49 protein-coding genes, 1 tRNA gene and 1 riboswitch (2 of these 51 running past the window's edge) are annotated in these 57,243 nt (G+C 68.6%); of the genes, 25 read left to right on the top strand and 25 right to left on the bottom strand.

The annotated features are described in order from the left end of the window. Together BrevBR_RS06065 and BrevBR_RS06060 are read left to right on the top strand one after the other, a co-directional pair. Positions 1–3,855, top strand: partial view of a HAMP domain-containing protein gene (locus BrevBR_RS06065; RefSeq protein ID WP_340000298.1) — the 3' portion only. 1,950 nt of this gene lie to the left of the window's left edge; 3,855 of the gene's 5,805 nt are visible here — the last part of the coding sequence; its start codon lies beyond the left edge, outside the window; it ends in the stop codon at positions 3,853–3,855. Then, on the top strand, positions 3,855–5,879 hold the full coding sequence (locus BrevBR_RS06060) for a response regulator (RefSeq protein WP_340000297.1): 2,025 nt from the start codon (positions 3,855–3,857) through the stop codon (positions 5,877–5,879). Before BrevBR_RS06065 ends, BrevBR_RS06060 begins: the two co-directional genes overlap by 1 nt. A 21-nt stretch (positions 5,880–5,900) precedes the next feature. On the opposite strand, the gene BrevBR_RS06055 is transcribed toward BrevBR_RS06060, so the two are convergent. Continuing rightward, on the bottom strand, positions 5,901–7,343 hold the full coding sequence (locus tag BrevBR_RS06055) for an aldehyde dehydrogenase family protein (protein ID WP_332641314.1): 1,443 nt from the start codon (positions 7,341–7,343) through the stop codon (positions 5,901–5,903). 391 nt (positions 7,344–7,734) lie between these two features. After that, positions 7,735–7,811: transfer RNA gene (locus tag BrevBR_RS06050), tRNA-Arg, on the bottom strand. 196 nt (positions 7,812–8,007) lie between these two features. Between BrevBR_RS06050 and BrevBR_RS06045 the strand changes: the two genes are divergently transcribed. Next, complete coding sequence (locus BrevBR_RS06045) at positions 8,008–9,771, top strand: gamma-glutamyltransferase family protein (RefSeq protein WP_340000296.1); 1,764 nt, start codon at positions 8,008–8,010, stop codon at positions 9,769–9,771. A gap of 95 nt (positions 9,772–9,866) precedes the next feature. Here the strand turns inward: BrevBR_RS06045 and BrevBR_RS06040 are convergent, their stop codons facing one another. After that, positions 9,867–10,700, bottom strand: a complete 834-nt coding sequence (locus BrevBR_RS06040; RefSeq protein WP_332641361.1) for a lipid A-modifier LpxR family protein — start codon at positions 10,698–10,700, stop codon at positions 9,867–9,869. Between the two features lie 196 nt (positions 10,701–10,896). After that, positions 10,897–12,780, bottom strand: coding sequence for a ribonucleoside-diphosphate reductase subunit alpha (locus tag BrevBR_RS06035; RefSeq protein WP_332641316.1), 1,884 nt, complete (start codon positions 12,778–12,780; stop codon positions 10,897–10,899). 337 nt (positions 12,781–13,117) lie between these two features. Here BrevBR_RS06035 and BrevBR_RS06030 point away from each other — a divergent pair, with 337 nt between their 5' ends. The 3 genes from BrevBR_RS06030 to BrevBR_RS06020 all read left to right on the top strand — a co-directional run bounded on the left by BrevBR_RS06030 (position 13,118) and on the right by BrevBR_RS06020 (position 15,063). Next, on the top strand, positions 13,118–13,828 hold the full coding sequence (locus tag BrevBR_RS06030) for a phosphatase PAP2 family protein (protein WP_340000295.1): 711 nt from the start codon (positions 13,118–13,120) through the stop codon (positions 13,826–13,828). Beyond that, positions 13,808–13,896, top strand: a riboswitch (yybP-ykoY riboswitch). It overlaps the preceding gene by 21 nt. Positions 13,897–14,094: 198 nt before the next feature. Beyond that, positions 14,095–14,658 carry a TMEM165/GDT1 family protein gene (locus tag BrevBR_RS06025; RefSeq protein ID WP_332641318.1) on the top strand — a complete coding sequence of 188 codons (564 nt, stop codon included), beginning with the start codon at positions 14,095–14,097 and terminating at the stop codon, positions 14,656–14,658. A gap of 51 nt (positions 14,659–14,709) precedes the next feature. Further along, positions 14,710–15,063 (top strand): VanZ family protein, encoded by a 354-nt coding sequence (locus BrevBR_RS06020; protein ID WP_332641319.1) that lies wholly within the window; start codon positions 14,710–14,712, stop codon positions 15,061–15,063. Here BrevBR_RS06020 and BrevBR_RS06015 read toward each other — a convergent pair. Beyond that, positions 15,042–15,809, bottom strand: a complete 768-nt coding sequence (locus BrevBR_RS06015; RefSeq protein ID WP_340000294.1) for a metallophosphoesterase family protein — start codon at positions 15,807–15,809, stop codon at positions 15,042–15,044. The two genes, BrevBR_RS06020 and BrevBR_RS06015, sit on opposite strands and share 22 nt — an antisense overlap. A gap of 60 nt (positions 15,810–15,869) precedes the next feature. Then, the gene (locus BrevBR_RS06010; RefSeq protein WP_332641321.1) at positions 15,870–16,649 is read right to left on the bottom strand and encodes a hypothetical protein; all 780 of its coding nucleotides are present in this window, start codon (positions 16,647–16,649) and stop codon (positions 15,870–15,872) included. Positions 16,650–16,878: 229 nt separating this feature from the next. Between BrevBR_RS06010 and BrevBR_RS06005 the strand changes: the two genes are divergently transcribed. Further along, the gene (locus tag BrevBR_RS06005) at positions 16,879–18,975 is read left to right on the top strand and encodes a hybrid sensor histidine kinase/response regulator (RefSeq protein ID WP_340000293.1); all 2,097 of its coding nucleotides are present in this window, start codon (positions 16,879–16,881) and stop codon (positions 18,973–18,975) included. Here BrevBR_RS06005 and BrevBR_RS06000 read toward each other — a convergent pair. Continuing rightward, on the bottom strand, positions 18,972–19,622 hold the full coding sequence (locus BrevBR_RS06000; RefSeq protein WP_340000292.1) for a glutathione S-transferase family protein: 651 nt from the start codon (positions 19,620–19,622) through the stop codon (positions 18,972–18,974). The genes BrevBR_RS06005 and BrevBR_RS06000 overlap by 4 nt on opposite strands. Positions 19,623–19,869: 247 nt before the next feature. Between BrevBR_RS06000 and BrevBR_RS05995 the strand changes: the two genes are divergently transcribed. Further along, positions 19,870–20,925: a ribonucleotide-diphosphate reductase subunit beta gene (locus BrevBR_RS05995; protein ID WP_332641324.1), complete on the top strand. Its 1,056-nt coding sequence runs from the start codon at positions 19,870–19,872 to the stop codon at positions 20,923–20,925. A gap of 3 nt (positions 20,926–20,928) precedes the next feature. Continuing rightward, complete coding sequence (locus BrevBR_RS05990; protein ID WP_340000290.1) at positions 20,929–21,972, top strand: oxidoreductase; 1,044 nt, start codon at positions 20,929–20,931, stop codon at positions 21,970–21,972. A 189-nt stretch (positions 21,973–22,161) separates the two neighbouring features. Here the strand turns inward: BrevBR_RS05990 and BrevBR_RS05985 are convergent, their stop codons facing one another. From BrevBR_RS05985 to BrevBR_RS05960, 6 genes are all read right to left on the bottom strand, one after another. Further along, positions 22,162–22,368 carry a ribbon-helix-helix domain-containing protein gene (locus tag BrevBR_RS05985; protein WP_340000289.1) on the bottom strand — a complete coding sequence of 69 codons (207 nt, stop codon included), beginning with the start codon at positions 22,366–22,368 and terminating at the stop codon, positions 22,162–22,164. A gap of 52 nt (positions 22,369–22,420) precedes the next feature. Continuing rightward, entirely contained in the window at positions 22,421–23,179 is a 759-nt protein-coding gene (locus BrevBR_RS05980; protein ID WP_332641326.1) for a molybdopterin-binding protein, read from the bottom strand. Then, entirely contained in the window at positions 23,176–23,994 is an 819-nt protein-coding gene (locus tag BrevBR_RS05975) for a cytochrome b/b6 domain-containing protein (protein ID WP_332641327.1), read from the bottom strand. Before BrevBR_RS05975 ends, BrevBR_RS05980 begins: the two co-directional genes overlap by 4 nt. A gap of 72 nt (positions 23,995–24,066) precedes the next feature. Next, positions 24,067–24,546: a hypothetical protein gene (locus BrevBR_RS05970; RefSeq protein WP_332641328.1), complete on the bottom strand. Its 480-nt coding sequence runs from the start codon at positions 24,544–24,546 to the stop codon at positions 24,067–24,069. Between the two features lie 99 nt (positions 24,547–24,645). Continuing rightward, positions 24,646–26,109 (bottom strand): sensor histidine kinase, encoded by a 1,464-nt coding sequence (locus tag BrevBR_RS05965; protein WP_332641329.1) that lies wholly within the window; start codon positions 26,107–26,109, stop codon positions 24,646–24,648. 40 nt (positions 26,110–26,149) lie between these two features. Continuing rightward, the gene (locus tag BrevBR_RS05960) at positions 26,150–26,872 is read right to left on the bottom strand and encodes a TVP38/TMEM64 family protein (protein WP_340000288.1); all 723 of its coding nucleotides are present in this window, start codon (positions 26,870–26,872) and stop codon (positions 26,150–26,152) included. 119 nt (positions 26,873–26,991) lie between these two features. On the opposite strand from BrevBR_RS05960, the gene rpmH reads away from it, so the two are divergent. The 5 genes from rpmH to BrevBR_RS05935 all read left to right on the top strand — a co-directional run bounded on the left by rpmH (position 26,992) and on the right by BrevBR_RS05935 (position 31,188). Next, entirely contained in the window at positions 26,992–27,126 is a 135-nt protein-coding gene (gene rpmH, locus BrevBR_RS05955) for a 50S ribosomal protein L34 (RefSeq protein ID WP_003164000.1), read from the top strand. A 26-nt stretch (positions 27,127–27,152) separates the two neighbouring features. Continuing rightward, the gene (rnpA, locus tag BrevBR_RS05950; RefSeq protein WP_340000287.1) at positions 27,153–27,554 is read left to right on the top strand and encodes a ribonuclease P protein component; all 402 of its coding nucleotides are present in this window, start codon (positions 27,153–27,155) and stop codon (positions 27,552–27,554) included. 5 nt (positions 27,555–27,559) lie between these two features. Then, a complete protein-coding gene (yidC, locus tag BrevBR_RS05945) occupies positions 27,560–29,359 on the top strand; it encodes a membrane protein insertase YidC (RefSeq protein WP_332641332.1) in 1,800 nt (599 codons plus the stop codon). A 1-nt stretch (position 29,360) separates the two neighbouring features. Beyond that, the gene (yihA, locus tag BrevBR_RS05940) at positions 29,361–30,002 is read left to right on the top strand and encodes a ribosome biogenesis GTP-binding protein YihA/YsxC (RefSeq protein ID WP_340000286.1); all 642 of its coding nucleotides are present in this window, start codon (positions 29,361–29,363) and stop codon (positions 30,000–30,002) included. A gap of 217 nt (positions 30,003–30,219) precedes the next feature. Beyond that, entirely contained in the window at positions 30,220–31,188 is a 969-nt protein-coding gene (locus BrevBR_RS05935) for an alpha/beta fold hydrolase (protein ID WP_340000284.1), read from the top strand. Here the strand turns inward: BrevBR_RS05935 and BrevBR_RS05930 are convergent. Beyond that, entirely contained in the window at positions 31,185–32,171 is a 987-nt protein-coding gene (locus tag BrevBR_RS05930) for an LLM class flavin-dependent oxidoreductase (protein WP_340000283.1), read from the bottom strand. The genes BrevBR_RS05935 and BrevBR_RS05930 overlap by 4 nt on opposite strands. Before the next feature lie 100 nt (positions 32,172–32,271). Between BrevBR_RS05930 and BrevBR_RS05925 the strand changes: the two genes are divergently transcribed. After that, positions 32,272–33,630: an alpha/beta hydrolase family protein gene (locus tag BrevBR_RS05925; protein ID WP_340000282.1), complete on the top strand. Its 1,359-nt coding sequence runs from the start codon at positions 32,272–32,274 to the stop codon at positions 33,628–33,630. A 3-nt stretch (positions 33,631–33,633) separates the two neighbouring features. Here BrevBR_RS05925 and BrevBR_RS05920 read toward each other — a convergent pair whose 3' ends face one another. From BrevBR_RS05920 to BrevBR_RS05910, 3 genes are read right to left on the bottom strand one after another with little or no spacing between them, the layout of a single operon-like run. Then, positions 33,634–34,572, bottom strand: a complete 939-nt coding sequence (locus tag BrevBR_RS05920) for a pirin family protein (RefSeq protein WP_340000281.1) — start codon at positions 34,570–34,572, stop codon at positions 33,634–33,636. Beyond that, positions 34,569–35,549: a hypothetical protein gene (locus BrevBR_RS05915; RefSeq protein ID WP_340000280.1), complete on the bottom strand. Its 981-nt coding sequence runs from the start codon at positions 35,547–35,549 to the stop codon at positions 34,569–34,571. Before BrevBR_RS05915 ends, BrevBR_RS05920 begins: the two co-directional genes overlap by 4 nt. Positions 35,550–35,573: 24 nt before the next feature. Next, positions 35,574–36,062 (bottom strand): Lrp/AsnC family transcriptional regulator, encoded by a 489-nt coding sequence (locus tag BrevBR_RS05910; protein WP_332641340.1) that lies wholly within the window; start codon positions 36,060–36,062, stop codon positions 35,574–35,576. 168 nt (positions 36,063–36,230) lie between these two features. Between BrevBR_RS05910 and BrevBR_RS05905 the strand changes: the two genes are divergently transcribed. From BrevBR_RS05905 to BrevBR_RS05880, 6 genes are all read left to right on the top strand, one after another. After that, positions 36,231–37,442, top strand: a complete 1,212-nt coding sequence (locus tag BrevBR_RS05905; RefSeq protein ID WP_340000279.1) for a thiamine pyrophosphate-dependent enzyme — start codon at positions 36,231–36,233, stop codon at positions 37,440–37,442. A 2-nt stretch (positions 37,443–37,444) separates the two neighbouring features. Next, positions 37,445–38,581: an alpha-ketoacid dehydrogenase subunit beta gene (locus BrevBR_RS05900; protein ID WP_340000278.1), complete on the top strand. Its 1,137-nt coding sequence runs from the start codon at positions 37,445–37,447 to the stop codon at positions 38,579–38,581. 1 nt (position 38,582) lies between these two features. Further along, positions 38,583–40,283, top strand: a complete 1,701-nt coding sequence (locus tag BrevBR_RS05895) for a 2-oxo acid dehydrogenase subunit E2 (RefSeq protein WP_340000277.1) — start codon at positions 38,583–38,585, stop codon at positions 40,281–40,283. A gap of 5 nt (positions 40,284–40,288) precedes the next feature. Further along, on the top strand, positions 40,289–41,686 hold the full coding sequence (lpdA, locus tag BrevBR_RS05890; RefSeq protein ID WP_340000276.1) for a dihydrolipoyl dehydrogenase: 1,398 nt from the start codon (positions 40,289–40,291) through the stop codon (positions 41,684–41,686). A 57-nt stretch (positions 41,687–41,743) separates the two neighbouring features. After that, entirely contained in the window at positions 41,744–42,268 is a 525-nt protein-coding gene (locus tag BrevBR_RS05885; RefSeq protein ID WP_340000275.1) for a hypothetical protein, read from the top strand. Positions 42,269–42,334: 66 nt separating this feature from the next. Next, on the top strand, positions 42,335–43,402 hold the full coding sequence (locus tag BrevBR_RS05880; RefSeq protein ID WP_332641346.1) for a substrate-binding domain-containing protein: 1,068 nt from the start codon (positions 42,335–42,337) through the stop codon (positions 43,400–43,402). Positions 43,403–43,451: 49 nt separating this feature from the next. Here the strand turns inward: BrevBR_RS05880 and BrevBR_RS05875 are convergent, their stop codons facing one another. Then, positions 43,452–44,537, bottom strand: coding sequence for a glycosyltransferase family 4 protein (locus BrevBR_RS05875; RefSeq protein ID WP_332641347.1), 1,086 nt, complete (start codon positions 44,535–44,537; stop codon positions 43,452–43,454). 114 nt (positions 44,538–44,651) lie between these two features. On the opposite strand from BrevBR_RS05875, the gene putA reads away from it, so the two are divergent. Continuing rightward, positions 44,652–47,780, top strand: a complete 3,129-nt coding sequence (putA, locus tag BrevBR_RS05870) for a bifunctional proline dehydrogenase/L-glutamate gamma-semialdehyde dehydrogenase PutA (protein WP_340000274.1) — start codon at positions 44,652–44,654, stop codon at positions 47,778–47,780. Here putA and BrevBR_RS05865 read toward each other — a convergent pair. The 4 genes from BrevBR_RS05865 to BrevBR_RS05850 all read right to left on the bottom strand — a co-directional run bounded on the left by BrevBR_RS05865 (position 47,777) and on the right by BrevBR_RS05850 (position 52,109). Beyond that, positions 47,777–49,045, bottom strand: coding sequence for a hypothetical protein (locus BrevBR_RS05865; RefSeq protein ID WP_340000273.1), 1,269 nt, complete (start codon positions 49,043–49,045; stop codon positions 47,777–47,779). The two genes, putA and BrevBR_RS05865, sit on opposite strands and share 4 nt — an antisense overlap. A gap of 71 nt (positions 49,046–49,116) precedes the next feature. Beyond that, a complete protein-coding gene (locus tag BrevBR_RS05860) occupies positions 49,117–49,413 on the bottom strand; it encodes a hypothetical protein (protein WP_332641350.1) in 297 nt (98 codons plus the stop codon). A 93-nt stretch (positions 49,414–49,506) separates the two neighbouring features. Beyond that, a complete protein-coding gene (locus tag BrevBR_RS05855) occupies positions 49,507–50,424 on the bottom strand; it encodes a hydroxymethylglutaryl-CoA lyase (protein WP_332641351.1) in 918 nt (305 codons plus the stop codon). Continuing rightward, positions 50,421–52,109 carry an ArnT family glycosyltransferase gene (locus BrevBR_RS05850; RefSeq protein WP_445214744.1) on the bottom strand — a complete coding sequence of 563 codons (1,689 nt, stop codon included), beginning with the start codon at positions 52,107–52,109 and terminating at the stop codon, positions 50,421–50,423. The genes BrevBR_RS05855 and BrevBR_RS05850 overlap by 4 nt, the downstream gene beginning before the upstream one ends. 127 nt (positions 52,110–52,236) lie before the next feature. Here BrevBR_RS05850 and BrevBR_RS05845 point away from each other — a divergent pair, with 127 nt between their 5' ends. Both BrevBR_RS05845 and BrevBR_RS05840 read left to right on the top strand, forming a co-directional pair. After that, on the top strand, positions 52,237–52,968 hold the full coding sequence (locus BrevBR_RS05845; protein ID WP_332641353.1) for a glycosyltransferase family 2 protein: 732 nt from the start codon (positions 52,237–52,239) through the stop codon (positions 52,966–52,968). Between the two features lie 86 nt (positions 52,969–53,054). Next, positions 53,055–53,483 carry a hypothetical protein gene (locus BrevBR_RS05840; RefSeq protein ID WP_332641354.1) on the top strand — a complete coding sequence of 143 codons (429 nt, stop codon included), beginning with the start codon at positions 53,055–53,057 and terminating at the stop codon, positions 53,481–53,483. An 874-nt stretch (positions 53,484–54,357) separates the two neighbouring features. Here the strand turns inward: BrevBR_RS05840 and BrevBR_RS05835 are convergent. From BrevBR_RS05835 to trhA, 3 genes are read right to left on the bottom strand one after another with little or no spacing between them, the layout of a single operon-like run. Further along, on the bottom strand, positions 54,358–54,708 hold the full coding sequence (locus BrevBR_RS05835; protein WP_332641584.1) for a hypothetical protein: 351 nt from the start codon (positions 54,706–54,708) through the stop codon (positions 54,358–54,360). A gap of 1 nt (position 54,709) precedes the next feature. Next, positions 54,710–55,324 carry a polyhydroxyalkanoate synthesis repressor PhaR gene (gene phaR / locus BrevBR_RS05830; protein ID WP_340000271.1) on the bottom strand — a complete coding sequence of 205 codons (615 nt, stop codon included), beginning with the start codon at positions 55,322–55,324 and terminating at the stop codon, positions 54,710–54,712. A gap of 57 nt (positions 55,325–55,381) precedes the next feature. Continuing rightward, positions 55,382–56,101, bottom strand: coding sequence for a PAQR family membrane homeostasis protein TrhA (gene trhA, locus BrevBR_RS05825; RefSeq protein WP_340000270.1), 720 nt, complete (start codon positions 56,099–56,101; stop codon positions 55,382–55,384). A 218-nt stretch (positions 56,102–56,319) separates the two neighbouring features. On the opposite strand from trhA, the gene BrevBR_RS05820 reads away from it, so the two are divergent. After that, a protein-coding gene (locus tag BrevBR_RS05820) for an acetyl-CoA C-acetyltransferase (protein ID WP_340000268.1) crosses the window boundary here: on the top strand, positions 56,320–57,243 show its 5' portion. It continues 255 nt past the right edge of the window; only the first 924 of its 1,179 coding nucleotides appear in the window; its start codon is at positions 56,320–56,322; its stop codon lies off the right edge, out of view.

The following is a 57,243-nucleotide window of genomic DNA, read 5'->3' as shown; positions in this document are numbered from 1 at the left end:
GTGAACCTGATGGCCGACAACCTGACCGGTCAGGTGCGCAACATCGCCGAGGTGACCACGGCCGTGGCCAACGGCGACCTCTCGAAGAAGATCACCGTCGATGTGAAGGGCGAAATTCTCGAGCTCAAATCCACGATCAACACCATGGTGGACCAGCTGAACGCCTTCGCCTCGGAAGTGACCCGGGTGGCGCGCGAAGTGGGCACGGAAGGCAAGCTGGGCGGTCAGGCCAATGTGAAGGGGGTGGCCGGCACCTGGAAGGACCTGACCGACAATGTGAACTTCATGGCCGGCAACCTGACCGGTCAGGTGCGCAACATCGCCGAGGTGACGACGGCCGTGGCCAAGGGCGATCTCAGCAAGAAGATCACCGTCGACGTGAAGGGCGAGATCCTCGAGCTGAAGAACACCATCAACGTCATGGTGGACCAGCTGAACGCCTTCGCTTCGGAAGTGACGCGCGTGGCCAAGGAGGTCGGCACCGAGGGCAAGCTGGGCGGTCAGGCGCGCGTGGAAGGCGTCGGCGGCACCTGGAAGGATCTGACCGACAATGTGAACTCCATGGCCGCCAACCTGACCGGTCAGGTGCGCGGCATCGCCGACGTCGTGACCGCGGTGGCCAACGGCGACCTGAAGCGCAAGCTGACCGTGGACGCCAAGGGCGAGATCGCCTCTCTGGCCGACACCATCAACGGCATGATCGAGACGCTCGCCATCTTCGCCGATCAGGTCACCAACGTGGCCCGGGAAGTGGGCATCGAGGGCAAGCTGGGCGGGCAGGCGCGGGTGCCCGGCGCCGCCGGCCTGTGGCGCGACCTGACCGACAACGTGAACCAGCTGGCCGGCAACCTGACCACCCAGGTCCGCGCCATCGCCGAGGTGTCGACCGCGGTGACCAAGGGCGAGCTGACCCGCTCCATCACCGTCGAGGCCTCGGGCGAGGTCGCGGCGCTGAAGGACAACATCAACGAGATGATCCGCAACCTGAAGGATCAGACGCTCAAGAATACCGAACAGGACTGGCTGAAGACCAACCTCGCCCGCTTCACCCGCATGCTGCAGGGCGAGCGTGATCTGGCGACGGTGTCGAACATGGTGCTGTCCGAACTGGCGCCTCTGATCAACGCCCAGCACGCTGTGTTCTACGTTTCGGACAGGGACGCCGACGACGAACCCATCCTGACCCTGGCCGCCGCCTACGCCTCCACCGAGCGCGAACAGCTGTCGCCGACCTTCCGGCTGGGCCAGAGCCTGATCGGCCAATGCGCCAAGGAGAAGGAACGCATCCTTCTGACCAATGTGCCGCAGGACTACGTCCAGATCGGCTCCGGCCTCGGCGCCTCCGCGCCGCTGAACATCATCATCCTGCCGGCCCTGTTCGAGGGCGAGGTCAAGGCGGTGATCGAACTGGCGACGTTCGGCGAGTTCTCCGAGACCCACCAGTCCTTCCTCAGCCAGCTGATGGAATCGGTCGGCATCGTGCTCAGCACCATCGCCGCCAACATGCGGACCGAGGGTCTGCTGAGCCAGTCCCAGCTGCTGACCGCCGAACTTCAGGCCCAGCAGGAGGAACTGAAATCCACCAACGACCGGCTGGAACAGCAGGCGGCGTCCCTGCGCCAGTCCGAGGAACTGCTGCGCGCCAAACAGGAGGAACTGCAGCAATCCAACGCGGAACTGGAGGACAAGGCCGTCCTGCTGTCGGCCCAGAATCAGCAGGTGGAGGCCAAGAACCGCGAAGTGGAGCAGGCCCGTTTCGCGCTCGAGGAAAAGGCCGAACAGCTGGCTCTGACGTCGAAATACAAGTCCGAATTCCTGGCCAACATGAGCCACGAGTTGCGGACCCCGCTGAACAGCCTGCTGATCCTGTCCAAGATGCTCAGCGAGAACACGCAGGGCAATCTGACGCCCAAACAGGTGGAGTTCTCGCGGAACATCCACGCCGCAGGTTCAGACCTGCTGGGGCTGATCAACGACATCCTCGACCTGTCGAAGATCGAATCCGGGACCGTCACCCTCGACATCGGGGAGATGGCGCTGGAATCGCTGCGCGACCAGATGCACCGGACCTTCGCCCAGATCGCCCAGGACAAGAAACTCGACTTCTCCATCGATATCGATCCGGATCTGCCGCCGTCGATGTACACCGACGACAAACGGCTGCTTCAGATCATCAAGAACCTGCTGTCCAACGCCTTCAAGTTTACCGAGAGCGGTTCGGTCCGGCTGCGCGTCGACCGCGTCGCCAAGGGCTGGAGCCCCGGCAACGAACACCTCAACAAGGCGGGCCAGGTCCTGGCATTCTCGGTGCAGGACAGCGGCATCGGCATCCCTGAGGACAAGCAGCGGATCATCTTCGAGGCCTTCCAGCAGGCCGACGGCACCACCAGTCGCAAATACGGCGGCACCGGCCTGGGCCTTTCGATCAGCCGGGAAATCACCCGCACGCTGGGCGGCGAGCTGAAGGTCGAGAGCGAGCCGGATCAGGGCTCGACCTTCACCCTGTTCCTTCCGCTGAACTTCAGCCCGACGGCGGCGTCCGGTCCCACGGCCCGCGAAGCCTCGCGCGCCGTCACCGTCCGGACTGCCTCCGAGGAGCCGGAGATCGAAGCCATCGACGTTGTCGCCGACGACCGCGATACGGTCTCGCCCGGTGATCCTGTGATCCTGATCGTCGAGGACGATCCCCGGTTCGGGGCCATCCTTCTGGCCCTCGTGCGGGACAGCGGCTTCAAGGGCGTTATCACCCACGAGGGCGTCGCGGCTGCGGCGCTTGCCCGCCGCTACGGGCCGCAGGCGATCATGCTGGACGTCGGCCTGCCCGACATGGACGGCCTGGCCCTGCTGGACCTGCTGAAGCGCACGCCCGAGACGCGGCACATCCCCGTGCATGTCATCTCGGCGCATGATCAGGCGGGTCTCGGCCTGTCGATCGGCGCCTTCGGCTTCACGCCCAAGCCGATCGACCGCGAGAGCGTCGTGGCCAGTCTGGACGAGGTGAAGAAATTCATCTCGACCGCCAACAGGCGGCTGATCCTCGTCGGTCCGACGGGCGAGGCCCAGGCCCTGCTGAAAACCGCCTTCGGCTCCGTCATCCGGGTCGACGGGCTCAAGGGTCTGGCCAAGGCGAAGATGAAGCCGGCCGACAGCCTGATCATCGATGTATCCGCCGCGCCCATACCCGATCTGGTCGACTGGCTGAAGTCAGGCGACCGCCCCGCCGTGGTCTATGCGGGCGACACCCTGTCGTCTCTGGACGAGCGCCGTCTGCGGCTGGCCGTTTTCGCGGGCCACGCCCGTCTGGCCCGCACCCCCGAACAGCTGCTGGAGCAGGCCGCCCTGCTGCTCCACGAACCCACGGACCGGCTGTCGGAAACAGCCCGCAACACCCTGGCCCAGACCCGCAAGGAGGACGCCATCCTGACCGGCCGCACGGCCCTGGTCATCGACGACGACATCCGCAACATCTTCTCCATGGCCAGCGCTCTGGAAGAGTTCGGGGTCGATCTGCTCTATGCCGAAAGCGGCCGGGCGGGCCTCGACCTGCTGGCCCAGCATCCCGAGACCGACCTCATTCTGGTCGACATCATGATGCCCGACATGGACGGCTACGAGACCATGCGCGAGATTCGGGCCCTGCCCCGTTTCGCCCACATCCCCATCATCGCCGTGACCGCCAAGGCGATGAAGGGCGACCGGCAGAAATGCATCCAGGCCGGAGCCTCGGACTATGTCTCCAAGCCGGTGGACATCGACTATCTGATCTCGGTCATGCGGGTGTCGATCCAGCGCGCCGACGCCGGCCGGATGTCGGTGTCCGACCAGGCCGCGCTTTCCGGACCGGCGGCGATCTGATGGGGCGTCGCGCCAGGACGAAACCCCTGACCGCACGCGTCCTCATCGTCGACGACGATGAGCGCAACGCCTTTGCCGCCCGCGAGGCGCTGGAGGTGCTGGGCCATGAGCTGGTCATCGCCCGCTCGGGCGAGGAGGCGCTGCGGCTGCTGCTGCATCACGAGTTCGCGGTCATCCTGCTGGACCTGCACATGCCCGGCATGGACGGCTACGAAACCGCCAGACTGATCCGCGAACATCCGCGCACGCGCGATACGCCGATCGTCTTCGTCACCGCCGTGTTCCGCGACGAGGCCCACATCTTCCAGGCCTATACGGCCGGCGCCGTCGATGTGGTGTTCAAGCCCGTCGACCCCTTCATCCTGCGCTCCAAGGTCGCCATCCTGGTCGAGCTGCACCTCAAGACGCTGGAGGTGCGCCGTCAGGCCGAGGAACAGCACGCCCTGCTGGAGGCCAACGCCCGCATCAGCGAGGAAAAACTGGCCGCCGAACTGGCCCTTCGCGAGGCGCGGGAACGTCAGGACACCATCCTGAAATCCCTGCCCGTGGTCTTCACCTCCCGCGCCAGCGTCCATCCATTCCCGGCCCTGTTCGTCAGCGACAGCATCATGCCGCTGACCGGCTTCGCCCCCAGCCGGTTCGTCGACGAGCCCGAGATCGGCATGGGGCGCATCCATCCTGAGGACGTCGAGAAGGTGGCCGCCTGTCTGATGCAGGCCTCCATCAGCGGCGCCTACGCCTGCGAATACCGCTGGCAGTGTTCCGACGGAACCTACCGCACCTTCCTCGACCAGGGCGTCTGGGTCCCGGACGCCAATGGCGGGGGCGGCGAGATTCTCGGCACCCTTCTGGATGTCACCGACCGCCGTCAGCTGGAGGAGCATCTGGCGCAGGCGCGCAAGATGGAGGCGGTGGGTCAGCTGACCGGAGGGGTCGCCCACGATTTCAATAATCTGCTGACCGTCGTTCTCGGCAATGCCGACATCCTGCTGCGCCGGCTCGGCGACGACCAGCCGCGCATCACCCGCCAGCTGTCCGCCATTCGCGCGGCGGCCGAGCGCGGCCAGACCCTGACCCGCCAGTTGCTGGCCTTTTCGCGCCGGCAGCAACTGAACCCCCAGGTCATCGATCTGAACGCCCTGATCCGGAATTTCGCGCCGCTGATGCAGCAGGCGATGGGCGAGGGGATCACCTTTATGCTCGAACTGTCCGGCGGCCCGCTCCACGCCTCGATCGACCCCACCCATCTGGAGACGGCCCTGCTCAATCTGGCGGTCAACGCGCGGGATGCCATGGAGGGCGAGGGCCGGCTGGTGGTCACCACCTCCGAGGTCACGGGGGACGCGGGACCCATGGCGCTGATCCAGGTCCGCGACACCGGCCCGGGCATGGCGGAGGATGTAGCCCAGCGGGTCTTCGAGCCCTTCTACACCACCAAGGAGGTCGGGCGGGGCACGGGCCTGGGCCTGTCGCAGGTTTACGGCTTCGTCAGCCAGTCGGGCGGCCGCATCGAGGTCTCGGCCACGCCGGGCGAGGGCGCGATCTTCGAACTGACCCTGCCGCTGACCGACGAAGCCCCCGCCGCCGCGGCCGAGGCGGTCGAGGCGGCCGCGGTCGAGGCCGGATCGGAACGGGTGCTGATCGTCGAGGACGATCCGGCGGTCCTGAGCCTGTGTCTCGATATGCTGACCAGCCTGGGATACCGCTGCGACGTCGCCTCGGATGCGGGCGGAGCCTTGCACCGGCTGGACAGCGACCCGGACTACGACCTGCTGTTCTCGGACGTCATCATGCCCGGCGGCATGAACGGCATCGAACTGGCGCAGAAGGCGCAGGAACGGCATCCCGATCTGAAGGTGCTTCTGACTTCCGGCTATCTCGGTGAAACCGGCAACCAGATGCAGCATGGCTTCCCGCTGATCGACAAACCCTACCAGTGCGCCGAACTGGCCACCCGGCTGCGCGCGGTGCTGGGAGCGCCCGCCATGGCCGAGACCCGGGCCGCAGAGGGTCGGCCCCGGTAAATCCGCCCTGCAGGGCGGGTGTCAGCTCCAGCTGTAGGCGGTCTTGGTCTGGGTGAAGAATTCGACCGCGGCGAAACCCTGTTCGCGCGCGCCATAACTCGACTTCTTCGAACCGCCGAACGGCACATGATAGTCGACCCCGGCGGTGGGCAGATTGACCATCACCATCCCGGCCCGCGCGCGCCGCTGGAAATCGCGGGCGTGTTTCAGCGAGGTGGTGACGATGCCGGCGGACAGACCGAACTCGCCCCCGTTGGCGATCTCGAGCGCCTCCTCATAGCTGCCGACCCGGATGGTCGAGGCGACGGGGCCGAACACCTCCTCGGTGTTGATGCGCATGTCGGGCAGGGTGTCGGCGATCAGGGTCGGCTGGACGTACCAGCCGGGCTTTTCGAGCTGCAGCCGGTCGCCGCCGGTGACGATCCGTCCGCCGTCGCCGCGCGCCACCTCGATATATCGATACGAGGTCTCCATCTGATCCTCGGAGACGGCGGGGCCCATCTGGGTCTCCGGGTCCAGGGCGTCGCCGACCCGCAGCGCCGCGACCTTTTCGGCCAGGGCGGCGACGAAGCGGTCGTGGACGGCGTCGTGCACGATCAGGCGGCTGGAGGCGGTGCAGCGCTGGCCCGTGGCGAAGAACGAGCCGTCCAGCGCGATCTGCACCGCGCGGTCCAGATCGGCGTCGTCCATGACGATCAACGGGTTCTTGCCGCCCATTTCCAGCTGGACGCGCGCCTGCCGTTTGATGGCGCCCAGGGCCACGCCCGCGCCGACGCCCTGCGAGCCGGTGAAGCTGATGGCGTCCACGTCCGGATGATCGACGATGGCCTGGCCGACCCCGCCGCGGCCGATGACCATATTGACCACGCCCCTGGGCAGGCCCGCCTCGTGCAGGATGGCGATGAGGGCCTCGGCGGTCGCCGGCGTGGGGCCGGCGGGCTTGATCACCACGGTGTTTCCGAAGGCGAGGGCCGGCGCCATCTTCCAGGCGGGGATGGCGATGGGAAAGTTCCAGGGCGTGATCAGGCCGTAGACGCCGACCGCCTGACGGTAGGTCTGAATCTCGACGCCGGGACGCACCGACATCAGGTTCTGGCCGTGCAGGCGCAGGGCCTCGCCGCCGAAATATTTGAGGATGCGGGATGCGCGGACGGTCTCGCCGATCCCCTCGGGCAGGGTCTTGCCCTCCTCGCGCGACAGCAGGCGGCCGACCAGTTCGCGGCGTTCGAACAGGATATTGGAGGCGCGGTCCAGCACGTCGGCGCGGACCTCGGGCGAAGCCTCGGACCAGGCGGGGAAGGCCGCTCTGGCCGCCGCCGCCGCCGCATTGACCTCCGCCTCGCCGCCGTCGGGCGTGCGGGCGACGACATCGCGCGTATCGGAGGGATTGAGGCTCTTGCCGGGCCGCTCGGTCGTCACCTTCTCGCCGTCGATCCAGTGAGAAAGTTCCAGCGTCTCGGTCATGGGCCGTCCTTGTCGTTGGGAAGTTCGGGCGGCGGGGGAGCGTCGTCCGGTCAGTCGTCAGCCGATGTAAACCTAGCCGGATCGCGGCGCTAGGAGGCGCAGAAACCTCCGCCTGGGCCGGCAATGGCCGTGGCGACGATTCCGGACGCCAACAGAATCAACGGCGGGGCGGGCTTGCTCTTCCAAAGATAGAGGGCGACCAACGCGCCTGTCGCGACCACGATCAACAACGGCGCGCGATCCAGGGACCCGCCCGCCCGTTTTCGCGAGCATTTCGCCAAGCTTGATCGTCGACCCTGGTCGGGATTGTGCAGCAGGGTGGTGTAGCAATCGTCGGAAGACGGTGCCGCAAACGGTGAAACCGTAGTCTTTTCAGCGATGCGGGAAGAGATGGCGCGCCCGGAACGATTCGAACGTCCGACCCTCAGATTCGTAGTCTGATGCTCTATCCAGCTGAGCTACGGGCGCGCTTGGCCGCGAACGGCGAGGGCGGGTATCTAGCGGACGGGCGGCGAGGGGGCAAGGGCCAGAAGACGGGTTTTCCGCCCTGCCGTGTCTATGGGCGACGGAACGGCGCCACGCGGGGCTTTCGTTCGCGACGGCGGCGGGGCAGGGTGGTCCCGCCTCCCCCGAATTCGTCCCGCGATACAGACCTGAGCTCTCCATGATCCACCTTCCGCATCGGTCCGTCCGCGTCCTTACGGCCGTGCTCGTCGCGGCGGGTCTGGCGCTGGGCGGATGCGGAGGCGTGGGGTCGGGAACGACCGGTCCGGCCGGGGTCGCGCCCGCCAGCCCGGCTCCCGCCCCCGTCGCCCGGGGTCCGTTCGTGGCGGCCGCCAATCCGCTGGCGGTGGAGGCGGGGCTGAAGGTGCTGCGCGAGGGCGGGTCGGCCGTGGACGCCGCCGTGGCCATCCAGGCGGTGCTGGGCCTGGTCGAGCCGCAGTCGTCGGGACTGGGCGGCGGGGCCTTCATGATGATGTTCGACGCCGCGACCGGCGAGGTCACCAGCTATGACGGGCGCGAGACCGCGCCGGCGGCCGCAACCCCGGACCTGTTCTATGAGAACGGCCGCCCGCTGGGCGTCGGCGAGGCGGTCCTGAGCGGGCGTTCGACCGGCGCGCCCGGCGCCGTGGCCATGCTCGCGATGGCGCACAGGGCGCATGGACGCCTGCCGTGGAACGCCCTGTTCGGGGACGCCGAACGGCTGGCCCGCGACGGCTTTGTGGTCAGCCCGCGGCTGGCCGGCTTCATCGCCGCAACCCGGGGCCAGGCGCGGACCCGCTGGGCCAATGCCTATTTCACCAGGGCGGACGGGAACCGCTACGTCGCCGGCGACGTGCTGAGGAACCCCGCCTACGCCGACACCGTGGCCGAGCTGGCGGCCGGCGGAGCCGAGGTCTTCTACAACGGACGGATCGCGGGCGAGATCGTGGCCACGGTGGCGCAGGAGCCCCGGCCCGGCGCCCTGACGGCGGAGGACATCGCCGCCTATGAACCGGTGGAGCGCGGGGCCCTGTGCCGTCCCTACCGGGTCTATGTCGTCTGCGTGCCGCCCCCGCCCTCCAGCGGAGTGGCCGTGCTCCAACTGCTGGCCATGGCCGAACGGACGCCCGATATTCACGCCGGCCCTGACAGCGCCGAGGCCTGGACGGCCTTCGCCCAGTTGCAGCGGCTGATGTACGCCGATCGCGACCGCTATGTCGGCGACCCGGGCTTCGTCCGCGTGCCGGTCCAGGGATTGCTGGACCCCGACTATGTCGCGGCCCGCGCCGCCCTCGCCCCGGGCCTGACGGGCGCCGCCGAGGCCGGCGCGCCCCCGGGCGGCGTCTTCGCCGGACCCGACGCCACGCGCGAGCCGGCGGGGACGTCCCATCTCGTCGTCGTCGATGCGCAGGGCAATGCGGTCAGCATGACGACCACGGTCGAAAGCGTCTTCGGCTCGGGCCGGATGGCGGCGGGCTTCTTCCTCAACAACCAGCTGACCGACTTCTCCTTCACTCCGACCCGGCCGGACGGGACGCCGGCGGCCAATGCGGCGGCGGCGGGCAAGCGGCCGCGGTCGTCGATGTCGCCCGTGCTGGTTTTCGACCATCAGGGCCGGCTGCTGGGTGCGTTCGGCTCGCCCGGCGGGACCTCGATCCTGGCCTATAACGCCAAGGCCCTGATCGCCGTTCTGGATTGGGGTCTGCCGGTGCAGGCGGCCTTCGACCTGCCCAATCTGGTGGCTCGCGGCGACGGCTTCGGGGCGGACACGGACCGCTTCTCCGAAGAACTGCGCGCCGGGCTGGCCGCGCGCGGCGTGGTGCTCAGCCCCAACGCCAGCGAGAATTCCGGCCTGCATGGCGCGATCTGGCGTCAGGGAACGATGGGCTGGGGCTGGGACGGCGGCGCGGATGATCGCCGCGAGGGCGTGGCGCGGACGTACTGAGGGGGCCTACCGCGTTTCGCGCTACTTGAGGCCCGGATGTCCGCGCTCAAGCAGGCCGCGACCGCGTCGCGGCCGTTAGCGCAACAAGGATGCGCTTATTCCGGCTTGATCGACAGCTGGAAGGCGATCACGCCCTCGGACACGTCCGTGTCGACGCCGTGGCCCGCGCGCAGGCCCTCGGTCTCGATCTCGCGATAGGCGACACTGACCGAGGTGTGCACCGGCCCCCGCCGCATGGCCACGCCGACCGAGGCGTCGCCGAGGAAATTGCCCGAATCCTGGCTGTAACCCGATCGTGCGAAGTCGCCGTCGCGGGTACGGGCGAAATTATAGCCGACGGCCCGGCCTGAACCCGCCGCATACAGATACCAGCGCGGGCGCTCGCCGAAGGCGTCGCCGCCGTCCGGGACCAGTTTCTCGATGCCGCGGCCGATGCGAAGGGTGGCGCCGGCCTCGGTCGTGCCGCCGCGGGTTCCGACCCCGACCCCGACATGCGGCGTCAGGGTGACGTCCAGTCCCGACGCCGTCTGGCCCAAGGTCTCGGTCCAGCCCCGCGTATAGGTCAGGTCATAGTGTTCGGCGTCGAAGGTCGCCGGATCCAGCGGCCCGGGAGGCAGGGGCGAGCCGTCGAGACGGCGGACCGATCCTTGGGCGCGCAGGCGCAGGCGGTCCTCATAACCGTCGTTCTCGAACCACACGTCCCGGCTGGAGGCGGCCCATTGCGAGGTCCGGTCGCGCTCGGGCGCATAGCCCGTCCAGCCGCCGGCGGTGTCCCAGGCCGGGTCGCTGGCGAAGCGGGCGTCGCGATCGAGGCGGGTCAGAAGGTCGGCGACGTTGGCGGGGCGTTCGGGAGCGACCCTCCACGGGTCGGACTGGATGGTCCGGGCGTCCTGCGAAGCAGCGGCGAACGCCGGGACCCACAGGGCCACAGTCGCCAATACTCCGGCAAGGATCGCCGTCCTTCGCATCAACGGTTCCTCCCCGATCCGTTAGCGAATCCGACCCTGCACGATGCGGGCCATCCCGCCAACAGCCATTTCGGCGTCACAGATCGGACGATGAACGTGAGCCGATGGGCCGGGTTCCGCAATCGGGTGAACCCCTCAGGCCAGTTTCAGTCCTGTCCTACTGGCAGGCGAGACACTCGTCATAGTCGGTGCGCGCCGCCGAGAAGAGGTCCGGCTGGTTCGGATCGACCTCGGCCTCGGCCTTGTCCTCGGCGCCGGCGAAGGCGGCCCGCTGAACCGACTTGGAGCGCAGGTAGTAGAGCGATTTGACGCCCTTCTCCCAGGCCGACCAGTGCAGCATGTGCAGGTCCCATTTGTTCACGTCGCCGGGGATGAACAGGTTGATCGACTGGGCCTGGCAGATTTCCGGCGACCGGTCGGCCGACAGTTCCACGATCCAGCGCTGGTCCAGTTCGAAGGCGGTCTTGAAGATGGCCTTTTCGTCGTCGCTCAGGACGTCGAGATGCTGCACCGAGCCCTCGTGCTCCAGGATCGAGGACCAGACCTCGCTGGTGTCGATGCCCTTCTCGCCCAGCAGGCGCTCCAGATAGGGGTTCTTGACCGCGAACGAGCCCGACAGGGTCTTGTGCGTATAGATGTTGGCCGGGATCGGCTCGATGCCGGCGCTGGTGCCGCCGCAGATGATCGAGATCGAGGCGGTCGGGGCGATGGCCAGCTTGTGGCTGAACCGCTCCATGACGCCGCGCTCGGCGGCATCCTCGCAGGCGCCCTTTTCTTCGGCCAGCAGGCGGCTGGCCTTGTCGGCCTCGCGGCGCAGATGTTTGAACAGCCGCATGTTCCACGACTTGGCCATGGCGCTTTCGAAGGCCACGCCCTGGGCCTGCAGGAAGGAGTGGAAGCCCATCAGCCCCAGACCCACCGAACGCTCGCGCCTGGCCGAATAGACGGCCGCGGCCATGGCCGGGGGGGCGCGGCGGATGAAGTCTTCCAGAACGTTGTCGAGGAAGCGCATCACGTCCTCGATGAAGCGGGGCTCCTCGCGCCATTCCAGGAACATCTCGGCGTTGACGGAGGACAGGCAGCAGACGGCGGTGCGGTCGACGCCCAGATGGTCGCGGCCGGTGTGCAGGGTGATCTCCGAGCACAGGTTCGACTGTTTGACCGACAGGCCGAGGTCGCGCTGATGCTGCGGCATCTGGCGGTTCACGGTGTCGGAGAAGATCAGATAGGGCTCGCCGGTCTGCAGGCGGATCTCGAGGATCTTCTGCCACAGGGCGCGGGCGTCGACGGTCTTCACCACCTCCTGGTTCTTGGGCGACAGCAGGTCGAAGGTCCTGCCGTCGCGCACCGCCTCCATGAAGGCGTCCGAGACGTTGATGCCATGGTGCAGGTTCAGGGATTTGCGGTTGAAGTCGCCCGAGGGTTTGCGGATTTCGAGGAACTCCTCGATCTCGGGGTGGTGGACGTCCAGGTAGACGGCGGCGGAACCGCGGCGCAGCGAGCCCTGGCTGATCGCCAGCGTCAGGGAGTCCATCACGCGGATGAAGGGGATGATGCCGGACGTCTGGCCCGCGCCCTTGACCTTCTCGCCGATCGACCGGACGCCGCCCCAGTAGGTGCCGATGCCGCCGCCGTTCGAGGCCAGGGCCACGTTCTCGTTCCAGACCGACTGGATGCCGTCGAGGCTGTCGGCCACGGCGTTCAGGAAACAGCTGATCGGCAGGCCGCGGTCGGCGCCGCCGTTCGACAGCACCGGCGTCGAGGGCATGAACCAGAGTTTGGACATGTAGTCATAGACGCGCTGGGCGTGGTCGGCGTCGTCGGCATAGGCCGTGGCGACGCGGGCGAACATGTCCTGATAGCTCTCGCCGGCCAGCAGATATCGATCCTCCAGCGTCTTCTTGCCGAAGTCGGTCAGCAGGTCGTCGCGGGACCGGTCGAGCTGAATGGATCTCACCACGGACAGATGGGGACGCGTGGTCGCATCACCGTCCGTCGGGGACACGAAATCAACCGTCTTCAACGCTTCGCCGCCAGCCATGGTATTCGCCGCCCTGAACAAAATCGAATGGGTTTCCCCGCGCCGCGAACCACAAGACCTAGTGGCTGAAGCGCTCCCCAAGCCCACATATGGGGCGCAGATGGCTAACCAACCGTCAACGGGGTTGACGATCACTTTCTGGGCGAATCGGCCTCAAGACGGGGGATGAGCCTGTGGACAGGCCGCGACGAGGGCGTGACAAGCCTCACCGCATTCTGTTCACGAACGCGTGAGTGGAACGTCACACAAGCGGGACCGTTAGCAGCCGATGACCGCCGACCAGACGATCACATTTTTCCGCCGGATGTTGCGCATAGCCCGGACGGAAATTGCGGCCGTGTCGGCCCTGTTCATCGCCGCCCTCGGGGTCATGACCTTCGTCGAGGTGGCGGACGACATGACCGAGGCCGACGGCCAGGCCTTCGATCAGGCGGTTCTGGCCTGGATGCAGCCTGTCGCCGGCGAGCCGCGGGGGCCGTGGTGGCTCAGGGAGGCGGCGGCCGACCTGACCTCGCTGGGCGGCATATCGGTGCTGGCCCTGTTCGCGGTAATCGCATTCGCCTTCCTGCTGATCCAGCGCAAGAACCTGTCGGCCCTGCTTCTGGTGGTGGGTCTGGCCGGGGGCGTCGCGCTGAGCGAGGGGTTGAAGGCGATGTTCGGGCGCGAACGGCCGCCCTCCGCCTTCCAGGCGGTGGACACGCTGAACGCCAGCTTCCCGTCCGGCCACGCCCTGCTGTCGACCGTCTTCTACCTGACCCTCGGGGTGATGCTGACCCGGGCCTTCCCGCGCGCCCATCTGAAGGCCTTCGTGCTTGGGGCGGCCATACTGATCGCCCTGCTGATCGGACTGACGCGGGTCTATCTCGGGGCCCACTGGGCCTCGGACGTGTTTGCGGGCTGGTGCGCCGGCGCGGCCTGGGCCATGGCCCTGTGGCTGGTCGCCTATGCGATCGGACGCAGGCAGGCCGTCAGCGACACCGGCCCGCACGACGAGGTCTTGCCGCCGGAGCCCGTGGCGGATACACCGCCCGCCGTCATCGGGGAGTAGCCGCCCGCATCTCTCAGCGGGGTTCGCGTCAACACACTTCCTCTCGCCCGGAGAGGATGGCGCGTTCTTAAGTGGCCCTATCGTCTCGCGCGCGGCGCGAGACTGCTTGAGGGCGGACCGTATCGGTCCTCAAGCAGCGAGCCTCCGCGAGGCGAGCGTAGGATCACCTACATGGCAAGACCGCTGGCTTCGCAGGGCGCTTCCACGCGGGGGCCGGCTGCGGATGCCAATGGTCTGTCCGCCGAACCCCCGCGCATGAAGCCGAGTTGGAAGCCTTCCTGATATCGACCGGCCTCGTCTCCATCGCGGAGATCGGGGACAAGACCATGCTGCTGGCCATCATGCTGGCGGCGACCTGGCGGCGACCGCTGCCGATCATCCTCGGCATTCTGGCGGCCACGGCGGCCAATCACGCCTTCGCGGCCCTGGCCGGTTCCGTGCTGGCCCGGTTCATGGATGGCGAGTGGCTGCGTTGGGGCGTGGGCCTGGCCTTCATCGGTTTCGCCGTCTGGGCCCTGATCCCCGACCGGTTCGATGAAGAGCCGGACATGACCGAAAAGACCTTCGCCGGCGTGTTCTGGACCACGACGGCCGCCTTCTTCCTGATCGAGATGGGCGACAAGACCCAGGTCGCCACCGCCATGCTGGCCGCGCAGTTCCAGAACCTGGCGCTGGTCGTGGCGGGTTCGACCCTCGGGATGATGCTGGTCAACGCCCCGGCGGTGCTGCTCGGCGAGGTCGCGGCCCGCAAACTGCCGCTGACATGGATTCGCCTCGCCGCGGCTCTGGGTTTCGCCGCAACCGGGGTGTGGGTTCTGCTCGCGCGCTGATAGAAGCCCGTTCCTCCCGCCACCCGAGTGTTCCTGTCGATGAAGTTTCTGATGCGCCTGACCGCGGTTGTCCTGCTGATCGTCATCATCGGTTCGATGGTGGGACCCTTCCAGAACGTGGAGGCCGCCAGCAATGTCTGGGACAAGGCCGCCCATTTCGTCGCCTTCGGTCTGATCCTGTGGAGCTTCGGCGTGCTGTTCCGCCGCCTGCCGCGCACCCTGGCGGCGCTTTCGGCGCTGGCGCTCGGCGGCGCGGTCGAGATCGTTCAGGGCATGGTCGGCCGCGACGCCAGCTGGGGCGACCTGCTGGCCGACGGCCTGGGCATCGTGACCGCCCTTCTGCTCTGGGCCGTCTGGCGGCGCTTCGAGCCGCGCACGGCGTTTCAGACCTCGAACACCCGATAGGGCGTCTCGCCCAGCGTCCGCAGCACGGGCAGGGCGACGTTGTAGACCGGCGTCCCCTTGTTGGTCCGGCCCTCGGGCGCGCCGCGATGGGCGTGGCCGTGCACCACCAGGCTGATGTTGTCATAGCGGTCGATGGTCTCGGCCAGCCGGGACGAGCCCAGGAAGGCGTGGATCTCGGGCGGCTCGCCCATCACCGTGTCGACCACGGGCGAATAGTGCAGCACCACGACCGACCGCTCGGTGCGCAGCATGCGGATCGAGTTTTCGATCCCGTTGGCGTCCTCGACCGCCTCCTGCACGAACGACTTGATCGAGGCCTCGCCGAACGGGCTCAGCATGTAGCGGCCGAAGCCGCCGATGAACCCCTTGCCGCCCGCGAAGCCGACGCCCTCGATCTCATAGGCCTGGCCGGTCAGCACCTTCACGCCGGCGTCGCACAGCATCTTCGTCACATGTTCGGGCTGGCCACACTCATGCTCGTGGTTGCCCAGCACCCCGACCATCGGAATCTGGCATCCCCGCAGGTCCTCCAGAAGGATCTCCACCTCCCGCGTCTTGCCGAAATTGGTCAGGTCGCCGCACAGGCACAGGACGTCGGCGTCTTCATGCACCCGGTCGAACAGTTCCCGGTGGGGCCGGTCGTGCGCTTCGCCGACGTGCAGGTCGCCGACAGCCGCCACGCGCAGCTTCTTCTTCGGCCCGGCCTCCATGCCGGGTTGGGGCGTCTGGGGATCCACCTCGCTCATGACCGCCGGCTCCTGACGCTCAAGTCGCCAGCGACCGCGTCGCGAGCCTGGCGCCCAACCTCAATGTATGGGGTCATGGCGCTCCTCCAGCCCCTTGCCGACGATGTCGCCGAAGCCCCATTCGGTGATGTCGAAGATGTAGTCCCGCGGGCTGAACAGCCGCCCGCGGCACACCTTGACCCGCGGGGCCGGCAGATCGACCTGGGCCTCCAGCCGTCCCGTCAGCTCCCGCATCAACCAGGCGGGAATCTTGTCCCGCTCGGTCGGGTAGGCGAAGCGGTAGTTCAACAGGTGCGCCAGCAATACCTCCCAGTAGAGGTCCATCTGGTCGAGCAGGAATTTCCAGTCGATAGCCTCGGCCTGTTTGAGGATGACGTGGTTCACGTCTGCCCCGTCGAAGCGGTAGCGGTCCTGGATGAAGACCTTGCTCAGGATCAGGGCGGTCGGCGGGGTAATGCCGACGGTATGGCCGTACACCTCGATCGTGTCCTTGCCGAACCAGCTGTCCGACACCGCGATCGTGCCGTTCGACATGGCGAAGATCACGTCGAAGAACCGCTTGTCGTCCTTCCATACCTTGGCGATCCAGCGCTCGTCCTCGACGTCGGTGCGGAAGCCCCGGGCCTGGAAGAAGGCGAGGATGCGCGGGTAGTCGCCGGGTTTGCAGAAGACGTCCAGGTCCTTGGTCGGCCTGCGAATACCGGTATAGGCGGTCACCGCATAGGTGCCGGACAGCAGGAAGGGGATGCCGCTCTCCTTCAGCAGCCGCAGGGATTCCTCATAGAATTCGACCGCGTCCGGAGGCGGCCGGAAGCTGGGATCGATGACGGTGTCTGACATGCTCCAGCGCTCCATTTCCGCCGGTTATGGCGAAGGGTCTGGAAACGGCTGCGGTCGGGCGGGGGTTCCTGCTTCACAGATGCATCCGGGTTGAGACGGATTTGTTTACGCATTCACCGTAACGCTGCGGCTGTTCAGTAGAGGGCCGGGGAGGCTCGGGTTGAAGGGTCGTTGGCGTTTATTCAGGCACGAAGCGGGCCGTGTCGCCGGGCCGCCGGCCTGGGCATATGTGCTGCTGTTCGCCGCTTCCCAACTGATCGGTCACTGGAGCGTGGCCACCTACGGCGCGGTGCTGATCTGGCTGTCCAACGGCATCATGGCGGCGGCCCTGCTGCAGCTGCACCGGCGCCAGGCGATCACCGTCGTCGCGGCCTGCCTCGTGATCAATCTGTCCAGCAACGCCATTCGCGGCGACGCCGGCATGCTGCTGTGGCTCAATGCGTTGATGAATGTGGGCGAGGCGGCGCTGGCCGCCCTGCTGGCCCGGCGGTTCTGCGGCGCGGCCCTGGACATGCGCCGCCCGCGGCGACTGTTCGCCTTCGGCCTGTTCGCCGCCGTGCCCGCGGTCGCGGTGACGGCCGCCCTCGGCTTCGGCGTCACCATGCTGATCCGTCAGACGCCGCTGACCATGGCCGGGGCCTTCGGCATCTATTCCTTCTTCATCGTCGAACTGCTCGGCCTGTTGCTGGTGACCCCCGTTCTGCTGCTGATGGCCCGGGCCCACCGGTTCCACGGAACGACCCGCGCGCGCTGGCCGGAGGCAACGGTTCTGATGGCCTTCATGCTGGCCGTTACGGCCCTGACCTTCTGGCAGAACGACGCGCCGCTCGCCTTCCTGTCCTTCCTGCCGATGCTCCTGATCGCCCTGCGGCTGTCGCCGACGACGGCGGCGATCGCCCTGATTGGACTGGCCGCCGTCAGTGGCGTAGCGACCATGACCGGCCATGGTCCTGTGCACCTGACGCGTCTCATGGACGTCCCGGGTCTGGAAACGGTCGCGCCAATGCTGCGCCGGCTGGGGGTCTACAATCTCTACCTGCTCGCCATGGTCGTCACCATCCTGCCCGTCTCGACGGTCATGACCGAGCGCCGCCGGCTCGAGGCGCGGCTGCGCGCCCGCACGGTCGCCGCGCAGGAAGCCCGCCGCAAGGCCGAGGACGCCGCCGCCGCCCGCTCGCGCTTCCTCGCCATGATGAGCCATGAGATGCGCACCCCCCTGAACGGCGTCGCCGGCTTCGCCGACGTCCTGGCCAGCCGGCCGGGACTGGACGCCACCGCCCTGCGTCAGGCGCGCCAGATCCGGGAATCCAGCGACGGCCTGCTGATGCTGGTCGAAGACATTCTGGACTTCGCCCGCGGCGACGACGCTGTCTCGCCCGAGGCGCTGGACCTGGCCGCCGTGGCGCGCGAGGCGATCACGCCCAGCCGGGCCGCGGCCGACGCCAAGGGTCTGAGCCTCACGATCGACGACCGCCTGCCGACGAACGCGCGCTTCATGTGCGACCGCCGGGCGCTGCGCCAGACCCTGCATCCCATGGTCGCCAATGCGGTCAAATTCACCGACAGGGGTCAGGTCACGGTCCGGCTGGACCGGTCATCCGACGGCGTCTGCATCCGCGTCTCGGACACCGGCTCCGGCATCGAGCCGGCCCTGCTGCCGGACCTGTTCGAGGCCTTCGCCCAGGGCGACGCCTCGATCCGCCGCAGCCATTGCGGGGCCGGCCTCGGCCTGGCGCTGGTGGCCCGCCACGTCCGTCGCCTGAACGGCGATGTCGACGTCGACAGCCGGCCGGGCGAGGGCTCGACCTTCATCATCACCCTGCCCCTCCCGCGCGCGCCCGACGCGATCGAGGAGAGCGAACGGCCCATGCCCCAACCCCACGACGAAGGGACCGGCGAGTCCGCCGCCCCCGCCACGCCCCGCGTGCTGGTGGTCGACGATCATCCGGTCAATCGCGAGGTCGCCCGCATCATGCTGGAAGCCTTCGGCTGCGACGTGGTCGAGGTCTGCGACGGACAGGACGCCATCGACGCCGTCGCCGGTCAGCCGTTCGACCTGGTGCTGATGGACGTGCGCATGCCGCTGATGGATGGTCTGGAGGCGACGCGCCGCATCCGCGCCTTGCCGGGGCCTGAGCATGACATCGCCATCGTGGCCATGACCGCCGACGCCATGCCCGAGGACGTGACCCGCTGTCTGGCGTCGGGCATGAACGCCCACATGGCCAAGCCGATCAACCAGGCCGGCCTGCTGGCGATGGTGAATCGCGCCCTGTCCGGTGACTTGCCGGAAGCGCGCGTCTCCGAGGCCGCCGAGGCCGCCTAGCTCCGGTACCGGCCCTCGAACGGGAAGCGGTCGGCCCAGAAGGCCTCGAGCTCCGGCAGGGCGTCGACGCGGCGCATCACCGCCCCCATCCGCGGCGCGACCTCGTGAAACCGCTTGCGGTGCGGCGTCCAGCGGCTGGCGACGGCGACATAGAGATCGAGCACCGTCGGCTCGGGGCCCAGAAGGAAACGGTCCGGAGCGATCTGGTTCTCCATCATGCCCCAGCAGTCGGCGATCCTGTCGGCGGTGCGCTCCAGTATGGTCTTCTGCGCCGCCGGATCGTCGCCCCCCAGCCGGGACGGTTCGTCGCGGACCCAGTACATCGAGTAGACGGCGGCCGGGACGAAGGTCATCCAGCGCAGGAACTGCGCCCGGCGCGGGTCGCACGGCTCGGGGCCGAGGGCCGCCTCGGGGTGCTGTTCCGCCAGCCAGATCAGGATGGCGGCGCTCTCGGTGATCGTTTCGCCCCCGGGCGTGACCAGCGCGGGAATCTGCCGCATCGGATTGACCGGGGCCACCTTGTCCCGCTCGGCGTCCCCCTCCCAGGTCACGGCCTCGATCACGCGATAGGGTGCGCCGATCAGGGTCAGGGCCGCCTCGACCGGGACCGAGCCGGACCCGGCGGCGCCGTAGACAGTGTAGGTCATGGCTGCTCTCCTTCGATGGCCCAGCCTAGTCTCCAGCGACGCTTTCCGCGCCCGAGAGTTCCCGGCGCCGCCATAGAGGCGGCTAGGGCTTGTCCCCAGCCACGTCCCCAAGTCCTTCGCCCCGACACACCACATTTAGCGGTCGCGGAAAAAGTGATCGCAATATAGCCGCAATTCGGCTTGGCGCCGGGCGCGTCCGAACGCATGGTGAATTCACCTCGGATTCGCCGACCAGAGCCCAGTAACGATGAACGCGCACGTCTCGATCAAACCCCCCAAGAGCGGCACGACCCCCGGCCTGCTGACCCCCTCGGCGGCCTACAAGCCGTTCCGCTATCCGTGGGCCTTCGACATGTGGAAGAAGCAGCAGCAGGTCCACTGGATGCCCGAAGAGGTGCCGCTGGGCGAGGACATGAAGGACTGGGCGGTCAATCTGACCGACAGCGAACGCAACCTGCTGACCCAGATCTTCCGCTTCTTCACCCAGGCCGACATCGAGGTCCAGGACAACTACATGGAAAAATACGGTCGGGTGTTCAAACCGACCGAGGTCAAGATGATGCTGGCGAGCTTCGCCAACATGGAGACCATCCACATCGCCGCCTACGCCCTGCTGCTCGAGACCATCGGCATGCCCGAGAGCGAGTTCGGCGCCTTCATGGAATACGAGGCCATGCGCGACAAGCATGACTTCATGGGCCGGTTCGGGGTCGAGACCAACGCCGACATCGCCCGCACCCTGGCCATGTTCGGCGGCTTCTCGGAGGGGCTGCAGCTGTTCGCCTCGTTCGCGATGCTGATGAATTTCCCGCGCCAGAACAAGATGAAGGGCATGGGCCAGATCGTCAGCTGGTCCGTCCGCGACGAGAGCCTGCACTGCGAGGGCATCATCAAGCTCTACCACGCGTTCAACAAGGAAACGGGGGCCGTCACGCCCCAGGTCGCCGCCGACATCGTCGAGTGCTGCAAGACGGTGGTCGAGATGGAGGACCGTTTCATCGACCTGGCCTTCGAAATGGGTCCGGTGAACGGCATGACGCCGGACGACATCAAACAGTACATCCGCTTCATCGCCGACTGGCGCCTGCGCCAGCTGCAGCTGCCGGAGGTCTATGGCGTCAAGGAAAACCCGCTGCCCTGGCTGCAGTCGCTGTTGTCTGGCGTCGAACACGCCAACTTCTTCGAGGCCCGCGCCACCGAATACTCCAAGGCCGCCACCACCGGCGCCTGGCACGGCGCCGATGGCGTCTGGGGCAGTTTCGACGCCCTGATGAAGAAGCGGGCCGAGGGGGCGGAGGCCTGATCCTTGAACCGGCCCGCGAACGTCGCCGTCATCGGCTTCGGCAACGCGGGTCGGACCTTCCATGCGCCGCTGGTCGCGGCCGAGCCGGGCCTGACGCTGCATACGATCGTCAGCCGCCGTCCCGGCGAGGTCGCCGCCGTCTGGCCCGGGGTCCGGGTCGCGCCGTCGCTTGAGGCCGCGCTGGACGACCCCGCGATCGATCTGGTCGTCCTGGCCACGCCCGACCCCCTTCACGCGACCCAGGCCCGGGCGGCGCTGAACGCCGGCAAGGCGGTGGTCGTCGACAAGCCCTTCGCCCTGACCCACGCCGACGCCGCCCGGGTCGTGGAACTGGCCCGGTCGAGGGGATTGCTGCTGTCGGTCTTCCACAACCGCCGCTGGGACGCCGACTTTCTCGCTCTGAAGGATGTGGTCGCCGGGGGCCGGCTGGGCCGCGTCGTCACCGTCGAGACCCGCTACGACCGTCACCGTCCCGCCGTCCGGGACCGTTGGCGCGAGGGGCCCGGCGGCGGCGTCTGGCTGGATCTGGGCCCACATCTGATCGACCAGATGCTGGTCCTGTTCGGCCGCCCGCTGGGCGTGACCTGCGACCTCTCCATCCAGCGCGAGGGAGGTCTCAGCCCCGACCGGGCCCATGCGACCCTGCGCTACGCCGACGGCCTGAGGGTCGAACTCAACGCCGCCATGCTCATCGCCGCGCCCGATGTCCGCTTCGCCGTGCACGGAACGCAGGGCAGCTGGCTCAAGTCCGGCCTCGACGTGCAGGAGGTCCAGCTCAAGGCGGGGATGGCCGTCGGCGCGCCCGGCTGGGGCGTCGACCTGGCCCCGGCCGTCTTCGTCGACGGCGAGACCGGCGCCCGATCGCCCGCGCCCGGCCCGGCCGGCGACTATCCGGCCTTCTATGCGGGGATCGCCGCCGCCCTGCGCGGCGAGGGCCCCAATCCGGTTCCGCCCGAGCAGGCGCTCGAGGTCATGGAGATCATCGACGCCGGACTGGAAAGCGACCGTCGCAGGGCCGAGGTTCAGATGTCCGCGACTCCCTCATAGTCGGGACTTTTCCCGATGGCCGTCGATTCCCTGATGAGCGGATCGCGGGCGGGAAGAAGCTATCCATGCGCGACGGGTTTTTCAGGCACGAAGTGCAGGCCTTCCTTCCCAATCGACAGGCTATAACCACTTGCTGCGGCCACCAGGACCAAAATTATAATTACGGTCGGCCAGACTAAGCGGTTGAGGTCAAGCTTTGTCACTTGTGTCCCTCCAAGGATAGTGAGGCTGCTTCTGGAGATCGTAGAAGGTTTCTGCGGTGCCCTTGGTTGTCGCCAGCAACAAGGAAATCGCTTCCTCTATAATCATTCCTTGGCTAACCATCCGCTTTTCAGCAAGCTGCCGAATGGCTTCGATTTGGGAATCTGGTAGTCGAACGGAAATGACCTTTTTCATCGATCGAATATTCGATGATAAAAGTTAAAGTTTGATTACTTTTGTAATACCCCTAGATCCCCGCAAACCATTCGTACCCCCGGTCTTCCCAATAGCCGCCCTTGCCGCCGCCGATGTCGGCGAAGCTGGCGACGGCCTCGATCCGCTTGATGTATTTGGCGTGTTTGTAGCCGATCTGCCGCTCGACCCTGAGCCGCAGGGGCGCGCCGTGCGGGACGGGCAGGGTCTCGCCATTCATGGCGTACGCCAGGATGGTCTGGGGATGGCGGGCGTCGATCAGATCGATGCTCTCATAGTAGCGCTCCCCGTCCTCGCGCTGATCCAGGGCGTCGAAACAGTGGAAGACGATGTAGCGCGTCTCGGGCTTCAGGCCCGCCTCGTCCAGCAGGGTCTCCAGTCGCACGCCGGTCCATTCGCCGATCGAGGTCCAGCCCTCGACGCAGTCGTGTTTGGTGATCTGGGACTGCGCCGGGCGCGCGCGCAGTTCGGCGAGGCTCAGCGACAGCGGCCGTTCCACCAGTCCGTCGATGATCAGGCGATAGTCGGCGAACCCGTTCGCCTTCAGCGCCACATAGTCGGCCGCCGCCGGATCGATCGAGCCGTTGGCCCGGAAGTCCGGCGAGATCTCGGCCCGGCTGTAGGTCGGGGCCAGGGCGTCGCGCGGGATCAGCAGGCGCTGGGCGCGCCGGGTCAGGCCTTCGCCCATGCGCCGCGCCTGTTCCGCCAGACTGGTCCCCGCCTGCCCGCAGGCGGACAGCAGGGCGGTCGCGGCGACGCCTATGGCGCCGGTCAGCCAGCGGCGGCGGTTCATGAGACGTCTCCGTCATCGGCGCGGCGGCGAAGCTTCGGACCCGCCGTGGAGCCCGGCGGCTGGATCACGAACCAGCCGGTGATCATCGACCGCATGTTGTTGACCGGCCCCGTCCAGACTGCCAGCCCGACGTGGACGACGATGAAGCCGACGATGAGGCCGGCCGAGATGAAATGCAGGGTCCGCGCCGACTGCCGCCCGCCCATGATCTCCAGCAGGACCCCGCCTATGGCGTTGAACCCCGGCGACATCGACAGGCCGGTGACCAGCATCATCGGCAGGACGATCAGGATCATCGCCGCATAGGTCAGCTTCTGGATCACATTGTAGGTGCGGGCGTGGTCGTCCGTGGGGAAGTGGAACCGCGCGTGCTCGACCACGGAGGCGCCGAGTCCCTTCAGCTCCTTTCCGGTCGGCCAGATGCGGCGGCCGAACCGTCCGGTCAGGAAGCCGTACGCCAGATAGACCAGTCCATTGGCCACGAAGATCCAGGCGAACAGGAAGTGATAGTTCCGCGCCTCGGCCAGATTTCGGCCCTGCGGGATCAGCAGCCAGTCCGGCAGCGGCGGAATGCTCACCCACGGATCGGCGAAGGTCGACCGCACGCCCCAGTACAGATGCGGATGGGCCAGCAGGATGTTCAGGCCGCTCATGATCAGAACCACGACCGCGACCACGTTCAGCCAGTGGCTGATCCGCACCAGCGGCGGGTGGCGGTATGTATCCGTCCGGCCGCCCGGCAGGGGGCGGTCGGCGCGCCGGCCAGGCGGGCTTTCAGCGTCGGCGAAAGGGGGTTCTGCGGCGGTGTCGGGCATGATCCCTCCGGCGCGGGGCGGGCGCCTGGAGGGAAGCTACGACGAAGCGGGCCGAAAAGTTACCGCCCGGCTTCAGTATTTTGCCGGCGGGGCGGTGATGCAGACGCGGCGGGCCCGTTCGCAGGCCGCGACCTCGGCCTCCCAGGCGGCGCGAGCCCGCTCATAGGCCGCAGCCGCCGCGTTGGAGGCGGCCAGATCCGCCTCATACTGGGCGCGCTGGGTCTCCAGCCGGGCGGTCTCCTCGCGCCATTGGGCGCTCTGCCGTTCGAACGTGGCCGCGCTCTCGGCCTCGGCCCGTTCTGCGGCGGCGTTGCGCGCGGCGATCTCGGCATTCAGCCGGATCGTTTCGGCGACCTCGGCCGGGTTCTGTTCGGAGTCCGGTGCGGCGCTGTAGCTTTCGCCGCGCTGGCGCAGCCATTCCTCGGACCCGGCGGGCGCGGCCGACGTCTGAACCTTGGCCGAGACCGTCGTCTGCGGCGCGGTGGTCTGGGCCAGCACGGGCGCAGCGGCCAGTAGAAGGGCGCCGGCGGCTGCGAGAACGAGGCGGGTCATCTGAATGCTCCTTGGGAGAGTAGGCGTTGCCGTGAAGCTGGACGGTTTCAGGGCGTTCCGCCACACATAACGCCGGTCGCGCGATTTGGAGCCGCAGGGTTAATGCGGCAGGCGCAGTTCGAAGGTGGTGCCCGTCGGGCCCGTCTCCACCAGCGTCAGTTCCCCGCCGTGGCTGGCCGCCAGCTCGCGCGAAATGGCCAGACCCAGGCCGGCGCCGTCCGAGGCCCGGCCGCTGACGAAGGGCTCGAACAGACTTTCGGACAGGCGCGGCGGAATGCCGGGGCCGTCGTCCGCGATCCGGATGACGCAGTCGCCGTCGTCGCCCGAGGCCGTGACCCGCACCACGCCCTTGCGGCCGGTGCGCCGGGTGGCGTCGCCCTCGATGGCCTGACGGGCGTTGCGCATCAGATTGACGAGAATCCGGTGCAGCTGGTCGGGGTCGGCGTGCACGGCGAAACGGGCGGGCAGGGCTTTGGTCAGGCGCACGCCTTCGGCGGTCAGACCCGCATCCTCGGCCGCAGCGGCGATAGCGGGGGCGAGGGCGATACGGACCCGCTGCGGCGGCGGCTCCTCGCTCTTGCCGTACTCCAGCACATTGCGGGACAGGGCGGCGGCGCGCCCCAAGGCTCGCTCCAGACGGGGCAGGACCCTGGCGACCTCCGGATCGGGGGAATCGGCCAGCCTCTCGGATGCGAGCTGGGCCGAGGTCAGCATGTTGCGCAGGTCGTGATTGATCTTGGCCACCGCCTCGCCCAGCGCCACCAGCCGGGCGCGGGAGCGCAGGGAGACGCGCACCTCCTCCTGCATCCGCGCCAGTTCCCGCTCGACCCGGCCGATCTCGTCGTGCCGGTCGCTGGGGGGATCGCCGGCGGCCTCGGGCTCCAGGGCGAAATGCTCGATGGAGCGGGTGACGCGCCGCAGGGGCTGAAGCACCAGAAACGCCAGACCGCCGTACAGCAATCCCCCCGCCACCAGCGAGATCAGCAGCGACATCAGCAGGCTGTTGAGCAGGAAGGCCCGCAGCTCCAGCTTCAGCGGCTGGGCGGGAGCCAGAATCTCGATGAAGTCGCCCGAGCGGTAGCGCGGCCGCGCCTGGACCCGGATCGAGCGGTCCGGGTGGCCGAACAGGGTGCGCCACGGGTCGATGGTCCGGGCCACGGGCCGGCGCTGGCGCAGATCGATCAGATCGGGCGTACGCGGCAGGTTCGGGGCCTGCAGCAGCAGCCGCCGCACCCCCTGATCGCCGACGACCACGGCCTGCACGCCGCCGATGGCCAGCAGCTGTTCCGCCGTCTCGTCCTCGACCGCCGAATAGGGCAGGGCCTCGACCCCGACCGAGGCCAGTTCGGCCGACTGCAGCCGGTCCAGCAGCCAGCGCTCGTGGAAGCTGGCGGCGCTGGGGGCGATGATCAGGATCTCGACCACCACGGTGAAGACGAAGGTCAGCAGCAGCAGACGCCAGGCCAGGGCGTCGGGCGCGTGAAACTTCAGCCGCTCGCGCCAGTCGGCCGGCACGCGCAGCGCCTGCCGGACGTCGCTCAGCAAGGGCCGGAAGCGGTTCATGCGCCGCCTAACGCAAAGCCGGGGCCAAAAGCTGCGCCGTTCATGCGACCGCCCTTCGGCCGAGCGCCCTCTGCAGCCCCTTGAGGCCGAAGGGCAGGACCACCGCCAGTACGAACACCCCCGCCATCGGCGCCCAGAACTGGCCGAACAGGGCCTGGAAGTCCGGGTTTGGATTGGTCATCAGCAGTTCGTTCAGCCGCGCCCCGATCCAGCAATAGATGATGTGGGCCGGCAGCAGGCCGATCACGGTCGCGATCGTATAGGGCCCCAGCCGCACGGACATGATCCCCGCCGCGATATTGATCATGTGGAAGGGCACCACCACAGCCAGCCGCGAGGCCAGAACATACCAGAAGGTGTCCCGGTCGATGGCGTCGCAGACCTTCTTCATCAGGCCGAGGTCGCGGGCGGCCTTGCGCCTCAACGCCTCGCCCAGCGCGGTCCGGGCGACGGCGTAGACGATCAGGGCTCCGGCCGTGGCGGCGATCGAGGTCGACACCCCGCCCACCCATGGTCCGAACAGATAGCCCGCGGTGATGGTGACGAAGAAGACCCCCGGCACCACGCTGGCCGTCAGGACGGCGAAGACCGCCATCAGGATCAGCAGGCACAATATGTAGTTGGCGTCCTTGAAGGCGTGGAATTCCGCCCCGTGATCGCGGATGGTGTCCAGCGACAGATAGCGGTTCCACCCCATGGCGAAGATCAGGGCGATGACGCCGGCCAGTACGATCAGAGGCGCAAAGCGTTTGAACCGGTTCATTCTCTCTCCGCCGAGGGGCCGTTGGCGTTGACAGTTCAGGCCCTGTCTCTTATACGCCCGCCCTTCCCGCGACGGACGCCTTTCCGCCGCTCATTTGTTTTCAGTCCCAGGAGCCGAACGTGAAGCGGACCTATCAGCCGTCGCGACTCGTGCGCAAGCGCCGTCACGGCTTCCGTTCGCGGATGGCCACCAAGAACGGACAGAAGATCGTTGCGCGCCGCCGCGCCAAGGGCCGCAAGCGCCTGACGGCCTAAGTCGTCCGGCGCCTGTGCTCGGGCGCATGGCCGAACTCTTCAAAATCGAACGCATGACTTCGCGGCCCCAGTTTCTGGCGGCCGCGAAGGGCGTTTCAGAGGCCCGCGGCGCCGTGGTCGTACAGCGGCTGGACCGCGGCGACGACAGGTCCGTGGTGCGGCTGGGCTTCACCGCCACGCGCAAGGTCGGCAACGCCGTGATCCGCAACCGCGCCAAACGCCGCCTCAGGGAGGCGGCCCGGGCCATGGCCCCCCTGTTGGCGGTCCCCGGCAGCGACTATGTCTTCGTCGCCCGCGCGGGCACGGCCGACCGTCCCTGGGACCGTCTGCTTGACGATGTGAAATCGGCGCTTACAAGGCTCGCGACCCCGCGGCCGGCGCCCAGGACGGCGCCCACGACGTCCGCTAACGCCGGCCAGGATTCCTGATCTCCATGCCTCCTCAAGACAACAGCCGAAACACGATCCTCTTTGTCGTGATCGCGGGCATCATGTTGCTGGCCTACAGCTATTTCGTGATGCAGCCCCAGGCCGAGCGCCGCAAGGCCGCCCAGCAGGCCGCCGTCGCCGAACAGACGGCCGGCGCGCCGGTCGTCGCGACCGCTCCCGGATCCGTCGTCTTCACCACCGACCGCACCGTCGCCCTCGCGCGCGGCGGGGCCCGTGTGCCGATCAAGACCGGCACCGTCACCGGCTCGCTGTCCCTGCGCGGCGCCCGGATCGACGATCTGTTCCTGACCCGCTACCAGGAGACGCTGGACCCCGACTCGCCCGCCGTCGAACTGTTCCGCCCCGAGGGCATGCGCCACGCCTATCAGGCCCAGTTCGGCTGGAACGGCCCCAACGTCCCCGGCGGCGTGCCCGGGCCGCAGACGCCCTGGCGTCTGACCGAGGGCGCGACCCTGACGCCGACGACGCCGGTCACCCTGACCTGGGACAACGGCGCCGGCCTGCGCTTCACGCGCCGCATCGCCGTCGACGACCAGTATCTGTTCACCGTCACGGACACGGTCGCCAACTTCAGCGCCCAGCCGATCGCCATCGCGCCCTGGGGCCGGATTGAACGGCAAGGCGTGCCGAGCACCCTCGGGACCAACCAGATCCTGCACGAGGGCGGCATCGGCACCTTCGGCTCGGACGGCAAATACACGACCGAACAGCTGAAATACAAAGGCTGGGCCAAGAAGCCGGTGCAGGAACATACGTCCACCGGCGGCTGGATGGGCATCACCGACAAATACTGGCTGGCTGCCCTGATCCCACAGCAGGACGAACGCATCCAGGCCGCCTTCCGCGTCACCGACGCCGCCCACGCCGACATCCACTCGGCCACCATGCTGGGGGAGACCCACACGATCGCGCCGGGCCGCCAGATCACCGAGACCCAGCGCCTGTTCGCCGGCGCCAAGCGCAACGAGATCCTGTCCGGCTATGAGAAGGAGCTCGGCCTGCCGCGCTTCATCTATGCGATCGACTGGGGCTTCCTGTTCTTCCTGACCCGCCCGATCTTCCTGCTGATCGAGTTCTTCTACGGCATCCTCGGAAACTTCGGCCTAGCCATCCTGTGCCTGACCCTGACCGTGCGCCTGATCATGTTCCCGCTGGCCAACAAGAGCTACGAGAGCATGTCCAAGATGCGGACCCTCCAGCCCAAGATGGAGGAACTGAAGAAGAAACACCCGGACGATCCCGCCAAACAGCAGCAGGAGCTGATGGCGCTGTATCAGAGGGAGAAGATCAACCCGCTGGCGGGCTGTCTGCCCCTGCTGCTGCAGATTCCGGTCTTCTACGCCGTCTACAAGATGCTGTTCGTGACCATCGAGATGCGGCACGCGCCCTTCTTCGGCTGGATCCGCGATCTGTCGGCGGCCGATCCCTCGACCCTCTGGAACCTGTACGGCCTGATCCCGTGGGACCCGGCGTCGGCCCCGCTGATCGGCGGCTATCTGACCGGCACCTTCGCGCTGAGCATCCTGGCCATCTTCTACGGCCTGACCATGTGGCTTCAGATGGCCATGAGTCCCCCCGCGCCGGATCCGATGCAGCGCCGCATCTTCCAGTTCATGCCGATCGTCTTCACCTTCATCATGGCCACCTTCCCGGCCGGCCTGCTGATCTACTGGGCCTGGTCCAACATCCTGACCATCATCCAGCAGTATGTGATCATGCACCGCCTGAAGGCCGAGAACCCGATCGACACCTTCATCGAGCGGCTGAAGAAGGCGAAGGCCTGAGTTGGACGATTTCACCCCGGAAGAACTGGAGCAGGGGCGCATCCTGTTCGCGCGCCCCGCGACCTTCGTCATGGGGTGCGCCAAGATCGAGCAGCTGCCCGATCCGGATCTGCCCGAGGTCGCCTTCGCCGGCCGTTCCAATGTGGGCAAGTCCAGCCTGATCAATGGCCTCGTCGGCATGCACAAATTGGCCCGGGCCTCGAACGAGCCGGGCCGCACGCGCGAGGTCAATTTCTTCGATCTGGACGGCAAGATGCGGCTGGTCGACCTGCCCGGCTACGGCTGGGCCAAGGCGTCCAAGGCGACGGTGAAGAAATTCCAGGACCTGGGGCGCGACTATCTGCGCGGGCGGGTCACGCTGAAGCGGGTCTATCTGCTGATCGATTCCCGCCACGGCCTGAAGAAGGTCGACGACGAGGCGCTGGATGCGCTGGACCTGGCCGCGGTCAGCTACCAGATCATCCTGACCAAGGCCGACAAGCTGAAGAAGGGCGAGGCCGAGAAGGTCCAGGCCGCGACGCTGAAAGCCATCTCCAAACGCCCGGCCGCCTATCCGGCGGTGATCGTCACCTCGGCGGAGAAGGGGGACGGCATGCCCGAACTGCGCGCCGAGATCATGCGCACCACGGGCGTCGAGCTCTAGAGTTCCACCGCCCTTCCACCCGTCATCCTCGGGCTTGACCCGAGGATCAGACCATCCGGTGCTCTCTGGAAGGCCGGGCCCACGGTCGAAGGGCCGCCCCTGCCGCACAGCTCGCCACCGCATATGATCCTCGGGTCGAGCCCGAGGATGACGGAGGCGGAGAGGGGGCGAAACCAATCCGCTTGCGCGTTTTCCTGCGGGATGATCCGGTGACGCCATGCAGTCGCGCCACATTCAGACCGACGGCCTGACCCAGCAGATCCTCGAAGCCGGCTCCGGCCCGCTGGTTCTGCTCATCCACGGCTTTCCGGAGCTGGGGGTCAGCTGGCGCGCGCAGGTGCAGGCCCTGGCCGAGGCCGGCTTCCACGCCGTCGCGCCGGACATGCGCGGCTATGGCGGGACCGACAAGCCGACCGAAACCAATGACTACTCCATCCTCCATCTCGTCGGCGACATGGTCGATCTGGTCCGCGCGCTGGGCGAGACGTCCTGCGTGGTGATCGGCCATGACTGGGGCGCACCGGTGGCGTGGCATTGCGCCCTGACGCGGCCCGACGTCTTCCGAGCCGTCTTCGGCCTGTCGGTGCCCTTCCAGCCCCGCCGGCCCAGGGGGCCGCCGACCGCGGCCATGGCGGCGATCTCGAAACGTCTCGGGCTGGGCGACCTCTACATCAGCCGCTTTCAGGCCGCCGACGCCCATGACGTGTTTGACGCCGACCCGGCTACGGCCCTGCGCAAGATGTTCTTCGCCTATGACGGCGCCACGCCCGACGGCCGACAGTCGACCGGCTTCATCCCCGAGGACCGGAGCTTCATCTCCACCGTCCCCGATGACGCCTCCCTGCCGCCATGGATGAGCCCGGAGCATTTCGGGGAGTATGTCGAGGCCTTCGCGGCCGGCGGCTTCAAGGGACCGCTGGACTGGTACCGCAACCTCGACCGCAACTGGTCCCTGACGGCCCATCTGCAGGACGCCCGCATCCGCGTGCCCGCCGCCTTCGTGGTCGGCGAACGCGATCCGGTGCGCCACTATGCGGGCGCGCACGAGGCCGGGCTCAAGGAACAGGCGCCCGATCTGCGGATGCAGGTGGTGATCCCGGGCGCCGGCCACTGGATCCAGCAGGAGCGGCCCGACGAGGTGAACCGGCTGTTGCTGGGGTTCCTGAGGACGCCGGGCGTGATCTAGAGCCCCGCCACCGCCTCGGCGGTGATCTCCAGACTGCGGATCCGGTCGTGGATATCGAACACCATGCCGGTGACCATCACCTCGTCGACGCCGGTCTGGTCCACGAAGGCCGCCAGTTTGTCGTGCACCGTCTCGCGCCCGCCGATCGCTGCATAGGTGAGCCGGCTCTGCACCGCGGCCAGCTGGCGGGCGTCCAGCACGGCCGTGATGTCGTCCACCGGCGGCTTCACCCGTCCCGGCTTGCCCGTGACCACGGCCGCGAACGCCTGCTGCATCGAGGTCGACAGCCGCTCCGCCGCCGCGTCGTCCTCGGCGGCGAACACATTGATCGCCGCCATCGCATACGGCTCGGCAAGCGCCTTCGACGGCCGGAAGCCGGCGCGATAGGTCTGCAGCGCCTGCATCAGCAGTTCGGGCGCGAAATGGCTGGCGAAGGCGAAGGGCAGTCCTAGGTGGGCGGCCAGCTCGGCGCTGAACAGGCTGGAGCCCAGCAGCCAGATCGGGGTTTTCGCCCCGGCGCCGGGCCAGGCCGTCACGCGCTGCCCCTCGACCGGATCGTCGAGGAAGGCCTGCAGTTCCATCACGTCGCGCGGGAACTGGTCGGCGGCCTCGAAATAGCGGCGCAGCGCGCGGGCCGTCTCTCCGTCCGTGCCGGGCGCCCGGCCGAGGCCCAGGTCGATCCGGCCCGGATACAGCGCCTCCAGCGTGCCGAACTGTTCGGCGATCACCAGCGGCGCATGGTTGGGCAGCATGACCCCGCCCGAGCCGACGCGGATGCGCTGCGTCGCCCCGGCGACCTGGCCGATCACCACCGCGGTCGCCGCGCTGGCGATGCCGGGCATGTTGTGGTGCTCGGCCACCCAGAACCGCCTGAACCCCAGCCGGTCGGCGGCCTGGGCGAAGGCGGTGGTTTCCAGCAGCGCCCGGCGGGCGTCCCCGCCCTCGACGATGGGCGACAGGTCGAGAACTGAGAATGCGGTCATGCCTCGCCAGATCGTGTCTGCGCGTTGCGATTCAAGACCCGCCCGGTTGGCGCGCCCGCCTCCTGCCCATAATGTCGGCGGACATTTCCGGGGGACCGACATGACATTGCTCGCCGCCTTCTCCATCGCCGTGGTTGCCCCGGTCCAGGCCGCCGCGCCGGCCCCCGATCTGGCGGGCGTCTGGGAGGGACGGATCAGCGCCGGCGGTCAGTCCATACGCATCGTCTTCCGCGTCGACGCCGCCGGTAACGCCGTCATGGACAGCCCGGACCAGGGGGCCCGGAATATCGCCGTCGACCGTCCGACCATCGAAGGCGGCGTCGTCCGCTTCGTCGTTCCGGTCATCGGCGGCCGGTTCGAGGGTGCGCGATCCGGGGACGGCCAGATCCTGACCGGCGCCCTCTCACAGGGCGGCGCGACCCTGCCGCTGGTCCTGACCCGCACCGCGGCGACGGCGACCCTCGCCGCCCGCCCCCAGACCCCGGCGCCGCCCTTCCCCTACCGCATCGAACCCGTCGCCTTCGACAATCCCGCCGCGCCGGGGGTGCGGCTGGCCGGAACCCTGACCCTGCCCGAAGGCGCCGGCCCTTTCCCCGCCGCCATCCTGATCACCGGCACGGGCCCGCAGGATCGCGACGAGACGATCGAGGGGCACAAATCCTTCGCCATCTGGGCGGACGCCCTGACGCGCCACGGCGTTGCCGTGCTGCGCTACGACGACCGGGGCGTCGCAGGCTCGACGGGGAATTTCGGCGCGGCGACCCAGAACGATTTCGCATCCGATGTGAAGGCCGCCTTCGACTGGCTGTCCGCGCGGGCCGACATCGACCGGTCGCGCATCGGCCTGATCGGCCACAGCGAGGGCGCCACCTTCGCGCCCCTGGCCATGCAGGACGGCGCCTCTGCGGCGTGGCTGGTCATGCTGGCCGGGCCGGCGGTTTCGGGCGGCGAGATCATCCAGGAACAGCAGCGGCGGATCGCCGTCGCCGCCGGCATGGCGCCTGGAGAGGTCGAGCGCAGCAACGCGCTCCAGCGGCGTGCGGTCGCCGCCGTCGCCGACAACGCGGCGGACCCCGAAGCGGTCCGGCGCGCCGTCGAGGCGCTGCTTCTGGCCGAAGGCAGACCGCCCGCGGACGCCGCCCGGAACGCGGCGGTGATGTCCAGCGACTGGTACCGGGGCATGATCGTGCATGACCCGGCGGAGTCGATCCGCACGATCCGCGTCCCCCTGCTGGCCGTCTATGGCGGCAAGGACGTCCAGGTGCCCGCCGACCAGAACGGACCCGCCGTCGCACGGCTGAAGCCCGACGCCGAGGTGGTTGTGCTGCCCGGCCTGAACCATCTGTTCCAGCCCGCCGCGACCGGCCTGATGGCCGAATACGGACAGATCGAGACCACGCTGGACCCGTCCGTCATCCGGACCGTCGTCGACTGGGTCGTCGCCCGCTCCGGGCTGTAGGTCTCAGACCGGGTGCGTCGGCTCCGGCTTGACAGGAGCCGGCGCCGGCTCGGGCGTCGAGGGCACGTCGGGCAGGGGGATGAACTCGACCGCGTCCTCGCTGGGCAGGGCCATGCGTCCGGCCTTCCAGTCGGCCTTGGCCTGGTCGATCCGCTCCTGTTTCGAGTGGACGAAATTCCACCAGATGATCCGCGGCCCGACCGGCTCGCCGCCCATGACCATGACGGTCGAGGGTTTCAGCGCCTTGATGGTCGGCTCGGCCGTCGGCTCCAGAATGACCATCTGGCCCTCGTGGAAGGCGCGGTCCCCGACCTCGATCTCGCCCTTGGCCACATACAGCGCCCGTTCCGAATAACCGCCCGCGCCCTTGCCCGGCGGCGGCGCGGTGCGCACGCCTTCGGCCAGTTCCCAATGGACGTAGAACAGCGGCGACGACACCGGGGCGCCGGCCTTGGCGCCATAGGCCTCGCCCGCCACAAGCCGCGCGAACAGACCCTGGTTCTCATAGGCCGGCTGGTCCGCCTCGCCGTGGTGGTGGAAGCGTGGATCGGTCTCCTCGGACTCCTCCGGCAGGGCGATCCAGGCCTGCATGCCGTGCATCGGTCCGCCCGTCGATCGCTTCAGCGGATCGGTCCGTTCGGAGTGGACGATGCCCTTGCCGGCGGTCATCCAGTTGACCTCGCCGGGACGGATGGCCTGGGTCGCGCCGGTGTTGTCCCGGTGCATGATTTCGCCCTCGAACAGATAGGTCAGGGTCGACAGGCCGATGTGCGGATGCGGGCGGACATTGATTGCCTCGGACCCGGGCGCGAACTCGGCCGGCCCCATCTGGTCCAGGAAGATGAAGGGCCCGACCATCCGCCGCGCGTGGAAGGGCAGGACGCGGCCGACCTCGAACCCGCCCAGGTCCTTGCGGCGCGCGTCGATCACCATCTCGATCATGGTCGGGTCTCCGGAATGAGGGACAGGCGGCTGACCACGGCGGGCGCCGGCTCAGCGGAATTCGGGCGGCCGTCGGGACCAAAGTCGGTCCATTGGCTGCGCGAGACGAAGATCAGCGTATCGCCTTCGACGAAGCCGGTGGTCGGCTCCTCCAGCGGCGGCCCTTCGAGCAAGGGCTCCCGCGCCGTGATCGCTGACCAGTCCGCGTTCAGGGTCAGGCGCAGCACGCGGTGGGCGCGGGTGCCGTTCTGGATGGCGATGATCCGGTCGCCGTACCGCGCCAGACCGTCGATGCCGCGCAACTCGGCGCCTTCGGGACCCGGCAGGGGCGTCGACGGGACGGTGGTGAAATCGCGGGCGGCATAGCCTTCGGACAGGTCGATGCGGTGCAGACCGCTGCTGTAGTCCGCGAACACGAGCCAGCGCCCGTCCGCCGACACGGCCATGCCTTGCGGCGAGGCGCGGCCGGCCAGGATTGCGAGCGGCTGGGGGTTCGCCCCGCCGGGCCGGAGCGCCAGAATGCGCTGGCCTCTGGAGTCGGCGACGAAGACGGTCCCGTCCGGGCCGAGCGCCACGTCGCCGTATGCATGCTCCAGTCCTTCGGCCGCGAAGCCGGCGCGGACGGCCCCGGTGGCGGCGTCGATCTGGAGCAGTTCGGCCGGCCGGTCGTCCTGTTCGTCGGCGGGCGAGGGCGACGAGGCGACCCACAGAACGCCCCGCGCCGGATCGGCGGCGAGGCCGAACATCGCCTGACGACCCTCGGGACCGAACGGCGACAGGGTCCCGTCGGCGCCGACGCGCATCAGCCGGCCCTTGTGGATGGACGAAACGATCAGCGCTCCGGCGGGCCCGCGCGCCACGCTCTCGATCAGCAGCGGCTCGGATGGCGTGGCGACAAGGGTTTCAGGCGCCTGCGCGGACGCCGCCCCGGCGCTGAACGCCAGAACCAGTCCCGCTGCTGCTGCAACTATCCGCATGCCGTCTCCCCGGAGGAAACGGCACTATCCGACGTGCGGGGTGACTATGCCAAGGGGCAGGGCGGTCACATTCTTCACGCCGCGCGTGACGATATGGCTCTCGCAGTCCGAGACGATGCCGAGGCTGAGCAGCTTCAGACGCAGGAACTGATCGAAGGCGTGCATGTCGGAGGTGATGATCCGCAGCACATAGTCCTCGCGCCCGGTGATGGTGGCGCACTGCACGACCTCGGGCCACTGGGCCACGGCGGCCTCGAAGGCGTCGAGGTTTTCGGTCGAGGGCAGGCTCAGCTTGACGATGGCGTAGACCTCGAAGTCCAGGCCCAGCTTGGTCGCGTCCAGCAGGGTCACCCGCTTGCGGATGAAGCCCGTATCCTCCAGCCTCTTGATCCGCCGCCAGCACGGTGAGGCGGACAAACCGACCCGATCCGCCACCTCGGCCACCGACAGTCCGGCGTCCTGCTGCAGGATGTCCAGAATTCGGGCGTCGACGGGATCCAGATCGTCAGCCAAGGCGTTTCTCCTGATTGTCCTCTTGCGCAATAAAATACCGCTAAACCGGCTAAGGCAAGGTCGAAATCGAGCGAGCCTTGTCTTACGCCTCGTGCTAATTGCGCCCCAGGAAACGCGGTCGGATCAACCGGACGGCAGGACGGAATGAAGAAGCCCAATAGCCAAGCCTTGTCTTTGCGCGTGCCGGAGCCTTCGGGCCGGCCGGGCGACCCCACGGATTTCAGCCATCTGCTGATGGACCCGGCGGGCGTCGTGGAACGTCCCGAGGTCTCGACAACGCCGTTCGACATGCGCGACCACGCCTTCCGGCTGATCCGCGTCCTCAACGACGACGGCAAGGCCGTCGGCCCGTGGAACCCGAAGCTGGACGCCGAGACCCTCCGTCGGGGTCTCAAGGCCATGATCCTGACGCGCGCTTTCGACGACCGGATGCATCGCGCCCACCGTCAGGGCAAAACCAGCTTCTACATGAAATGCACGGGCGAGGAGGCCATCGCCGTCGCCCAGGGCATGATCCTGTCCCGCGAGGACATGGGCTTCCCCACCTACCGCCAGCAGGGCCTGCTGATCGCGCGCGGCTACCCGCTCGCGACCATGATGAACCAGATCTATTCGAACGCCTCGGATCCGATCAAAGGGCGCCAGCTGCCGATCATGTATTCGGCGAAGGACTATGGTTTCTTCACCATTTCGGGCAACCTCGGCACCCAGGTCCCGCAGGCCGTCGGCTGGGCCATGGCCAGCGCCTACAAGGGCGACGACAAGATCGCCATCACCTGGATCGGCGACGGCGCCACGGCCGAGGGCGACTTCCACAACGCCCTGACCTTCGCCGCCGTCTACCGCGCCCCGGTCATCCTCAATATCGTCAACAACCAGTGGGCCATCTCCTCCTTCCAGGGCATCGCCGGCGGGCTCGAGACCACCTTCGCCTCCAAGGCCATCGGCTACGGCCTGCCTGCGCTGCGGGTGGACGGCAACGACTTCCTCGCCGTCTGGGCCGCGACCCAGTGGGCCGAGGAGCGCGCCCGCTCCAACCAGGGCGCGACGGTCATCGAGCTGTTCACCTACCGCGGCGCCCCGCACTCGACCTCCGACGATCCCAGCCGCTACCGCCCGGCCGACGAGCACGACAAATGGCCGCTGGGCGATCCGATCGCCCGGCTGAAACAGCATCTGATCGCCCTCGGCGAATGGTCCGATGATCAGCAGACGGCCGCCGAGGCCGAGGCCGTCGAACAGGTCCGCGCCGCCGGCAAGGAGTCGGAGGCCATCGGCACCCTGGGCCAGTCGCGCCCCTCGGTGAAGACCATGTTCGAAGAGGTCTATGCGACCGAGGACTGGCGCATCACCGAACAGCGCCGCGAGGTGGGGGTCTGACCATGAGCGAGCAAACCACCTTCACCGAATCCGACCGCACCGACGGCATCGAGCCGGACATGGTCGACCAGAACCACGCCCCGAAGTCGGAGGCGCCGGCCAACGGCGCCCAGCCCTCGATCATTCCGATGAACATGATCCAGGCCTTGAACTCGGCCATCGACATCAAGATGACCGAGGACCCCAACGTCCTCAGCTTCGGCGAGGACGCGGGTTATTTCGGCGGCGTCTTCCGCGTCACCGACCAGCTGCAGCAGAAGCACGGCCTGACCCGCAGCTTCGACGCACCGATCAGCGAATGCGGCATCGTCGCCGCGGCCATCGGCATGGGCGCCTACGGCCTGCGCCCCGTCGTCGAGATCCAGTTCGCCGACTACATCTACCCGGCCTACGACCAGATCGTCTCCGAAGCCGCCAAGCTGCGCTATCGCTCGGCCGGCCAGTTCACCAGCCCGATCACGGTGCGCTCGCCCTATGGCGGCGGCATCTTCGGCGGCCAGACGCACAGCCAGTCGCCCGAGAGCCTTTTCACCCATATCGCGGGCCTCAAGGTCGTCATCCCGTCCAACCCCTATGACGCCAAAGGCCTGCTGACCGCGGCGATCGAGGACGACGACCCGGTCATCTTCTTCGAGCCCAAACGCCTCTACAACGGCCCCTTCGACGGCTGGCACCAGAAGCCGGTGTCGCCCTGGAAGGCCCAGGACCTGGCCCAGGTTCCGACCGGCAAATATGTCGAGCCGATCGGCAAGGCGCGGGTGATGAAGGAGGGCGCCGACGTCACCATCCTGGCCTACGGGACCATGGTCTGGGTCAGCCTCGCGGGCGCCGAGCACGCCGGGGTCGACGCCGAGGTCATCGACCTGCGCACCCTCGTGCCGCTCGACATCGAGACCATCGAGGCCTCGGTGAAGAAGACCGGCCGCTGCGTCATCGTCCACGAGGCCCCGAAAACGTCCGGGTTCGGCGGCGAGCTGTCGGCCCTGGTGCAGGAGCGCTGCTTCTACCACCTCGAGGCGCCGATCGCCCGCGTCACCGGCTGGGACACCCCCTATCCCCACGCCTTCGAGTGGGAATATTTCCCCGGTCCGGAACGGGTCGCCACGGCCCTGAAGTCCGTCATGTCGGGAGGCCGCTGAGATGGGTCGCTACGTCTTCAAACTGCCCGACGTGGGCGAGGGCACGGCCGAGGCCGAACTGGTCGGCTGGCACGTCAAGGTCGGCGACATGGTCGCCGAGGACCAGATCATCGCCGACATCATGACCGACAAGGCCACGGTGGAGCTGACTTCGCCGGTCGCCGGCAAGGTGCTGGCGGCGCACGGGGAGCCCGGCCAGCAGCTGGCCGTCGGCTCGCCGCTGGTCGAGTTCGAGGTCGAGGGGACGGGGAATGCGTCCGCGGAAACCGCTCCCCCCTCGAACCCTGCTCCGCAGGCTTCGGTCCCCCCGGAAGGGGGACAATCGCCCGTTTCCGAGTCTCCCCCCACCGGGGGGAGTACCGGCGAAGCCGGGGAGGGGGGCCAATCCGCAGCCGCCGGCGCCAACTACGTCTTCAAACTGCCCGACGTGGGCGAAGGCACCGCCGAGGCCGAACTGGTCGGCTGGCACGTCAAGGTCGGCGACACGGTCGCGGAAGACCAGATCATCGCCGACGTCATGACCGACAAGGCCACCGTCGAACTGACTTCGCCGGTCGCCGGAACGGTCGTCGCCCTGCACGGCGACGCGGGCCAGCAGATCGCCGTGGGCGGGCCGCTGGTCAGCTTCCAGGTCGAGGGCAAGGGCAATCAGGCGGCCGCGCCTGCCCCGGCCCCCTCCACCGCTTCGCGGTCCCCCTCCCCCGATGGGGGAGGAATGGAGGCGCCGACGCCGACCGCTCCCAAATCTCCCCCCGTCGGGGGGAGTACCCGCGAAGCGGGGGAGGGGGGCCAGGCCCGCACCCTCTCCGACCGCAACCAGCGCCCGCTCGCCTCCCCCGCCGTGCGCCAGCGCGCCCGAGACCTGGGCGTCGAGCTGCAGTTCGTCCCCGGCTCCGGACCCGCCGGCCGCATCGAGCACGGCGACCTCGACGCGTACGTCGCCTCCGGCTCGCACGGATCGTCCGCCTCCGGATCATCGGCGTCCTCGACCTATGCGAAGGCCGAGGGAACCACCGAAATCCGCATCATCGGCCTGCGCCGCAAGATCGCGGAGAAGATGGCCGAGAGCGTCCGCCGCATCCCGCACATCACCTATGTCGAGGAGATCGACGTCACGGCGCTGGAGGAGCTTCGCGCCCACCTCAACGCCAATCGCAAGGACGGCCAGCCCAAGCTGAACGTCCTGCCCTTCCTCGCCCGCGCCATGGTCGTGGCCCTGCGCGACCAGCCGATCATCAACAGCCACTACGACGACGAGGGCGGCGTCCTGACCACCCACGCCGCCGTCCACCTGGGCATCGCCGCCCAGACGCCGAACGGCCTGATGGTCCCCGTGGTCCGCCACGCCGAGGCCCGCGACCCGTACGACACGGCGGCCGAGATCGCCCGCGTCTCCTCCGCCGCCAAGTCCGGCAAGGCCAGCCGCGAGGAGCTCTCCGGCTCGACCATCACCATCACCTCGCTGGGCACGCTGGGCGGCGTCGTCCACACCCCGATCATCAACCACCCCGAGGTCGCCATCGTCGGCCCCAACAAGATCCAGGAGCGGGTGGTGGTGAAGGACGGCCAGATGGTCGTGCGCAAGATGATGAACCTGTCCTCCAGCTTCGATCACCGCATCGTCGACGGCCATGACGCGGCGGTCTTCGTGCAACGGATCAAGGGGCTGCTGGAGCATCCCGCGACCCTCTGGATGACCTGAGAACCATGGCTGAAACGATCAAGACCAAAGTCCTCATCATCGGCGCCGGAACCGGCGGCTATGTCGCCGGCATCCGCTGCGGCCAGCTGGGGCTCGACACCATCCTCGTCGACGGCGGCGACGGCCTCGGCGGCACCTGCCTGAACGTCGGCTGCATCCCGTCCAAGGCCATTATCCACGCCGCCTCGAAATTCGAGACGGTCAGCAAGGCCGCCGCCGGCGGCACGCTCGGCATCACCGCGTCCAAGCCCGCCATCGACCTGGCCCAGACCACGGCGTGGAAGGACGGGATCGTCCGCAAGCTGAACGCCGGCGTGGCGGGCCTGCTGAAGAAGGCGAAGGTCAAGGTCGTCAACGGCTGGGCCGAGTTCTCGGACGCGAAGACCTGCACGGTGAAAACCGCCGACGGCGACATCGTCATCAGCGCTGAACACGTCATCCTCGCCACCGGCTCCGAGCCGGTCGAACTGCCCTTCCTGCCCTTCGGCGGCGACGTCATCTCCTCGACCGAGGCCCTGTCCCTGTCGGCGGTGCCGAAGAAGCTGGTGGTGGTCGGCGGCGGCTATATCGGGCTGGAGCTCGGCATCGCCTTCCGCAAACTGGGGGCCGAAGTCGCCATCGTCGAAATGGCCGACCGCCTGCTGCCGCTCTACGACAAGGCCCTGACCGATCCGGTCGCCAAATGGCTGGAGAAGCACGGCGTCGAACTGCACCTCGGCGCCAAGGCCGGGTCGTTCGATAAGGGCGCGCTCAACGTCACCGGCAAGGACGGTGCCGCCCTCAAGCTCAAGGCCGACAAGGTCCTCGTCACCGTCGGCCGAAAGCCCCGCACCCAGGGCTGGGGCCTCGAAAACATGGGCGTCGCCATGGCCGGTCCGTTCGTGAAGATCGACGACCGCTGCGCCACCTCGATGAAGAACGTCTGGGCCGTCGGCGACCTGACCGGCGAACCCATGCTGGCCCACAAGGGCTCGGCCCAGGGCGAGATCGTCGCCGAGATCATCGCCGGCCACGACAAACGCTTCGACCCCGTCACCATCGCCGCCGTCTGTTTCACCGAGCCCGAGATCGTCTCCGCCGGCCTCGGCCCGCAGGACGTCGAGGGCCGCGACGATGTGATCACGGCCGTCTTCCCGCTGATGGCCATCGGCCGCGCCCTGGCGCTGGAGGCCGGCGACGACGGCGGCTTCGTCCGCGTGCTGGCGTCGAAGACCGATCACCGGCTGCTGGGCCTCCAGGCCGTCGGCCAGCATGTCTCGGAACTGTCCAACAGCTTCGCCCAGATGCTGGAGATGGGCGCGGTGCTCGAGGATGTGGCCGGAACCATCCACGTCCACCCCACCATGGGCGAGGCCTTCCACGAGGCGTCGCTGCGCGCCCTGGGGCACGCCATCCACATATAACCGGGTTCGACATTGTCCGTGGACGGGGTAGTGTCTCCGTCCACCGGGGGGCGGGCCATGAAGATTTTCACACGCGTCGTTGCACTGACCGCAGCCGCCGCCATGGCCGGATGCGCCTCTCATCCGCGTGGCTTCGCCCCGGTGATGTCCCGGCTCCCGGCGGATCAGGCGGCCTTCGAAACAGCCTTCAACGTCTGCAGCGCCGAGGTCGCGGCCGGACGCCGCGAGAGCTTCCGCTCGGGCCGGGGCGGGTCGGCGGCGGGCGGCATGGCCATCGGCGGGGCGGCGGCGATCGCCACGGGAGCCTCGGCGGCGTCCGGGGCCGGCATGCTGGCCGGCACGGCGGCGGGGGCGGGTCTGGCCATCGGCCTGGTGGTGTTCGCCCCCCTGGCGATCATCGGCGTGTCGTATATCCAGCGCGCCAACAAGGAACGCGAGATCCAGACCGCCATGACCACCTGTCTGGCCGAGGAAGGCTATATCGTCGACGACTGGCGCGTGTCCGAACGCGGCGCGACCGGACCGTCCTCGCCGACGCGCCCCGCCGCCGTCGCTCCGGCCGTCGCCGAACCGTCACGATAGCGTCGGCCTCTCCGTCACAAACCTCTGGTCTAAGCGCCTCACCTTGGCTTTGTCCGGAGACTGACGATGACCCGCACCCTTCTCGCCGCCGCCTCGGCGATCGCCCTTCTGGCCGTCGCCGGCTGCGGCAACGACCAGTCCGCCGGAAACCAGACCGCCCGCGCCGGCATCTGGGCCGCGGGCTCCTCGACCGTCTTCCCCTTCGCCACCCGCGTGGCCGAGAATTTCGCCCGCGCCTCGGGCGGCGCCGCGCCGCGCGTCGAATCGCTGGGCACCGGCGGCGGCATCCAGGCCTTCTGCCAGGGCGTCGGTCCGAACACCCCTGACATCGCCAACGCCTCGCGGCCGATGAAGGCCTCCGAGTTCGAACTGTGCCGGACCAACGGCGTCACCGACATCGTCGAGATCAAGATCGGCTTCGACGGCATCGTCATCGCTACGGCCCGTACCGGGACCAGCTTCAACTTCCGCCTCCAGGACCTGTACACCGGCCTGGCCAAGGAGGTTCCGGGCGCCGGCGGGGCCTTCGTCGCCAATCCGGCCACGACCTGGAACCAGGTCAATCCGGCTCTGCCGAACCAGCGCATCCAGGTCTATGGCCCGCCGCCCACCTCGGGCACCCGCGACGCCTTCCTTGAGCTGGGCATGGCGCCCGGCGCCGAACTGATCCCGGCCCTGAAGGCGATCAAGGACGCCGACGGCGACCGCTTCGAGACCCTGGCCCACACCCTGCGCGAGGATAACGCCTGGGTGGACTCCGGCGAGAACGACAACGCCATCGTCCAGACCCTCAGCCGCACCCCCGGCTCGCTGGGCGTGTTCGGCTTCTCCTTCCTCGAGCAGAACATGGACACGGTGAAGGCCGAGACGATCGACGGCGTCGCCCCTTCGGCCGAGACCATCGCCGACGGCTCCTATCCGCTGGCCCGCAGCCTCTACATCTATGTGAAGAAGCAGCATGTCGGCGTGACGCCGGGGCTGGAGCAGTTCGTGGCCGAATTCATGTCCGAGGCCTCGGCCGGCCGCGGCGGCTATCTGCAGGACCGCGGCCTGGTGCCGCTGCCGGCCGATCAGCTGGCCGCCCAGCGCACCATCGCCACGGCCATGACGCCGATGACCGCTCCGGCGAAATAGCTTTGGCGTCTCCTCCCTGTCGGCGAAGCCGATGGGGAGGAGACGACGGCTAGGCCGCCACCTTCCGTCTCAGCCGGGCGATCCGCCGCAGACGGCGCCAGAAGCGGCCGCGTTCCGGCTCCGGATAGGGCTGAAGGTTTTCGACGAACTCTTCCGCCGAGGCGCGCCAGCTGAATTTCTCGGCATAGGCGCGCACTGCGCCCCGGTCGCACTCCAGCGCCTTCAGACAGGCCGTGCGCAGGTCCGCGTCGATGGCCCCCGCGTTCGAGCCCGGGATGATGTCGATCGGCCCATGGGCCGGATAGGCGGCGACCGGCGTGCCCGTGGCCATGGCCTCCAGGATCACCAGGCCGAAGGTGTCGGTCCAGCTGGGGAAGACGAAGACGTCGGCGTCGCGGAAACAGCGCGCCAGCTCCTCGCCGAAGCGCGCGCCGAGGAATTTTGCGTTCGGATATTTCAGTTCCAGCTCGGCCCGCGCCGGCCCGTCGCCGACGACGATCTTCGTTCCCGGCAGGTCGGTCTCCAGGAAGGCCTCGATGTTCTTCTCGACGGCCACCCGGCCGACGTTGAGGAAGAAGGGCCGCGGCCAGTCCTTGCCGCCCAGCTCGTCATAGATGCGCGGCAGGTCGGGGTTGAACTGTTCGGTATCGACGCCGCGCGTCCATGGCGAGACGTTGCGGAAGCCGTGCGCCACCAGCTCGTCGCGCAGCGTCGGGGTGGCCACCATCAGCCGGCCCGACGGCTTGTGGAACCATTTCATATAGGCGTAGCCGACCTGCACCGGGATCGGGAACCGGGCCGAGACGTATTCGGGGAATTTGGTGTGATAGCTGGTCGTGAACGGCAGCTTCCATTCGACGCAGATGCGCCGCGTGGCGATGCCGATCGGGCCTTCGGTGGCGATATGGACGGCCTCGGGCTCGAACGCGCGCAGCCGTTCGCGAATCTCCTCCTCGGCCCCCAGCGCCAGCCGGATTTCCGGATAGGTGGGACAGGGAATGGTCTTGAACTGGCTGGGTTCGATGACGTCGACCTCATGCCCCATGCCCCGGCATTCCGCCACGGTGCGGGTCAGGGTGCGGACGACGCCGTTGACCTGGGGCTCCCAGGCGTCGGTGGCCAGAACGATGCGCATGTGGGCCGGAAGGCTCCGCCGTTGATCGGGCAAACGGTCTAGCGGTTCCGGCGGGCGTTGGCGAGATGCCGCGCCCCCTCCCGTTCGGCGTCAAAAGCGTCTAGGACGCGCGCCATGAACGCACACGTCTCGCCGCCGGTCGCCCTCTCCCAGGACTGGGATACGCTGGATCAGGGCAAGTTCGCCGACGAAACCGCCACCGTGCGGGGCCTGCTGGCGCGCATGCCGCTGGACGCGGGCGAACGCGCCGCCGTTCTCGACAGCGCCGTCGGCCTGGTCGAACACGCCCGCGCCAGCGTCAGGAAACAGGGGGTGGTCGAAAGCTTCCTGCAGGAATTCTCGCTCGGCACCCGCGAGGGTCTGGCCCTGATGTGCCTCGCCGAGGCCCTGCTGCGCACGCCCGACGAGGACACCCGCGACCGCCTGATCGCCGAAAAGATCGGCTCGGCCGACTGGTCGTCGCACCTCGGCCAGTCCGACAGCCTGTTCGTCAACGCCTCGACCTGGGGTCTGATGCTGACCGGCAAGCTGGTCGACGTCGACGAGGAGGCCCGCACCGACCTGCCCGGCTTCCTGAAGCGCATCGTCGGCCGTCTGGGCGAGCCGGTCATCCGCGAGGCCGTCGCCGCCGCGGTCCGCATCATGGGCGAACAGTTCGTGGTCGGCCGCACCATCGAGGCGGCGCTGAAGCGGGCCAACAAGGAAGGCTGGCTGTGCAGCTTCGACATGCTGGGCGAGGGGGCTCGCACCGCCGCCGACGCCGAGCGCTATGAAAAGATCTACGCCGACGCCATCGAGGCCGTCGGCAAGACGGCGAAAGGGCAGGGACCCGAGGCCGGCCACGGCGTCTCGGTCAAGCTCTCGGCCCTGTCGCCGCGCTATGAGGCCACGCACGAGACCCGGGTCTGGGACGAGCTCTATCCCCGCATCCTCCGCCTCGCCCGCATCGCGGCGAAGCACGACATCAACTTCACCATGGACGCGGAAGAGGCCGACCGTCTGGCCCTGTCGCTGAAACTGCTCGACCGGCTGGCGCGCGAGCCCGACCTCGGCGGCTGGACCGGCCTCGGCCTCGCCGTCCAGGCCTATCAGAAGCGCTGCCCCGAGGTGATCCGCCGCGTCGCCGAACTGGCGAAGACCAGCGGTCGTCGCCTGATGGTCCGTCTGGTCAAGGGCGCCTATTGGGACACCGAGATCAAGCGCGCCCAGCAGTTCGGCCGCACCGACTATCCGGTCTTCACCACCAAGGCAGCGACTGACCTCAACTACCTCGTCTGCGCGAAGGCGATGATCGAGGCCGCGCCCCACATCTACAGCCAGTTCGCCACCCACAACGCCCACTCCCTCGCCGCCGTCCACAAGATGGCGTCCGAGCGCCGGGTGAAGATCGAATTCCAGCGCCTGCACGGCATGGGCGAGGCCCTGTACGACGCCGCCCGCGACGCCTTCGGCCCCGTGACCGTCCGCGCCTACGCCCCCGTCGGCGGGCATGAGGACCTGCTGCCCTATCTGGTCCGCCGCCTGCTCGAGAACGGGGCCAACTCGTCGTTCGTCCACGCCCTGCTGGACGAGAGGGTGCCCGCCGCCGCCGTCGCCGCCGACCCCATCTCCGCCGTCGAGGCGCACCCCGACCGCCACGCCAAGATCCCGACCCCGAAGGACATGTACATGGACCGCCAGAACTCGCTCGGCCGCGACTATTCGCAAGCCGCCGACCGCGACCGGCACGCCGCAGCGCTGGAGAAGGTCGACGCCGAGAAACTGACCTCGGGCCCGATCATCGGCGGCAAGCTGAAGGCCGGGACCAATCCGCAGCCTGTGACCAACCCCTTCGACACCACGCAGGTGCTGGGCCACGTCTCGGAAGCGAGCACGGCCGACATCGAAGCCGCCGTCGACGCCGCCGCCCGCGCGCAGGTCGGCTGGGACCGCAAGGGCGGCGCCGGCCGCGCCCCGGTCCTGCGCGCCATGGCCGACGCGCTCGAAGCCGACATGGACCGTCTGGTCGCCCTCTTGTCGCGCGAAGCCGGCAAGACGCTGAACGACGCCGTCGCCGAAATCCGCGAGGCCGCCGACTTCTGCCGCTACTACGCCATGCTGGCCGAACGCGATTTCGGCGGCCCGACCGAGCTGAAGGGCCCGGTCGGCGAGATCAACCAGCTGGTCCTGCACGGCCGCGGCGTCTTCGCCTGCATCAGCCCGTGGAACTTCCCCCTCGCCATCTTCACCGGCCAGATCGTCGCCGCCCTTGCCGCCGGCAACGCCGTGCTGGCCAAGCCGGCCGAACAGACGCCCCTGATCGCCGCCGAGGCCGTGCGCCTCTACTACAAGGCCGGTCTCGACCCGAACCTGCTGGCCCTCGTCCCCGGACGCGGCGAGACCGTCGGCGCGGCCCTCGTCAGCCATCCGGGCATCGACGGCGTCGCCTTCACCGGCGGCACCGACACGGCGACCATGATCAACAAGGCGCTGGCCGCCCGTCCGGGCGCCATCATCCCCTTCATCGCCGAGACCGGCGGGCTGAACGGCATGTTCGTCGACACCACGGCGCTGAAGGAACAGGTCATCGACGACGTCATCCTGTCAGCCTTCGGCTCCTCGGGTCAGCGCTGCTCGGCCCTGCGCCTGCTCTACGTGCCGCACGAGGCCGCCGACGCCCTGATCGAGGGCCTGAAGGGCGCGCTCGCCGCCCAGGTCGTGGGCGATCCCTCCGACCCCGCCACCGACATCGGCCCCGTCATCGACGCCGAGGCCAGGGCCATGCTCGAGGCCCACCTCGAACGCCTCGGCGGCGACGCGAAGATCGTCGCCCGCGCCGAGCTCCCCGCCGGTTCGGACAAGGGCCACCTGTTCGCCCCGACCATCGCCGAGATCCCGACTCCCGACTATCTGGAGCGCGAGGTCTTCGGCCCCATCCTGCACGTCTGCCGCTACGAGCCCTCCAGGCTGAAGGAGACAGCCGCGAAACTCGCTCAGCGCGGCTACGGCCTGACCCTCGGCGTCCACAGCCGCATCGAGGCCTTCGCCGAGGAGGTCACCCGCCTGGTCCCCGCCGGCAACGTCTACATCAACCGCTCGATCATCGGCGCGGTGGTCGGCGTCCAGCCCTTCGGCGGCGAGGGCCTGTCCGGCACCGGCCCCAAGGCTGGCGGTCCGTACAGCCTGATCCGCTACGCCTCCGAAAAGGCCATCAGCAACAATATCTCCGCCCAGGGCGGCGACCCGGCGCTGCTGAACCTCTAGGCGGGAACCTCGATCTGGCCGTAGGCGGGGTCGATGCCGGCCTCCCGTTCCAGCCGGACATAGTAGCTGCCGGGATAGAGGAAGAAGGTGGCGCGGTTCTGCCCGGGCGTCAGCAGGAACTGGTCGGCGGGGACGCCTGCCGGCCCCTCGTTCGCACGCATCGCCTGCAACAGGGCGACGCCTTCGAAGGCCGGGACGTCGACGGTGAAGGCCCGGCGCTCGGGATCGGCGGCCAGCCAGCCGGGACGGCCCAGCACCGGCGGGCGCCGGGGATGGAAGACCGACAAATCCATCTGCCCGACATAGGTGCGGTTGGCGACGGTGACGCCGCCACTGGACACGACGATGGGGCGCGTGGGCGCAAACCGCTCCAGAACCGCCGCGACATGCGGCGCGTCGTTCAGCGGATCCAGCGCGGGCCAGTTGCCGGACTGCTCGATCGTCAGCGGATCGATGCCCGTCTTTTCCTTCAGCCGCGCGGCGAACCAGGTCCCGCCGCGTCCCGGCTTCTCCATCGCATGGCTATAGCCGACGTAGACGAAGACCCTGGCGTCCGGGTTTGGCCCCAGGACGTTGGCGAACAGATTGTCGGCCTCCGCCTGTTCCCGGACGGCGATTTGCGCCTCGGCCGATGCATCGTCCGGCGCCGACTGGGCCGGGGTTTGCTCATAGTCCGAGAACCGGTAACCGAGCCGCGCCGCCTCTCTCACCGTTTCGGCGTAGACCGGATCGAGGGTGTAGTAACCGAGGCTCGAAACGAACGGCATGCCCTGTCGGTACAGGCTGATGGAGGGGCCGGGCACGCCCTGCGGCGGCGTGAAGGTCTCAGCCGCGAAACAGTCATAGCCCAGCGGACGCAGCGCGCGGGCGACGCTGGCCGCGAAGGCGCGGTGACCGGAAATATTGTGCGCCTCGTTCAGGATCACCACGCGGGTGCGCCGCGCGCCTTCGACGATGGCTTCGAGCGCGTCCCGGCTCTCGGCGGCGTCCAGATCGGGTCGTACGGCCGTGGCGGCCGGCGGGCGTTCGTTCAGGCCGATTGCGGTTTGCTCGTCGCCGAGGAAGGCTGCGAACTGGCTCAGCATGCCGCCGGCCGGAGCGTCGCCCGCCGCCGCCCGGGCCTTCATCTCCAGATAGGCGGGCAGATATCGGCCTTCGCCAAACAGACGATCATCGGAGCTCAGCGCCTCCTGCGCCCGCATCGGCGCCGCCGCCGCCAAACCCAGCGAGCCCGCTCCCAGCCCGAAACCCCGACGCGTCCACATATCTCAGTCCTCCCCGATCCGTCGCAGATCATGCGTTGAATCGGGCCGGACGATGGCGCCGCAGGTTGCACCTAGTGGAAGATTCCCACCGCCGCCTCGATCCAGATCAGGGCCACGATGGCGATGACGAACAGCGAGAAGCCGATCCGGATGACCGGATTGCGCACCCGCCAGGCCACCAGCTCGATCACGGCCGCGCCGCCGATCAGCAGCACGCCGGCGAAGACGAAGTCGCTGACGGTCCAGTTGACCTCGTCGGTGAACTGCATGGCCACCATGGGCGCCGTCATGATCAGGGCCACCGCGCCCCAGCCCAGCATCCGCAGGGCCTTCCACAGCTGGTCCAGATCCTCGTTCGTCACCTTCATGTCGCTCTCCCTTGGTTGCCGACCACCCGACCATGCGGCCGTCCCCGCCTGGGCCGCATGAGGGAAATGTGAGCAGTTGCTGAAAAGCGGCCGTCAGCCCTTCGGCCAGCCGCCCGCCCGGCTCAGGGCGCTCGGCGCCGGGCGGCCGATCGTCTCGCCGATCCAGCGCGCCGTCCCGATCAGGGCGTCGAGGTCGTAGCCCGTGGAGAAGCCCGCCCGCTCCAGCATGTAGACCAGGTCCTCCGTGGCGATATTGCCCGTGGCGCCCGGCGCGAACGGACAGCCGCCGATGCCGCCGACCGAGGCGTCCAGCACGTCCACCCCCGCCTCGACCCCGGCATAGGCATTCGCCAGCCCGGTGTTGCGCGTGTCGTGGAAATGCAGCCGCAGGGTCGCCCCGGGCGCGGCCTTGCGCGCGGCCTCGACCTTTCTGGTCACGCTCCAGGGATCGCCGACCCCGATGGTGTCCGCCAGGGCGATCTCGCCGACGCCCAGGCCGGCGATGCGGCCGACGAGATCGGCCACCTGATCCGTCGACACCTCGCCGTCGAACGGACAGCCCCAGACGCAGGACAGGGTGGCCGACAGCGACGGCGTCGCGCCCGGCTGGCCCTCGGCGTTGGCCCGTCCGGCGACGATGTCCGCCAGCATCTGCACCTGCTGGTCGACCGTCAGCCCCTGGTTCTTCAGCCCGAAGCCGTCGGTCGCCGACATGGCCACATTGACCTCGTCCACCGCCGTGCCCAGCGCCCGGTCATAGCCCTTGCCGTTCAGGACCAGACCGATCCGGCTGCGTCCCGTTTCCTTCGGCAGGGCGGCCATCACTTCCTCGGCCCCGGCCATCTGCGGCACATATTTCGGATGGACGAAGCTGACCGCCTCGATCCGCCGCGCCCCGGCCGCCTCCAGCCGCCGGACCAGATCGACGCGGACGGCGGGCTCCAGGATCGCCTTCTCGTTCTGCAGGCCGTCGCGCGGGCCGACCTCGACGATGGTGATGGGGCGGCTCATCGCGCCGGAACCGCCGCTGTCGCGGACGGGGGCGCCGCGCCCGGCGGAGCGTAGACGGTCAGGCTGACGTCATCGCCCTTGGAATAGTTGTGGCCGTTGACCACGCCCACGGCGCGGCCGGTGACGCCCAGCTCGGCGGCGGCCTCGCGGAAGGCGTCGGCGTCATGCTCCTCGACGATGGCGGGCCGCCCCTCGGCCAGCGCCCGCGCGGCGCCCGCGGCGTCGGTCAGTTCGGTGTCCTTGCCGGTCAGGAAGACGAAACTGGGCTCGTGGAAACCGGTTATGGCCACCGGCCCGGCCCGGCCCTGGCGCGGATGCAGGTCGGCCCGCTCCAGCACCTTGTCCAGCTGCGGCGCGACGGCCAGCGGTCGCAGCTGGCGCAGGGTGCCGGCCAGGGCCGCATGGGCCACGACGCCCAGCGCCAGCGACGCGATCAGCGCCGTCACCGCCGCCCGGTGCATCATCAGGAAGGCGCCGACCAGACTGGCCAGGACGGCGAAGACGATGGTCAGGGTGGCCCAGGTCTGGGCCGTCGACTTGCCGTATTCGGTCAGCAGCCAGACCGAGCCGACCGCCAGCAGGCCGCCGACGAACAGGGTCAGCCCGACCCCGGCGTAGCGCGATATCCGCCCGATCGGCCGCGCCGTCGCGGCCGCGGCCAGCAGCGCCAGTCCGCCGAAGGTCGGCAGGGTGTAGTGCGCCAGCTTGGTCGGAGTCAGCTCGAAGATGATCCAGGCCGGAACCACCCAGCAGACCAGGAAGCGGATCGCCGGCTCGGCCCGTCTGTGCCAGCCCGTCGAGACGGCCGCCGGCAGCAGCAGCGTCGCCGGGAAGAACAGGATCGGCGCGATCAGCAGATAGAAGCCCGGCAGGACGCCATGCCCCTCGTCGCCGCCCGCCACCTTGGGCGCCAGATCGCCGCCGATGGCCTCGCGCCAGAAGCCGCCGTCGGTGGCGATGGTGATGGCGATGGCCCACGGCCCGACGATCAGCGCCACCAGCGGCAGCCCCCAGCCCCAGCCGAGCCGTTTCAGCCACGAGACGTCCCGGTCCCAGACCGACAGCGCCAGTATCGCCGGGGCGACGACCAGCAGGCCGATCGGTCCCTTGATCAGGATGGACAGACCCAGCCCCAGCCAGAAGGCCAGTTTCCACGGCCTTCGCGGCGCCTCCCCGGCCCGCGCCGCCAGATAGATTCGCGCCAGGCCGGCCATGGCCAGGGTCACCGCCCCGCACAGCATGGCGTCGGTCTTGGCGATCCCCGCCTCGGTCGACAGCAGGAAGCTGGCCCCCATGATCGCGCCGGCGAGGAAGCCCGCTCTCTGGCCGAACATCGCCGCGCCCGCCCAGGCGCAGGCGGCCGCGGCCAGCATGGCGCCCAGAAGGGACGGGATGCGGTAGGGTCCGATGTCCCGGTTCTCGACCTTGGAGGCCGCCGTCACCGCCACGGCCTGCATCCAGTAGATGCCCACCGGTTTCTTCCAGCGCGGCTCGTCCTGATAGCGGATGTCGATATAGTCGCCGCTCTCGAGCATCTGCGACGTGGCCTGGGCGTAGCGGCTCTCGTCGCGGTCCAGCGGCGGCAGCAGCATCAGCACCGGCAGGCCCGCGAACAGGGCGACAAGGGCCGCCAGCAGGGGGCCCCGCCATCCGGCGATGTATCGGTCGAAGTCGGCGCCTGTCATGGTCATCTTCCTACCACGGCGTTTCGGCGCGTCACATTGTTTGAGCGCCGTCGCCCGCCGCGCGGAGGCTCGTTGCACGAGGACGGCCGCCCATCTCCCGCCCGTCCGCGAAACCGGCTAGAGAGCGATGATGAACGAAGCCATCCCCGACATTTCCGTCGTCGTCCCGGTCCACAACGAGGAGGGCGCCGCCGGTCCGCTGGCGCGCGAGATCGCCGAGGCCTTCGCCGGACGTTCGTATGAAATGGTCTTCGTCGACGACGCCTCGCGGGACAACACCCTGGCCGAGCTGCGCGGCCTGATGGCGGAACTGCCGGCCCTGCGGGTGCTCGGCCACGGCTCGAACGCGGGCCAGAGCCGGGCGGTGCGCACCGGGGTTCTGGCCGCGCGGGCGCCGATCGTCGTGACCCTCGACGGCGACGGCCAGAATCCGCCCGCCGACGCCCCCAGACTGGCCGACCTGCTGGCGGCCTCGCCCTCGACGGTGGCCCTGGTCGGCGGCGTCCGGGCCAAACGTCAGGATTCCGGGGCCAAGCGTCAGGCCTCGCTGTGGGCCAACCGCATCCGCCGCAAACTGCTGGGCGACGACGCCGACGACACGGGCTGCGGGCTCAAGGCCTTCCGGCGCGAGGTCTTCCTGCGCCTGCCCTATTTCGATCATGTCCACCGCTACCTGCCGGCGCTGATGATCCGCGAGGGCTATGAAAACCGCTATCTCGACGTCGACCATCGGCATCGCGAGACGGGCCAGTCGAAATACACCAACTGGGGGCGGCTGATGGCCTCCCTGTCGGACCTGCTGGGCGTCATGTGGCTGAAGACCCGCTCGCGGCGGCCGGGCGCGATCAGCGAGTATTGAGCAAGCGTAGCTGAACGGATCGAACCGGGGTACACATCGTTAACAAGCGCGGCCGTTACGCGCCCAGACAGACGATGGAGCCCGCCATGCTGATCGCCATCCCGCTGCTTTTCATCCCCGTGGTGCTCTACGCCATCGTCATCCTGTCCGGGGTTGTCGGGACCGGAGGGGTCGCTGCGGCCGAACAGGCCCTGCGCGACCCCCTGTTCTCGATTCCGATGGTGTCCGGCACCGCATGGAATATCGGCGTCGGCGACCTGATCCTGTTCCTGTCGCTGATCCTGCTGTTCTTCGAACTGCTGAAGTCGACGTCCAGCCAGAAGGTGGCGATTGTCAATCACGCCCTGTCGATGATCCTGTTCGTGATCTGCCTGGTGGCCTTCCTGCTGATGAAGGGCTTCGCCACCTCGACCTTCTTCCTGATCCTGACCATGGTCATGCTGGACGTCCTCGCCGGCTTCATCGTCACCATCATCTCGGCCCGCAAGGACCTCGATTTCGCCGGCGGCGGCTGAAGGCCGGAGGCCCGTCGTCATCCCGGGGGCGCGCAGCGAACCCCGGGACCCGGCGGCGCGCGAGAGCGCGAAGCTGTCGGGAGCGCGGCTGCATCGGGCATCGCCTTCGGCGCCGCCGGGTCCGGGCCTGCGCCGGGATGACGACAGGCAGGGTGCGGATATAGTCGCACTGGCGGAAAAACATCCCGCCTTTCCAGCGCCTTGACGATTTGAGACCCCGTTCTCCTGCGCACCCCTCCCGGCGCCCGCATAATGGCTGCATCCCGTCGCGGGGGAGGGCGTCTGGCGCCAGGGCCAATCACGTGCGGCGGGGTGCGATCGAGCGGGAAACGTCGTCCCGGAATCGTCGCCCGGACCCTTGCGCGGCTCATACCTGCGGCTTGTGGAATAACGGGGGCGTGGGGGCGGCGGACTGCCCGGGGCGTCGAAACCCCGGGGCCCGGGAGGCCTGGAAGCCTTCCGCCCGTCGCGAGCGTACGACGGACAGGGATGAATGCGGCGACAAGGCCGGGGTCGGGAAATGCCGAAAGCCCCGCAGGCCGCCTTGATGAAGCCCGCCCCCGTCGGCTTGCGTGAACCGGTCGCGCGGAGCGAAGGCGGCGACGCCGAAAACACATCCCGGTCCCCGCAAAGCGAAAGCAGGGGACCACATCACGGTTCCGGGCGAAGCCGCCCGCGCTCCGCCACCTCCCCGACTTTTCCGCGGAAACGCCGAAAAGCGCTTCAGCCTGTCCGGTCTTTGAAAATCAGGAAAACGCCACGAAAATCAGCGCGACGACGGTCACATCGACGGTGCGGGTGATGAAGGTCAGCATGGCGGCGGTCCCGAACGAGGCTTGAGGCCCTGTCGTTCAGCAAGGACCGTGCCGCGGGATCAGACGTCGGTGTCTTCCGCCTTGCCGGGTCGCGGGCGCCGCTCGGCGGCCCCCGAATGCTCGGTTCCCAGATAGGCCGATCGGGCTGCGTCCAGCACCGGCAGGCCCCCCTTGAGGCCGCGCCTCTGTCCGGTCTGGCCGATCATCTGGGCGGCGAAGGCGGCCGCCGAGGCGTCCGGCGCGGGCGTGGGGGCAGGTCTTGCCGGGGGCTCGGCAGGCTCGGGGTCGAAATCCGTGACCGTCAGGGCGCGGCCCTCCGCGGCGGCCCGCCGTTCGGCGGCGCGCCGCTCGGCCGACCGGCGATCCTCCCGGCGTTCGACGGGACCCACGGCGCGGATCTCGTCGCCCATGTCAGTCGTCCTTGCCGGGCGGTCGGGACAGTTTGTCGATCTGGCTGCGCATCTCGTCCATCTGGCGGCGCATTTCCGCCAGCGGATCGGCGGCCGGCGCCGGTTCGGGCTTCGTCGCGGCCGAAGCCGCCGCCATGGCGCCCGGCGTCAGGGCGCCGAAGCCGGGCCACATCTTCATCGCCTCGCTGAACATGGCCATGTTGCGCTTGACGGCCTCGTCCATCAGCCCGGCGCCGGGCGCAGCGCCGAAGGCCTTGGTGAACTGGCCGCGGATCTGTTCCTGCTGGCGGCTGAAATTGTCGAGCGACATCTCCAGATAGCTGGGCAGCACCCCCTGCATCTGGCCGCCGTAGAAGCCGATCAGCTGGCGCAGGAACTGGACCGGCAGCAGGGCCTCGCCCCGGCTCTCTTCCTCGAAGATGATCTGGGTCAGGATCTGACGGGTCAGGTCGTCATTGGTCTTGGCGTCGAAGACCACGAACTCGGTCCCCTCGCGCACCATCTTCGCCAGGTCCTCCAGCGTCACATAGGCCGAGGTCGCCGTATTGTAGAGGCGGCGGTTGGCGTATTTCTTGATGACGACGGTTTCGCCGGCTCCGGACTTCCTGTCAGCCACGCGCGATCCTCGTTCCTGTTGCAACGCCGCACTATGCTGCGCTGCGGACGGGAATGTCTAGCCGACGCCGACGGCGGCGGGGGCCAGCACGACCCCGACCAGCACCGCGGCCCAGTGGACGGTCGCGCCGGTGACGACGAAGCCGTGCCAGATGGCGCGGCGGAATTTCACCCTCGGGCTGATGAAGACGAACACTCCCGCCGTATAGATCAGCCCGCCCAGCACCAGCAGGGCCAGGGCGATCGGATGGACGGTGTCGACCATGGGCTTCAGCGCGATCACGGCCAGCCAGCCGAACAGCACATAGACCCCGCTCCAGAAGGCGTCCGATATCCGCGGCGCCACCAGCTTGGCCCCGACGCCGGCCAGGGCGATCGCCCACACCAGCAGGGTGAAGCCGATCGACCAGGCGCCTTCGAACCGCTGGGTCGTGAAGGGGGTGTAGCTGCCGGCGATCATGAGGAAGATCGCCGCCTCGTCCATGCGGCGCAGGATCGGCCGCGCGGCGCAGGGCCTGGTCTGATTGTAGATGGTCGAGACGGTCAGCATGGCGACCAGACACAGGGCGTAGGTCGCGGTCGCCGCCACGGCGCCGATGCCGACATACATCGCCGCCAGCACCGCCAGCACGATCCCGCCGACGGCGGCCAGCGTCAGGCCGACGACATGCACGACCAGATCGGCGGTCTTCTCGGCGGGCGAGCGGTAATGCTCCGCCATATCCAATTCGTCCGGCACGCAGACCTTGACGAACACCTTTTTCAATCGCTTCAGCATGGCTGCCACAAGCCTTTCTGGCCCGGTTTGTTCCCGCGAATATGGGGCCCGGCCGGTGACCACGCGGTGAACGGCGCCGTCAGACGTGACGAAGGCGTCCGGATGCGGCAGAAACGCCACGACTCGTTTCGCGCGACCTAACGACCACATGGATCGTAGAGGTTTCGTTTTCCATGGCCCGCCGCTCCCCCGGCGCGGGCCCGCTCCAGAGGTTCGTCATGTCCATCGACGTCGTCATTGTCTCCGCCGCGCGCACGCCGGTCGGCTCCTTCCTCGGCGGCCTTTCCGGCCTGCCGGCGTCGAAGCTGGGCGAGGTCGCCATCCGGGCGGCGCTCGAGCGGGCGGGCGTCGACGCCGCCGATGTCGACGAGGTCATTCTCGGTCACGTCCTTCAGGCGGCGGCGGGCCAGGGCCCGGCGCGGCAGGCCGCCATGGGCGCGGGCATTCCGAAGGAGACGGCGGCCTGGAGCCTGAACCAGATCTGCGGCTCGGGCCTGCGCGCGGTCGCCATCGGCGCCCAGCAGATCGCCCTCGGCGATGCGAAGATCGTCGTCGCCGGCGGTCAGGAGAGCATGAGCCAGGCCCCCCACGCCCAGCACCTGCGCACCGGCCAGAAGATGGGCGACCTGTCGCTGATCGACACCATGATCAGGGATGGGCTGTGGGACGCCTTCAACGGCTATCACATGGGTCAGACGGCCGAGAACGTGGCCGAGCGGTTCCAGATCAGCCGCGCCGATCAGGACGCCTTCGCCGTCGCCAGCCAGCACAAGGCCGAGGCGGCCCAGAAGGCGGGCCGCTTCGACGACGAGATCGCGCCGGTGGCCATCGCCTCGAAGAAGGGCGACGTCGTCGTCGACAAGGACGAGTTCATCCGCCACGGCGCGACCCTCGAGGCCATGGAGAAGCTGCGCCCCGCTTTCACGAAGGAAGGCTCGGTCACCGCCGCCAACGCCTCGGGCCTGAATGACGGGGCCGCCGCCCTGGTGCTGATGAGCGCCGACGAGGCGAAGGCGCGGGGCCTCGAGGTTCTGGCGCGGATCGTGTCCTCGGCCACCGCCGGCGTCGATCCGGCGGTGATGGGGACCGGCCCGATCCCGGCCTCGAGGAAGGCGCTGGAAAAGGCCGGCTGGACCGTCGCC

Origin of the sequence: Brevundimonas sp. BR2-1, from assembly GCF_037626195.1 — a bacterium.
GTDB lineage: Bacteria > Pseudomonadota > Alphaproteobacteria > Caulobacterales > Caulobacteraceae > Brevundimonas.
Note: the sequence above shows the minus strand (reverse complement) of the source record. Positions and strands in the feature narration are given on the sequence as shown.

Coding starts and splice junctions, on each gene's coding strand:
- BrevBR_RS06060 (WP_340000297.1), top strand. CDS start 3,855: ATGGGGCGTCGCGCCAGGACGAAACCCCTGACCGCACGCGTCCTCATC.
- BrevBR_RS06055 (WP_332641314.1), bottom strand. CDS start 7,343: ATGACCGAGACGCTGGAACTTTCTCACTGGATCGACGGCGAGAAGGTG.
- BrevBR_RS06045 (WP_340000296.1), top strand. CDS start 8,008: ATGATCCACCTTCCGCATCGGTCCGTCCGCGTCCTTACGGCCGTGCTC.
- BrevBR_RS06035 (WP_332641316.1), bottom strand. CDS start 12,780: ATGGCTGGCGGCGAAGCGTTGAAGACGGTTGATTTCGTGTCCCCGACG.
- BrevBR_RS06020 (WP_332641319.1), top strand. CDS start 14,710: ATGCGCCTGACCGCGGTTGTCCTGCTGATCGTCATCATCGGTTCGATG.
- BrevBR_RS06015 (WP_340000294.1), bottom strand. CDS start 15,809: ATGAGCGAGGTGGATCCCCAGACGCCCCAACCCGGCATGGAGGCCGGG.
- BrevBR_RS06010 (WP_332641321.1), bottom strand. CDS start 16,649: ATGTCAGACACCGTCATCGATCCCAGCTTCCGGCCGCCTCCGGACGCG.
- BrevBR_RS06000 (WP_340000292.1), bottom strand. CDS start 19,622: ATGACCTACACTGTCTACGGCGCCGCCGGGTCCGGCTCGGTCCCGGTC.
- BrevBR_RS05995 (WP_332641324.1), top strand. CDS start 19,870: ATGAACGCGCACGTCTCGATCAAACCCCCCAAGAGCGGCACGACCCCC.
- BrevBR_RS05985 (WP_340000289.1), bottom strand. CDS start 22,368: ATGAAAAAGGTCATTTCCGTTCGACTACCAGATTCCCAAATCGAAGCC.
- BrevBR_RS05980 (WP_332641326.1), bottom strand. CDS start 23,179: ATGAACCGCCGCCGCTGGCTGACCGGCGCCATAGGCGTCGCCGCGACC.
- BrevBR_RS05975 (WP_332641327.1), bottom strand. CDS start 23,994: ATGCCCGACACCGCCGCAGAACCCCCTTTCGCCGACGCTGAAAGCCCG.
- BrevBR_RS05970 (WP_332641328.1), bottom strand. CDS start 24,546: ATGACCCGCCTCGTTCTCGCAGCCGCCGGCGCCCTTCTACTGGCCGCT.
- BrevBR_RS05965 (WP_332641329.1), bottom strand. CDS start 26,109: ATGAACCGCTTCCGGCCCTTGCTGAGCGACGTCCGGCAGGCGCTGCGC.
- BrevBR_RS05960 (WP_340000288.1), bottom strand. CDS start 26,872: ATGAACCGGTTCAAACGCTTTGCGCCTCTGATCGTACTGGCCGGCGTC.
- rnpA (WP_340000287.1), top strand. CDS start 27,153: ATGGCCGAACTCTTCAAAATCGAACGCATGACTTCGCGGCCCCAGTTT.
- yidC (WP_332641332.1), top strand. CDS start 27,560: ATGCCTCCTCAAGACAACAGCCGAAACACGATCCTCTTTGTCGTGATC.
- BrevBR_RS05935 (WP_340000284.1), top strand. CDS start 30,220: ATGCAGTCGCGCCACATTCAGACCGACGGCCTGACCCAGCAGATCCTC.
- BrevBR_RS05930 (WP_340000283.1), bottom strand. CDS start 32,171: ATGACCGCATTCTCAGTTCTCGACCTGTCGCCCATCGTCGAGGGCGGG.
- BrevBR_RS05925 (WP_340000282.1), top strand. CDS start 32,272: ATGACATTGCTCGCCGCCTTCTCCATCGCCGTGGTTGCCCCGGTCCAG.
- BrevBR_RS05920 (WP_340000281.1), bottom strand. CDS start 34,572: ATGATCGAGATGGTGATCGACGCGCGCCGCAAGGACCTGGGCGGGTTC.
- BrevBR_RS05915 (WP_340000280.1), bottom strand. CDS start 35,549: ATGCGGATAGTTGCAGCAGCAGCGGGACTGGTTCTGGCGTTCAGCGCC.
- BrevBR_RS05900 (WP_340000278.1), top strand. CDS start 37,445: ATGAGCGAGCAAACCACCTTCACCGAATCCGACCGCACCGACGGCATC.
- BrevBR_RS05895 (WP_340000277.1), top strand. CDS start 38,583: ATGGGTCGCTACGTCTTCAAACTGCCCGACGTGGGCGAGGGCACGGCC.
- lpdA (WP_340000276.1), top strand. CDS start 40,289: ATGGCTGAAACGATCAAGACCAAAGTCCTCATCATCGGCGCCGGAACC.
- BrevBR_RS05885 (WP_340000275.1), top strand. CDS start 41,744: ATGAAGATTTTCACACGCGTCGTTGCACTGACCGCAGCCGCCGCCATG.
- BrevBR_RS05880 (WP_332641346.1), top strand. CDS start 42,335: ATGACCCGCACCCTTCTCGCCGCCGCCTCGGCGATCGCCCTTCTGGCC.
- BrevBR_RS05875 (WP_332641347.1), bottom strand. CDS start 44,537: ATGCGCATCGTTCTGGCCACCGACGCCTGGGAGCCCCAGGTCAACGGC.
- putA (WP_340000274.1), top strand. CDS start 44,652: ATGAACGCACACGTCTCGCCGCCGGTCGCCCTCTCCCAGGACTGGGAT.
- BrevBR_RS05865 (WP_340000273.1), bottom strand. CDS start 49,045: ATGTGGACGCGTCGGGGTTTCGGGCTGGGAGCGGGCTCGCTGGGTTTG.
- BrevBR_RS05860 (WP_332641350.1), bottom strand. CDS start 49,413: ATGAAGGTGACGAACGAGGATCTGGACCAGCTGTGGAAGGCCCTGCGG.
- BrevBR_RS05855 (WP_332641351.1), bottom strand. CDS start 50,424: ATGAGCCGCCCCATCACCATCGTCGAGGTCGGCCCGCGCGACGGCCTG.
- BrevBR_RS05850 (WP_445214744.1), bottom strand. CDS start 52,109: ATGACAGGCGCCGACTTCGACCGATACATCGCCGGATGGCGGGGCCCC.
- BrevBR_RS05845 (WP_332641353.1), top strand. CDS start 52,237: ATGATGAACGAAGCCATCCCCGACATTTCCGTCGTCGTCCCGGTCCAC.
- BrevBR_RS05840 (WP_332641354.1), top strand. CDS start 53,055: ATGCTGATCGCCATCCCGCTGCTTTTCATCCCCGTGGTGCTCTACGCC.
- BrevBR_RS05835 (WP_332641584.1), bottom strand. CDS start 54,708: ATGGGCGACGAGATCCGCGCCGTGGGTCCCGTCGAACGCCGGGAGGAT.
- trhA (WP_340000270.1), bottom strand. CDS start 56,101: ATGCTGAAGCGATTGAAAAAGGTGTTCGTCAAGGTCTGCGTGCCGGAC.